Here is a 53,402-nt window from a genome sequence, read left to right as displayed (position 1 = left end):
GTGGTTCGGCGTTGGGTGGTGCGGCCGGCGGGGTCGTGGTGGTAGTGGGTGTGGCCGGCTTGGGTGATGCGGGTGCCGGTGTGGGTGCGGGGGCCGGTGGTGTGGTGGTGGGGGTGGGTGGTGGGCCAGTGGGCGGTGGTTTGGTTGCCTGCGGGGTCGTAGGTGTAGGTCTCGGTCCAGTTGNNGGCGGTGACGTGNGTGACCCGGCCGACGGGGTCGAGGGTGAAGCGTCGGGGNCCGTTGAGGTGGTCATCGATNCCNAGGAGGTAGCCGTCGGGNCGGTAGGTGTAGGTGCGGCGTTGGGCGAGNCCGGTGGGTGCGGTGANGGTCTGGTCGGTNAGNCGACCTGCCGGATCGTNGGTGTGGGTNAGGGTGAGGGTGTCGTCGATGGTGCGGGTGAGTTCTTGCCCGGNCGGGTCGTGGGTGAAGGTCAGGGTGTGNCCGGCGGTGGTCAACCCGGTGCGGNGGCCCGCGGCATCGTAGGTGTAGGTGGTCTCCACNCCGGTGGGGGTGATGCGGCGGNTNCGNCGGCCNANNNNGTCGTAGGNNAAGGTGATGGTGCGGCCGTTGCAGGTTTCTGAGGTGATGCGTCCGGCGCGATCTCGCCGCCAGATCAGCACGGTGTCGGGATTGGTGGCTTCGGCCAGGCGGCCGGCGGGGTCGTAGGTGAACGTGGACAGCCAACCGCCGGCGTCCTGTCCAGTGANCCGGCCGAGGGTGTCGTGGGTGTAGGTGGTGGTTTCGCCCAGCGGGTTGGTGCGNGAGGCGAGNTGGCCGGCNGGGNTGTGGGTGTAGGTGATGGTGCGNTCNTCGAAGTCGGTTTCGCAGGTCAGGCGGCCCGCNGGNTCGTAGGTGTAGGTCCAGGTCAGGCCTTGGGGGTTGGTGACCTGGGTCAACCGCAGGTGCGTGTCGTGGNTGAACTCNTACCGGACACCNTCAGGTCCCGTGCGGGCGGTCAGCAGNTCGAAGTGGGTGTACTCAAACCGGGTGGTCCCACCGACCGAGTCGGTGTGGGAGACACAGTTGCCCTCACCGTCGTACGTCCAGGACTCCGCAGCGCCATCGGGGTTCGTGCGACCGGCGAGTTTGCCTTCTAGGGTCCAGGTCAGGCGGGTGGTGTTGCCTAACGGGTCAGTGATGGAGGTGACACGGCCGAACATGTCCCGCTNGCAGCGNGTGNTCGCGCCGAGGGGGTCGGTGACCTCGAGGGGTAAGCCCGCGGTGTTGCACTCCACCTGGGTGGTGTGGCCTAACGCNTCNGTGATCGCGGTCAGGTGGCCCTGGGCGNTGTGGGTGAAGCGGGTGGTGGCGCCGGCNGGGTCNGTCAGCGAGGTGCGGTTGCCNGCGGCGTCGAACNCCTGCCGCCAGGTCGNCCCGTCGAACCCGACCAAGGTGGTGGGCAGGCCGAGGGTGTTGTAGGTGGCGGTGGCCTCCCGNCCATCCGGGCGCACCACNCCCACCAGGTTCCCCGNGTCNTCCCAGCGGTAGNNGGTGGTGTGGCCGAGCGNGTCGGTGCGGGATGTCANCCGGTCCTGGGCGTCGTANNNNGTGNGGNNGGTNNNNCCCAGNGGGTCGGTGGTNGCGATGACCTGNCGACGNGCGTTGACCACATACCGCGTGGCGTGCCCTTCGGGTGTGGTGACCGTCGTCGTGGTGGTGCCCGTGGCGGGGTCAGGATCGGAGTAGGTCAGGGTCACCGTCAGGTGCCCGGCGTCACCGCCGGCGGCCACACATCGGTCACGGTCGTCGTAGGTGTAGTGGTAGCNGCGGTCGTTGGTGTCCCTCCACGACACCAACCGCCCCCGCCCGTCATANGCGAACCGCAACGGCAGNCCNCTGGAGTTGGTGACCGAGGACAGGTTCCCACCCGCATACCCGTACCTGACCACCTCCTGGTCCGTGCCGCCGACGGCGGCACCCACCAGGTACAAGGCGGTGATCCGGTCGTCTTCCACGGTGAAGCGCAGTCGGTANCCGNCNTGGTGNGTGATGGCCGCGGGGGTGCCTTCGGGGGTGTGGTCGAAGGTGATCCAGTTGCCGTGACGGTCGGTGATCTGGTCGATCACCGCCACACCGTCACCGCCGCCGGGTGGGGCGGTGAAGTGCCGCACCTGGCCGGTGTCCGGATCGGTGAGCGTGTAGTCCCCCTGCCGGGTGCGTTCCAACGGCCACCGCGGCCCAGCCTGCGGCAACGTGCTCAAGCCCACCGCCGGATGCGGGTAGGACAACACCAACCCGTCTTCGGAACAGAAGACGACACCCTCGGCATCGACCTCCAGGTGCTGGTCCACCGTGGACGCCCACGCCGGCCCGAACCAGCGCCCAGCGGCGTACCCCGACTCCACATGCCGGCGGAACACCAACGGCAACGTCCCCGGCAGCACCACATCCGTCTGCGGCAGATACATCAACCCCGTCGCCAGATCAATCGGGTCCACACCCTTACACACCCGGCCCCCAGGCGGCGTGGTCCGGTTGTACGGACCATCGGAAGCCATCCGCCGCGCTTCACGCCGCGCCGTGCGCCCCGCCGCACCGACCACCGTCCGCGCCGACCCCGCACCCTTGGTCCCCAACAACTCCGGCACCATCCGCCCCGCACCCTCCGCCGGATCCGCAAGGAACTGATCCACCATCCGCTCCCCCGTCGCGACCGGATGCCGCGCAGCGTTGGCGAGATCAAACGCCGTACGGTTCAGGTTGGTCGTGAAATCCCCAGGATGAGTCAGGTTGTATGGATCCAGCGGGTTCAAACTCTTCGCGAAGTTCAACAACCCCGCCCCGCCCTTGGCCACCCCACCCGTGAAATGCAACGCGTCCAGATTCAGACCCGTGAAACCATCCCTGACCTGCTCGGCGTACGACGGCTTCGCCGGAGCCAGGTCAGCCGCCGCCGCGATCGCCGACCGCGCCTCCTGTGCCGCGGCGTCACGCTGCCGCCGCGCGTCACCCAACAACTCCCGCGCCGCCCGCCGCCCCTCATCCCCCGGATCTACGAACTCCCCGGGCTTCACCGGCTTCGTTCCCGGGTCCTCGCCCCGCTGCACCGCGAACGCGTACACCGTCGATGCCGCGTCGAACTCCCGCACCGCCCGGTCGTGCTCCGACCGCGCCGTCCGTGAATCGGCCTGCGCCGCCCGCCACAGCTCCACCGCGTCCGCAGCACGCCCCTGCGCCCACTCCACGGTCTCGGCGAACCGCTCCAACGCGTCAGCCGCCCGCTCACACGCGTCCGCCGCCGTGAACCACTTGCTGGGCTCCCCCGCCGCCCGCTCCCGGAACGCCTCCGCCGTCCGCCCCCGCCACGCACCCGAGTCCACGTTCCGCAGGCCGGTGCCCACCCGCTCGAACGCCGACTGGAAGTCGCGCAGGTGGGACACCGTTGAACGAATCCTGCTCACACTGCCGTGGACCAGCCGCCGCGAGTCCTCCGTCTGCCCCAGGTCCAGTTCGTCGGCCGCGGCACCCAACCGGTTCGCCGCCGAATCCGACACCGCCCGCACACGATCCGCGGCACCATCGAACCCCGCACGGTCCAGACCGCCCGCGGCCTTGTCCCCCGCCCAGTCAACCCCCTCCCCCGCCTTCTCCTTGCCCGCCTCCACCGCGTCCTCGACCGGGTCGGGAATGAGGTCACCCGCGTCGAAGGGACCCAGACCCATCAGCGCTCGTCCTCACGCGGTGCTGGGGTGGCGCCGGGGCCCGGGCGCATGCCGCTCTCGTCGGGTTGGGGCCGGAAGGACTCGGAGCTGTAGTCGGGGCGGTAGGTGTCGGCATCGAACAGGTCGCCCACGCGGGTGTTGGCGACCTCCTCCTCCGTCCGGTACGGGTCGCCGACCGCGGCATTGCCGACGATCTTCACGGTGTTCTTGATGTACCGCTCGTTCTCCCAGGTCATTCCGGCGGCGAGGTTCACCCGACGGGCGAGTTCGTTGGCGTCCTGGACCAGGGCACGAACGCCCCACTCCCACCGTTCGCAGAAGTCCTCGAAGTCGTCGGCCACGCCCTTGTGGCCGGCCTCCATGCCGGTCAACTGGAGCTTCTCGAAGCCGGCGCCCATCAGCGCGTCGGGGTCGGTGCCGATGTCCCTGAGCTCGTTGATGGCTCCACGCAGTCCGAGGGTGATCTGCCGCAGCGCCTGCGGGTCGGCTGCCAGGTCCTCGTTGCCTCCGCTCACTGCCCCGCCTCCCGGTCCGTCGGGAAGGGTCCGTCCAGGGCGACCGCGTCCGGAACGATGCCGCGCACCGGCGGGAACGTCATGGAGTTCTCCGTGTCGGCCGCGTCCACCACGATCCCGGTGGGGCCGTCGAGGGAGGGGATCACCGTGTCCAGGAGCCGTGCGCCGAGGACGGTGCGGTACTCCCACTCCTCGCTGGGCCCGGTCCCCGCTGCCAGGGCGAACCGGGCGAGCGCCGGTTCGTCGGTGAACGCGTAGAGCCAGCGGATGTCGCGGTACCGGGCGGCGAGCAACCCGTCGGTGGTGACCGGCACCAGGACCGCCGTGCGCCGGAACTCCCCCACCAGTGCCCGGGGATCGCCGGTCCCCGCCCGTAACGCAGCGACGTGTTCCCGGAACGTCATCCGAATCCCCCCATCTCACCCCCGCCACCCGTCAATGTCACGGATGGCGCTTCACCCGAACACGTTATGACACGGAGGGACGTTGGCGGTGGCGGTCAAGCCAGGACCGCGGCGCGGGCGGCGTGGGTCAGCCGGAGGCCACCCGGCGGTCCGCCGCGTCCCACGCCGTCAGGTTTCCCTGGGGAACGTAGCGGCGCACCCGTTGGGTGGCGGCGACCAGGTGCCGCATCTGGTCACGGTCGCCGACCAGACCGTGCGCCCTGGCCTGCACCAGGACGTTACCCAACGCGGTGGCCTCGGTGGGGCCCGCGATGACCGGCAGGCCGGTGGCGTCCGCGGTGAACTGGCACAGCAGTTCGTTGCGACTGCCGCCGCCCACCAGGTGGATGTGCGTGACGTCGCGGTCGGCGAGGCGGGCGGCCTCCCTGACCGTGCGGCGGTGGGCCAGGGCGAGGCTCTCCAGGATGCAGCGCACCGTCTCGCCCGGGGAGCCCGGCGGGCGCTGGCCGGTCCGTGCGCAGTGCTCGGCTATGCGGCGGGGCATGTCCCCCGGCGGCAGGAACTCGGGGGCTTCGGGGTCGATCAGTGCGGCGAACGGGCGGGCCCGGGAGGCTTCCGCCAGCAGGGCGGGCAGGTCGGAGGGGACGCCCTGGCTGTCCCAGACCCGGCGGCACTCCTCGAGCAGCCACATCCCCATGATGTTCCGCAGGTACCGGATGGTGCCGTCGATGCCGCGCTCGTTGGTGAAGTTCGCCCGGCGGGAGGCCTCGCTGAGCACGGGCGCGTCCAGTTCCAGGCCGACGAGGGACCAGGTGCCGCAGGAGACGTAGGCGAAACCGGGTTCGGTGGCGGGAACGGCCGCCACCGCTGAGGCGGTGTCGTGTGAGGCGACGGTGGTGACGCTGGTGGACGGCGGCAGCCCGGTGTACGTCGCCACGTGGGGCAACAGGGTCCCGGCGTGGTCGCCGGGACTGCGCAGCGGCGGGAGCAGTTCGGGATCCCAGCCGAGGCGGGCGAACAGCTCGGTCGACCAGGTGCCGCGGCGGGCGTCGAAGAGCCCGGTGGTCGAGGCGTTGGTGATCTCCGCGCCGACGCTTCCGGTGAGCCAGTGGGTGAGCAGGTCGGGGATGAGCAGCAGGGTCCGGGCGGCAGGGAGCTGGGCGGTGCCCTGGGCGGCGGCGAGCTGGAAGACGGTGTTGAACGGGAGGTGCTGGAGGCCGGTGACGCGGTAGAGCTCCGGCGCGGGGACGACGGCGTGGACCGCCGCGGCGGCGTCCTCGGTGCGCTGGTCGCGGTAGTGGTGGGGGTTGCCGAGCAGCGCGCCGTTGGCGTCCAGCAGCCCGTAGTCCACCGCCCAGCTGTCGATGCCGATGGAACGCAGCTCCCCCCGTCCGGCGGGCAGGGCCGCACGGGCGGCCCGGCGCAGGCCGTCGAGCACGCCCTGGTAGAGGGCGAGGACGTCCCAGTGCAGGGCGCCGGGGAGCCGTACGGGGGTGTTGGCGAAGCGGTGCACCTCGGTGAGGTCGAGGGTGTCGGGGCCGACCCGGCCGAGGACGACGCGCCCGCTGGTGGCGCCGAGGTCCGCCGCGGCGAACCCGGTGGCGGATGGGGTGGTGGGCATGGCGGCGGACCTCGGCGGGGTGAGACGAGACGGGGGCGGGGCGAGCGGGTGGAGGTGGTGGGACGGCGGGGCGGGGTGGTCCGGGCTCGTGTGGATCGGGTCCGGCACGAGGGGGGAGCCCGCCCCGCGTCTCAGCGCAGGAACGCCGCCGCCACCCCGGCGTCCACCGGAATGTGCAGCCCGGTGGTGTGGGTGAGGTTGCCGCCGGTGAGCGCGAAGACCGCCGCGGCCACGTGCTCCGGCAGGACCTCCCGCTTGAGCAGGGTGCGCTGGGCGTAGTACTCGCCGAGCTTGGCCTCCTCGACCCCGTAGACCGCGGCGCGCTTGGCGCCCCACCCCCCGGCGAAGATGCCCGAGCCGCGGACGACGCCGTCGGGGTTGATTCCGTTGACCCGGATGCCGTGTTCGCCGAGCTCCGCGGCGAGGAGACGCACCTGGTGTGCCTGGTCGGCCTTGGTGGCGCCGTAGGCGATGTTGTTGGGCCCGGCGAACACGCCGTTCTTGGAGGCGATGTAGACGATGTCCCCACCCAGGCCCTGCTGGATCATCACCCGGGCGGCCTCGCGGGAGACCAGGAAGGAACCGCGGGCCATGATGTCGTGCTGGAGGTCCCAGTCGGCGACGGTGGTCTCCAGGAGCGGCTTGGAGATGGAGATGCCGGCGTTGTTGACCACGAGGTCGACGCCGCCGAAGGCGAGCGCCGCCGCCCGGAACGCCTCGGTGATCTGTTCCTCGGAGGTGACGTCCACGGTGACGGCCACGGCGGTGTCCGGGCCCCCGAGCTCCGCGGCGACGGCTTCGGCGTTGGCGCCGTTGAGGTCGGCGACGACCACGCAGGCGCCCTCGGCGGCCAGCCGCTGGGCGGTGGCGCGGCCGATGCCGGACCCGGCGCCCGTGACCAGGGCGACCCGGGTGGCCAGGGGCCTGGGCCTGGGGAGCCGCCGGAGCTTGGCCTCCTCGAGCGTCCAGTACTCGATGCGGAACTTCTCGGACTCCTCGATCGGGGCGTAACGGGAGACCGCCTCGGCGCCGCGCATCACGTTGACGGCGTTCAGGTAGAACTCGCCGGCCACCCGCGCGGTCTGCTTGTTCTTGCCGAACGAGAACATCCCCACGCCGGGCACCAGCACGATCGCCGGGTCGGCGCCGCGCATCGCGGGCGAGTCGGGCGTGGCGTGCCGCTGGTAGTAGGCGGCGTACTCGTCCCGGTACTCCCGGTGGAGTTCCCTGAGCCGCTCCGCCACCTGGTCCAGCGGGGTGGTCGGCGGGAGGTCGAGGACGAGGGGGCGGACCTTGGTGCGCAGGAAGTGGTCGGGGCAGGAGGTGCCCAGTGCGGCCAGCCGGGGGTGCTCGGCGCGGGAGAGGAACTCCAGCACGGCCGGGTCGTCGTTGAAGTGGCCGACCTGGTGGTGGTCGGTGGAGGCGAGGCCGCGGACGAGCGGGGCCAGGGCGGCGGCGCGCTCGCGGCGCTCGTCGTCGCCCAGCGCCTGGTAGCCGGGGATGACGTCGCCGAAGGGCTCGGCCGCGCCGCGCTCGGTCAGGAACGCCTCCGCGGTGCGGATGATCCACAGGGAGTTGCGTTCGCACTCCTCCGCGGTGTCGCCCCACGCGGTGATGCCGTGGCCGCCGAGGATCACTCCGACTGCCTGCGGGTTGGCCTCCTTGATGGCGGCGATGTCCAGGCCGAGCTGGAAGCCGGGGCGGCGCCAGGGCACCCAGGCGACGCGCTCGCCGAAGCACTCCTTGGTCAGTGCCTCGCCGTCGGCCGCGCAGGCCAGGGCGATGCCGGAGTCGGGGTGCAGGTGGTCCACGTGGGCGGCGTTGACCAGGCCGTGCATGGCCGTGTCGATGGACGGGGCGGCCCCGCCCTTGCCGTGCAGGCAGTAGTCGAAGGCCGCGACCATCTCGTCCTCCCGCTCCACCCCGGGGTAGACCTCCACCAGGGCACGGAGCCGGTCCATGCGGAGCACGGCGAGTCCGGGCTCGGTGAGGGTGCCCAGGTCGCCGCCGGAGCCCTTGACCCACATCAGCTCGGTGTCGGCGCCGGTCACCGGGTCGGTGGCGGTGCCCTTGGCCGAGGCGTTGCCGCCGGCGTAGTTGGTGTTGCGGGGGTCGGCGCCGATCCGGTGGGCGCGGTCCAGCAGGGCGGCGACCTCGGGGTGGATGCTCATGGTGGAGGGTTCCTTCGCGGTAAGGGACCGGACGGGGGTGGGCCCGGCCGCGACGGGGGCCGGGCTGCGACGGGGCCGGGCTGCGGGGATCGGGGGCGGCCCGTGCCGGTCGGGGGGCCGGGCGGTACCGACCGGCGGGGGCGGGGGCGGTGCGGGGTTCGGTCAGGCCCTAGGCGCCCCAGCCGGCCTGGGTGCCGCCGACGCGCTCGGCGACGATGCGTTCCGCCCATCCCGAGCGGCGGTACGCCGCGATCGGGTCCGGGTCCAGGCCCATCTCCTCGCGGACCTCGGCGAGCAGCGGGCGCACGTCGGTGTTGTACGCGTCCATCAGCACGGCGTTCGCCCCGAGCACGTCGCCGGTGCGCTGTGCCTCCCGCAGCGCGGGGACGTCGACCAGCAGTGCCTTGGCGGTGGCCTCCTGGACGTTCATCACCGAACGGATGATCGCCGGGATCTTGGGCTCGATGTTGTGGCACTGGTCGAGCATGAACGCGGTGTCGGGGCCCAGCCCCCCACCGCGGATCACCTCGAACATGATCCGGAAGAGCTGGAACGGGTCGGCCGCGCCCACCATGAGGTCGTCGTCGGCGTAGAAGCGGGAGTTGAAGTCGAACCCTCCGAGCTTCCCCTCGCGCAGCAGCACGGCGACGATGAACTCGATGTTGGTCCCCGGGGCGTGGTGCCCGGTGTCCACGACCACCTGGGCCTTGGGGCCCAGTGCGCGGCAGTGCGCGTAGGCGGTGCCCCAGTCCGGCACGTCGGTGGCGTAGAAGGCCGGCTCGAACAGCTTGTACTCGAGCAGCATCCGCTGGTCGTCCCCGAGCCTGGCATAGACCTCGGCGAGGGCCTCGGCCAGCCGGTCCTGGCGGGCCACGATGTCGTCCTGCCCGGGGTAGTTGGTCCCGTCGGAGAACCACAGCTTCAGGTCCCGGGACCCGGTCGCGTCCATGATGTCCACGCACTCCAGGAGGTGGTCCACCGCCTTGCGCCGCACCGCGGGGTCCGGGTTGGTGACCGAGCCGAGCCTGTAGTCGTCGTCCTGGAACACGTTGGAGTTGATCGCGCCCACCCGCAGCCCGAGGTCCTCGGCGTGACGGGCCAGCGCGGCGTAGTCGTCCACCCGGTCCCACGGGATGTGCAGGGCCACGACGGGGGCGACGCCGGTGACCTCCTGGACGCGTGCGGCGTCGTCGAGCTTCTCCTGGGGGGTGCGGGGCACCCCCTTCTGGGCGAACACCTTGAACCTGGTCCCCGAGTTGGCATACGCCCACGAGGGCGTCTCGATGCGCTGGGACTTCAGCGCGGCCTTCGCGGCCGAAAGGTCAGACATGGCCACCTCTGGTGTCCGGGCCCCGGTGTCCGGGCCGGCGAGCAGTCGTCGTGGGGTGGGCGAAACGCCCTGATAAGGGGGCGAGTCCCCTCACTTCAATGAATCGTTTCACAAATAATTATCCCCCGCGCGCTTCATCGTCAAGTAGGGGGCAAGCTCCCAAGGAAAACAGTGCAAGCACAGTGGCGAGACCTCGACGACTCCCCCGGCGCCCCATTTCTATTGAAACATTTCACTCAGTGCGGGCCCACGGGCCGGCGGTCTCGCTGGCCCTGTCACGGCGTCGAGTGGGCGTGCCCGGCGCCGGACGGCATACCATGAACGCTCTCCGGTGACCCCCCGGTCACCGACCCACTCACGATGGCCGGCTGGACGGGACACATGGGACGCATGGTGGGGATCAAGGACGTGGCGCGGCACGCCGGTGTGTCGGTGGGCACCGTGTCCAACGTGATCAACCACCCCGACATGGTCTCGCCGCAGACTCGGGCGCGGGTCCAGACAGCGATCGACCGGCTCGGCTACGTGCGCAGTGAGTCCGCCCGCCAGTTGCGGGCCGGGCTGAGCCGGATCATGGCGCTGCTGGTCCTGGACATGGGCAACCCCTTCTTCGTCGACGTCGCCCGCGGCGCCGAGCGGGCCGCCCGCGAAGCCGGCCTGGGGGTGATGGTGTGCAACAGCGCCCAGAGCCCGTCCGAGGAGGCCGAGTACCTCTCGCTGTTCGCGGAACAGCGGGTGCGCGGGGTTCTGATCACCCCGGCCGACGGAAGCGGCAACAACCTCGCCTCGTTCGCCCGGCACGGCATACCGTTCGTCCTGGTGGATCGGCAGACCATCGACGACACCACGTGCTCGGTGGCGGTGGACGACGTCGCGGGGGGTGCCCTGGCCGCCCGGCACCTGGTCTCCGCGGGACACACCACCATCGCCTACGTCAGCGGTCCCGGCCATCTCCAGCAGGTCAGGGACCGGCGCGAGGGCGCGCTGCGGGCCCTGGCCGAAGCCGGCCTGCCGCCGGAGTCCCTGGTCGAGCTGCCCACCGAACGGCTCGACGTGGCCGCGGGCCGCGACGCCGGCTCCCGGCTGCTCGGCCTCAGGCCCTCGGTCACCGCGGTGTTCTGCGCCAACGACCTGCTGGCCCTCGGCGTGTTGCAGTCGCTGTTCGCCGCCGGGGTGCACGTGCCGGGGGACCTGGCCCTGGTCGGGTACGACGACATCGAGTTCGCCGCGGCGGCGGCGGTCCCCCTGACGTCGGTGCGGCAGCCGGCGGTGACCATGGGGAGGATGGCCGCGGAACTGCTGCTCGAGGAGACCGGCCCGGACGCGGAACAGCACCGGCACCGCAACGTGCTCCTCCAGCCCGAACTGGTGGTCCGGGACTCGAGCCTGACGCCACGCTGAACCGCGGTCGCCGACCCCGCCGGGAACACGGCCGGCCGGACCGGGCCCTCGTCCCTGGAGCGCGCGGGCGTGACGCCCTGCCCCCAACGCCCCTGGTGCGCACGCTCCCCGGGGGCACCCGCACCCCCCGTGCCGCCCGGCCGCCGGCCCGGGCGGCACGGGGAGTCAACCGCCAAGCGAGCAGCGCTAGACTCGCCCATTGAAAAGTCAACACATGTCTACTTCCAGCTAGGCGCCTCCTCCGACGCCCGGGCCCTGAGCCCACTGGAGTATCTGGAGCACCTGGAGAACCACATGTCACTTGACACCGGGCCTGAGGGTTCATCGGCGCCCCCCACAGAGGCAGCGTCCGACTCCGTAGCCCCGCAACACCTGGGCATAGCCCTGCTGGTCATCGCGACCACCCAGCTCATGGTCGTGCTGGACGGCACGATCATGAACATAGCCCTGCCCAGCATCCAAGAGGACCTCGACGTCTCCGTCGCCAACCTCTCCTGGGTCGTCAACGCCTACGCCCTGGCCTTCGGCGGCCTGCTGCTGCTCGGCGGCAGAGCCGGTGACCTGTTCGGCCGCCGTCGGGTCCTGCGCGTCGGCATCTCCGTCTTCACCCTCGCCTCGCTGCTCGGCGGCCTCTCCAACAGCTTCGAGATGCTGCTGGCCGCGCGGGTGCTCCAGGGCGTCGGCGCGGCCATCGCGGCGCCCACCGCGCTCTCCCTGATCGCCACGACCTTCCCCGAGGGCAAGCCACGCAACCGCGCCATGGGCGTGTACGCCGCCATGGCCGGCGTCGGCTCCACGACCGGCATGCTGCTCGGCGGCATCCTCACCGACGTGGACTGGCGGTGGGTGCTGTACATCAACGTACCGGTGGGGGTGGCGGTCCTGGCCGGCACGAGGGTGCTGGTCGACGGCGCCCGCAGGCAGGGGCGGCTCGACCTCCCCGGGGCGATCACCGGCACCACCGGCCTGGTCTCCCTGGTGTACGCGATCACCCGGGGCGGGGAGGACGGCTGGACCGACACCCTGACCGTGGGCGCGTTCGCCCTCGCCGTGGTGCTGTTGGTGACGTTCCTGGTGATCCAGAACCGGGTCGCGAACCCGATGCTGCCGCTGCGCCTGCTCCGCGACCGCAGCCGCGCGGGCGCCTATGTGACCACGCTGTGCGCCGCGGCCGGAATGTTCTCGGCGTTCTACTTCATGACGCTCTACACCCAGCGCATCCTGGGCTACAGCCCGCTGGAGACCGGCCTGTCCTACCTGCCGTTCAGCATCGGCATGTCCCTGATGGCCGCCGTGGCCTCGAAGGCCAGCGCCCATGTCGCCCCCCGGCTGCTGGCCGGGCCCGGGCTCCTCCTGGCCGCCGTCGGCATGTACTTGTTCAGCACGTTGGACACCGACTCGTCCTACGTCACCCACCTGATGCCGGCCATGTTCGTCACCGCGCTCGGCCTCGGCCTGACCTTCCTGCCGATGATGCTGGGCGCGGTGCGCGGGGTCACCCAGCGGGACGCCGGCATCGCCTCGGCCCTGTTCAACACCGCCCACCAGATCGGCGGCGCGCTGGGGCTCGCCGTCCTGTCCACCCTGTGCACCCTGGCCACCGACGACCGGATGGAACACGCCAACGAGGCGTTCTTCAAGGGCGTCAAGACCCATGACTCCGGCCTGGTGCACAGGGCCAGCGAGGCGCTCACCCACGGCTACACCACGGCGTTCGCGGTGTCAGCCGTGCTGTTCCTGGCCGGCATGGTGGTCGCGTTGACCGTGATCACCATGGGGAAGCAGAAGTCCGACCGGGAGCAGGACCCGGCGGCAGCCGCCTGACCGCCACCCGGGGGGAGCGGCTGACCGTGTCACCCGGCCAGCCGTTCCCTCCGTTTTCTGGGGTGTTTGTACCATCGAAGCCCGTTGGGGAGAGGAGACCGACGTTGACCGGCGCACCTGACGCAGCACCCCCGGTTTCCCCGGACGTCCCCGGGGACCCACCGCTCCCGGCGGCCCCAGCCCCCGCGCACGGCGCGAACCCCGGGGCACCCCGCCCGGAGCGCAAGGGGGAACGGACCCGCCGGCGCATCCTCCAGGCCGCCCGCCGCAGGTTCGCCCAGGTCGGTTACGACCGGGCCACCATCCGCGCCATCGCCGCCGACGCCGGTGTCGACAAGTCGTCGGTCATCCAGTACTTCGGGACCAAGCAGGAGCTGTTCCGGGAAGCCGTGCACTGGACCATTCCCATCGCTGAGCTGACCACGCCCGACCCGGTGCGCACCGTGGACAACTACCTGCGCGGGATGATGGCGAGCTGGGCCGCCGACCCGGACAGCCCCATGGCGGTGCTGCTGCGTACCAGCATGACCAGTGACGAGGCCGCGGAGTTGCTCAACCGCCACGTCACCGAGCAGGCCATCGGACCGGTCGCGGAAACGATTCGGGCGCAGGACGCGCGGCTGCGCGCCGCGATGGCCAGCGCCATGATGGTCGGGATCGCCACCCACCGGTACCTCCTGCGCACCCCGGACCTGGCCGGAGCCGACCTGGAGGACGTCCTGCGGCTGGCCGGCCCGGTGATCCGCAGCCTGGTGGCCCCCGACGTCGCGCCGAGCGGGCACCCGCCACCCCCGCCGGACCCGGCCGCACCGGCGGCGGTGCCCCCCTCCGCCACGGCCTGAGAATCCCCGGCCGGGGCGGAGGGCCGCGTTCAGCCCGTCAGCGCGGCGGGCAACGGCCGGTGGTGCAGGACGTCGAGGCGGGACACGGCCCTGGTCAGCACCACGTACAGGCGGTTCATCCCCCTGGCCTCCGCGGCGACGATGGCCGCCGGCTCCACCACGATCACGTGGTCGTACTCCAGGCCCTTGGCCGCACCCGCGGGCAGCACCGTGACCCGCGGTGCCGCGGCGTCCTGGGCGTCCACGTCGGCGGTGTCCACCCCGGCCGCCGCCAACGCCGCCCGGAGGCCCGCCACCGCGGACCCGTCGGCGATCACCCCCACCGACCCCTCGTGCGCCAGGGCCGCCAGGACCGCACGGACCGTCGCCGAGGGCAGGTCGGCGACCTGCCGCACCGCCAACTCCCCGTCACGGCGCAGCGAACGTGCGGGAGGGACCCGGACGTCGAGCTCCCCGGCGAGTCGGTTGGCGAGCTCCACGATCGCCGCAGGGACCCGGAAACCCATGGTCAGCGGGGTCACCGAGGCGTCCGGCTTGCCGAGGTGCGCCAGGTGCTCGGCCCAGTCCCGGGCCGCCCACGGGGTGGTGCCCTGCGCCAGGTCGCCGAGGACCGTGACCGAGCCGAACTCCGCCCGGCGGGCGACGGCCCGGCACTGCATCGGGGAGAGGTCCTGGGCCTCGTCCACCACCACGTGCCCGTAGCCCGGGGGACGCTCCACGAGACCGGCGACCTCGTCGAGGAGCACCAGGTCGGCCGGGGACCAGCGGGCGCTCCGGAAGGAGCGCGGCGGTCTGCGCCAGAGCACGGCCCGCTGCTCGTCGGGGTCCAGCACCCCCTGCGCCGCCGCGGCCAGGGCGTCGGGGTCGGCGAGGAGCGACGCGACGACCTCCTCCGGGTTGGCCTTGGGCCACACCTGGTCCACGCAACCCGAGACCGCCCTGGCCCGTCCCATCCGGCGCAGCCACTCGTTGCTCGGGGGGCCGGCGCGGCGTTCCGCCTGCCGTTGGAGCAGCGCCACGATGCGGTTGCGCACCCGCTCCCGCCCCACCGCGTAGGGGGGCTCCTCGGCACGCACCTCGTTGACGACCCGTTCCAGGTCCGCGACGCTGATCCGCCAGCGGTACGACCCGTCGGGCACGACGACGGGGGCGGCGGGCGGGGCGATCCTGCCGAACAGGGCGCGTCGCAGCACCGCGGCCATCCGGGCGTCGTGCTTGACCACCGCGGCGGCTTCCTCGTCCTGCGCCCGCACCGGGACGCGGGCTATCTCCTCGTCCAGGGTGGACTGCCGGACGCCGACCTCGCCGAGGGAGGGCAGGACCTGGGAGATGTACCTCAGGAACGCGCGGTTCGGGCCGAGGACGAGCAGCCCGCCGCGCTGGATGCGCTGTGGGTGGGTGTACAGCAGGTACGCGGCACGGTGCAGCCCCACCGCGGTCTTGCCGGTGCCGGGTGCCCCCTGCACGCAGACCGACTCGCCGAGCGCCTGGCGCACCAGGTCGTCCTGGTCCGGCTGGATGGTGGCGGCGATGTCCCGCATGGGCCCGACGCGGGGCCTTCCGATCTCGTCGGCCACGACGGTGCTCCCGCCGTGTGCGCGGCCGGCACCGAGGTGTTCGTCCTCGAGGCTGGTGAGGTCCTCGGAGGCACCCGTGCTCCCGGGGGCCCAGCCGAACCGCCTGCGGACCGCGACGCCCTGGGGGTCCCGGTCGCTCGCCTGGTAGAACGCCCGACTGACGGGTGCCCGCCAGTCCACCACGAGGGGAGGGGCGGACGGGTCGGTGCTGATCCTGCGGCGGCCGAGGTGGTAGCTCTGGCCGCGGTGTTCCCCGGCCCCCGCGGTGTCGGCGAAGTCGAGCCGGCCGAAGAACAGCGGGGTTCGTGGCAGCTCCCCGAGCTCCTTCGCCCGGCTGCGCAGGTGGCGGCCGAGGACCTCGGCGTCGGCCCCGGAGGCGGAGACGTCCTCTCCGGTGATCACGCGCTCCGCGGCGCCACGCACCATCCCGGTCATCGCCGCGCGACACGCCTCGTGGAAGTCCCGCTCCTCGGCGAGCTCCTCATCAGGTGTCCTCATGCCCCCAAGATATCGTAACCAAGTAACGAATTTAACTGAGTAACGTCATGCGAACAGGCCGCCGGCGCCGTTCCGCAGTTGCGCGTACGCGATGTCGGCCGCCGCCACCGCGTCCGGGTGGACGGCGTCCGCCGACTCCCCGCCGGCGATCCGTCGCCAGTTCTCCTGCGCCAGCACCCGCTGCACCGCCAGGACCTGCGCCGCGGCCAGCCGCGCGCCCGTGCGACCGACACATGGCTCCACCCCGCCCGCGACCGCCTCCGTGAGCGCCCCCGCCAACGCCTCCTCCGAGCGCCCCAGGTAGGCGAAGAGCCTCGCCACCAGGCTCGGCGTCCCGTACACCAGGCGGTGGAAGGCCAGCACCTCCGGATCGTCGTTCAGCCCGGTCACCGGGTCCCGCCGGTCCAGACCGGTACGGAAGTGGGCGTGCAACGCCCCCAGCGGCGACTCCCCCGGGGGCCGCTCGGCCACCACCCAGCCCGCCTCCGTCTCGTGGTCGGCGAACCGGTGCAGCACCAGGTCCTCCTTGGTCGGGAAGTACCGGAACAGGGTCGGCTTGGAGATCTGCACCGCGTCGGCCACCTCCGCCACCGACACCCCGTCGAAGCCCCGCTCCAGGAACAGGCTGATCGCGGCGTCCGAGATCGCCCGGTGCATCTGCCTCTTCTTGCGCTCGCGCAGGCCCAGCGGACCGTTCGTCCCAGCACTCATGGCCACGAAGGGTACGCAACGGCCGACGGGCGACGGGAATTCCGCCCGCCCCGTCACCCGGCGCGTCAGAGGGAGCCGCCACCCGGCGGCGCGGTCATCCCTTGCCGTCAGCGGCGGGGATGAGGGCGCGCTCGGACTCGGTCAGCGGCGGATCGGCCAGCGGCGGACGGTTCGGCCCGAGCAGGGTGATCGCGGCCACCCTGGGCGCGAGCAGCTTCGCGGTGGGCGCGGACAGCGAGAGGGCGTCCAGCATGGCGCGCATCGCGGTGGGACGGCAGGTGGCGGCCTTGGACATCCGCTCCATGTACCGCTGGAGCATCCGGGTGGCGGCGTTCGGAGGTCGGCCCTCCGCCTCGGGGTACAGGATGTCCTGGGTGGTCGCCATCGCCCAGGCGTCGTTGACGGCCCGGGTGACGGACCGCTGGATGCGCCGGGTGGCCTGGGGGGCGAGTCCGTGCTTGGCGAGGCCGTCACCGAGGCAGGTCGCGTGGTACGCGGCGACCGACATGCCGTGCCCGTAAGCGGGGTTGTAGGTGGCCACCGCGTCGCCGATCACCAGCAGACCGGCCGGCCAGGTGGGCAGCCGCTCGAAGAACAGCCTGCGGTTGACGGTGCTGTGGGTCATCCGCACCGAGGTCAGCGGCTCGGCCCGGGCGATGAGGTCGGCGATCACCGGGTGCCGCGTGCTGCGCGCGTAGGCCTCGAAGTCGTCGTCCCGGTCGGTCGGGTGGGCCCCTCGGGTACCGGCGACCGTGACGATCCACTTCCCCTTCTCGATGGGCACCAGCACCGCGCCGCGCCCCGGGCGGGTCGGTTCGGGGAACGCCTGCACGTTGACCACGGGGAAGTCGGTGACGCCCTCCAGCGCGCGGAAGATCCGCGTGGCGTAGGCCAGCCCGCAGTCCACCGTCTCCACGGGCACCGGCGGCAGACCGAGGCCGTCGAGCCACGGACGGATGCGGGAGGACCGACCGGTGGCGTCCACCACCAGGTCGGCCTCGAGCGTCGAGCTCCCACCGGTCTCCTGGTCGCGGACCTCCACCCCGGTGACCCGGGTGGCGTCCCCGAGCAGTCCCTCCACCGCGGTGCCGTCCATGAGGTCGATCCCCGGCAGGGCGCACACCTGCTCCCTGATCACCCAGTCCAGCAGGTCGCGGCTGGCCGCGAGCAGGAACTGCATCTCCGGCCGCTGCCGAATCCACCAGCCGTCGGGCGACAGCGCGACCAGTCCGTCGGGGACTCCGTGCCGCCTGGCCCCGGCGGCGGTGAGGCGGTCGATGGTCCCGGGCACCAGCGCCTCGATCGCCCTCGCCCCGCCCGACCACAGCATGTGCACGTGCCGGGCCTGCGGCACGCCCTTGCGGGGCTCGGGGCCGTCCGGCAGGCGGTCGCGTTCCACCACCGTGACCTTGTCGACGTGCCCGGTGAGCACGGAGGCGGCCAGCATCCCGGCCAGGCCCCCGCCGAGGACCACCGCGTGGGTACGAGGCTGCGTGTTGGTGCTCATGGGACTCCAAGGACGTCGTCGAGGCCGGGTTCCTGGCGTTCCCACCGGTCCTACCGCCAGAACGGCGTCGAAGGAGGCCAAAAGGCCTGATCGCCGCGGCCTCTCGAGTCCGGCTCCACCCACGGTCAGTCCTGTGTCCGACATGGCACACCACTTCGGACAGTGCCGTCGTCGCCCCGCCGCGGGGCCGCCGAGCGCCCCGCGGAGCCGGCGGGCGACTCGGTCGAGGTCCGCGGGCCGCTCGGGCCGGTGCTCCACGACCGGGAGGGGCTGGAGTTCGCCGGGGAACGGTACGGGGAGCTCTCGTCCACGGCTTCGTCCGCACGCCCGCGTGGAAGTCCCTCCTGGCCGAACGTGTCGCCGCGCGCGGCACCGCGCCGTTTCCCGGGGAGGTCGTCCGGTCACGGCGGACGACGAGGAAGAGCTGGGAGATCACCCACTCCTTGCCATTCTCAACGTACAGCGCACCGGGGGGCTTGCGGCAAGGCCCCCGGGGTGCCGCAGAATCGCGGGCCGAGGCCGGGAACGGCGAACGGGCACGGGGCCGGGACGGGCGGAGCGTCGCCCGTCATGGTCGCCGGGTTCGTCACACTGGTCCCGACGCCTTGCTGCGCGCCACGGTCGCGAGCGACCCCAGAACGGAGCCATCACGTGAACTCGCTGCACACCAGCGTGTTTGACCTCCCCGACCACCTCTCCCCCAAGGCCGACCCGGCGCTGATCGCGGGCGACGAGCGGCACTTCGCGGCCATCGCGGAGAGCATCGAGCAGGCGACCGCCGAGCTGTCCGACCGGCTCGACGCCGAGCGCAGGGCGCCCGGCGGTGTCGGCCGGCAGGCCATGGACCGGGACATCGAGATCCACCGGCTGTCCGCTCGCCTGCGCGCACTGCGTCGCTTCGGTGTGGACCTGTGCCTCGGACACATGGTCAGCGCGGGCAGCTCCGAGCCGGTGTACGTCGGACGGCTCGGACTCACCGACTCCGCGGGGCGCCGGCTGCTGCTCGACTGGCGTTCACCCGCGGCCGAGCCGTTCTTCGGGGCCACCCACGCCAACCCGATGGGCCTGGCGAGTCGCCGCAGGTACCGGTGGACCCGCGGCCGGATCAGCGACTACTGGGACGAGGTGTTCACCCCGGACGGGTTCACCGGGCACGCCGCCCTCGACGACCAGTCCGCCTTCATCGCGAGTCTGGGCGGCAACAGGTCGGCACGGATGCGCGACGTGCTCGGCACCATCCAGGCCGACCAGGACGCCGTCATCCGCGCGGGTTCCCGCGGCGCCCTGGTCGTGGACGGCGGTCCGGGTACGGGGAAGACCGTCGTCGCCCTGCACCGCTCCGCCTACCTCCTGTACTCCGACCCGCGCCTCGGGCACCGCCGGGGCGGCGTGCTGTTCGTCGGCCCGCACCGGCCGTACCTGGCCTACGTCTCCGACGTCCTGCCCAGCCTCGGAGAGGAGGGCGTGCAGACCTGCACCCTGCGGGACCTCGTCGCCGAGGGGGCCACGGCGGGGGTCGAGGCCGACCCGGACGTGGCCCGCCTGAAGTCGTCCGCGGACATGGTGAAGGCGATCGAGAAGGCCGTCAGGCTCTACGAGGAGCCGCCCGCCGAGGGCATGACGGTCACGACCCACTGGTCCGACGTCTGGCTGGGCGCCGACGACTGGGCCGTGGCGTTCGCGGCGGCGGAACCCGGCACCCCGCACAACGACGCGCGCTACCAGGTCTGGGAGGAGCTGCTCACGCTCCTGGTGGACAAGCACGAAGGCGACGTCCCGGCCGAACTCCTCCGCAGGTCGCTCGGGCGGGACAGGGAGCTGCTCAGGGCCTTCAACCGCGCATGGCCGCTGCTCGAGGCGGCTGACCTCGTGGGAGACCTGTGGTCGGTACCCGCCTACCTGCGGATGTGCGCCCCCTGGCTCAGCCCCGACGAGGTGCGGACGTTGCAGCGCGGGGACGCCCAGGCGTGGACGGTGTCCGACCTGCCGCTCCTGGACGCGGCACGGCAGCGGCTCGGCGATCCGGAGGCGTCCCGTCGCAGGCGGCGGCACAACGCCGCTGTCGCCGCCGAACGCGAGCGCAGGGCCGGAGTCATCGACGCCCTGATCGAGGCCGACCACGACGGTGAGGGCGCGGTGACCATGCTGCGCGGACAGGACCTGCGGGACGCCCTGGTCGACGAGTCCGCACTGCCCGGCGTGGAACCGGACCTGCTCGCCAGCCCGTTCGCGCACGTCGTCGTGGACGAGGCCCAGGAACTCACCGACGCGGAGTGGCAGATGCTGCTGCTCCGGTGCCCCTCCAGGAGCTTCACCATCGTCGGGGACCGCGCCCAGGCCAGGCACGGTTTCACCGAGTCGTGGCAGGAACGGCTCCAGCGGGTCGGGTTCGACCGGATCAACCTGGCCTCGCTGAACATCAACTACCGGACGCCCGAAGAGGTCATGGCGGAGGCGGAGCCGGTGATCCGGGCCGTGCTCCCGGACGCCAACGTGCCGGCCTCCGTCCGCGTCAGCGGCGTCCCCGTCGTGCACGGACCCGCCTCCGACCTGAGCTCGGTCCTCGACACCTGGCTCGCCGCACACGCGGACGGGACCGCCTGTGTCATCGGCGATCCCGTGTTCCGGGCGACACCCCGCGTCCGGTCGCTGACCCCGGAGCTGTCCAAGGGGCTCGAGTTCGACCTGGTCGTGCTCGTCGACCCGGAAGGGTTCGGCAACGGCGTCCAGGGATCGGTCGACCGCTATGTCGCGATGACCCGGGCGACACAGCAACTCGTCGTCCTCACGAGTTCCTGACGCCGGTGACACGCGTCGCCGCCCCGGGTGCCGGCGCACCATCAGCCAGGCGTGCGCTGGCCGGCGTTGGGAGTCAGACCATATAATTCAAGGGCGGACGCCCATGAGACCAGCACATAGTGGCCAATAGTCATCCCCCGCACCTTGGCTGGATCTGTGCGCCGGCGTCAACGACCTTGCGGCGCGCCACCATCCGGTGATCAACCCCCCGCCTATGCTGGGACGGATTCCATGGGTGGGCCGAGGCGCGCGGGGGAACGGTGACAGGGGTGGGAAGTGCATCGGCTCCTGGGAAGGCGAGCACGACACCAGATGAGGCACCGGGCGGTCCCGTGGGAGTAGCGCCGAGCGAGGCTCCGGCCCGAGGAGTGCGCGTGCGCATCCTGGGTCCGGTCGCGGTCGAGGTGGACGGTCGCGAGGTGACCCTCGGGCCACAGCAGCGGGTGCTGCTCGCGGCGCTCGTCCTGGCCCGGGGCCGCCCGGTCAGCAGGGCCCGGCTGATCGAGCTGATGTGGGAACAGGAGGTCCCGGACGGCGCCTCGACGGCGCTGCGCACCCACATCCTCAACCTGCGGCGGGTGCTCGAGCCCGACCGGCGAGCCCAGCAGGGCTACACCGTGCTGGTCAGCACCGGCGGCCGGAACAACGCCGGTTACGCCCTGCGACTCGCCCCGGGCCAGCTCGACGCGGAGCAGTTCGCGCAGTTGGTGCGGCAGGCCCGGCAGGACGGCGGCGGCGGAGACCCGCTGGCCGCCCTGGAGGCGCTCGACCGGGCGCTGGGGCTGTGGCAGGGGCCCGCGCTCGACGGCCTCGGTGACCGTTCCTTCGCGGTCGCCGAGTCGACCCGGCTCGAGGAGCAGCGCCTCGCCGCCCGCGAGGACCGGATGGACGCGCTGCTCGCGCTCGGACACTACGAGGAGGTGGTGGGCGAGCTCACCACGCTGGTCGGGGAGTACCGGTTGCGGGAACGGCTGTGGTCGCAGCTGATACTCGCGCTGTACCGGTCCGGCCGGCAGGCCGACGCGCTGTCCGCCTACCGCCAGGTGTACCGGCTGCTCGACGAGGAGCTCGGGGTGGCGCCGGGCCGGCCGCTCCAGGAGCTCCACCGGCAGGTCCTCCAGGCCGATCCGGCGCTTGAGGCGACCGAGCCCAGGCCGTCGGTGCCGGTTCCCCGGCAGCTCCCGCCGGACACGGGCGGCTTCACCGGCCGCACCGCGTACCTGCGGCTGCTGGACGCCCTGTTGCGCACCCAGAAGCCCCGCCCCGGGCGTCCCCTGATGATCGCGTCGATCTCCGGCACGGCCGGGGTGGGGAAGACGGCCCTCGCGGTGCACTGGAGCCGACGGGTCGCGGAGCGTTTCCCCGACGGCCAGCTCCACCTGTCGTTGAGGGCCTACGCCTCCAGTGATCCGCTCACCGCCGACGAGGCGCTGGGCCAACTTCTGCGCGCGCTGGGCGTCGCCTCGCTGCGCATCCCCAGGAGCCAGGACGAGAAGGCGAGCCTGTACCGGTCGCTGCTGGCCGACCGGCGGGTGCTGCTGCTTTTGGACGACGCGTCGTCGCTCGAGCAGGTGCGGCCCCTGCTGCCGGCGTCCCCCACCTGTCTCGTGGTGGTGACCAGCCGGCACGACCTGCGGGGGCTGAGCGCGTTCCACGACGCCCAGCGGATCAACCTCGACGTCCTCACCGACGAGGAGGCCGTGGCGCTGCTTGCCCGGGTGGTGGGCGGGCAACGGGTCCGGGCGGAGCCCGAGGCGGCGGAGGAGCTGGCGCTGGTGTGCGGCCGGCTGCCCCTGGCCCTGCGGATCTGCGCGGCGAACCTGGGCAGTGGCCGGTACCGGCGGATCGCCGACATGGTGCGCGCGCTGCGGGAGGGCGACCGGCTGGCCGAGCTCAACGTGGACGGGGACCAGCAGACCGCCGTCGAGGCCACCTTCGACCTGTTCTACCAGGGGCTGAGCGATCCGGCCCGGCGGGCGTTCCGGCTGCTCGGGCTCGTCCCCGGCTCCGACGTCACCCCGGGCGCCGCCGCGGCGCTCGCCGGCTGCCAGGGCACCCGGGACGCCGCCCGGCTGCTCGACCAGTTGGAGTCCAGGCACATGATCGAGTCCTATGTGCCGGGCCGCTACCACTTCCACGACCTGCTGCGCCTGTACGCCCGGGAGCGGGCGTTCCGGGAGGAGGGCCCGCAGGAGTGCGAGGCCGCCCTGCGCCGGCTGCTGAGCTGGTACCTGACGACCGCTGACAACGCCTCACGGGCGCTGTTCGGCGCCGTCTACAACGCCTTCGCGCTGCCCCGGCAGCCGATCAGCGAGTGCCCTGTGGAGCCGCAGGAGTTCGCGGACCTCGAGGAGGCGTGGGAGTGGGTGAACGCGGAGCGGGCCAACGTGCTCTCGTGCATCGACAGCGCCGCGGACAACGGCCCCCACGCCTTCGCCTGGCAGATGACGGACGCGCTGCACGGCCACTTCATGGGCAGCGGGCACCTCGACGACTGGCTGCGGGCCGCGCACGCGGGGCTGCGCGCGGCCGTGGCCAGCGGGAGCGAGCTGGGACAGGCCGTGATGCACGAGACCCTGGGCAACGCCTACCTGGACCTCGCTGACTTCCCCCGCTCGGTGCAGCACAGCACCGAGGCCGTCGAGCTGTGCGAGGGGACGGGCGCCACCATCCTCGGCAGCATGGCGCGTCTCGTACTGGCCATCGCCCGGTGGAACCAGGCGGACCTGGATGCCGCGACCGAGCAGTGCCGTCGTACGCTGGAGACGTTCCAGGCCCTCGAACAGCCGGCGGGAGAGGCGTTCGCCCTCACCATGCTGGGTTTCGTCGCCGCGGACCAGGGCCGCCTCAACGAGGCCCTGGGGTACCTCACCCAGGCGGAGGCCATGACTCCGCTGCACGAGAGCGTGCTGACGGTCACCACCATGCTGCGCACCCTGGGGTACATCCAGCGGCACCTGGGCAGGCTCGCCGACGCCCGGCGCTACCTCAGCCAGGCGCTGGTGCTCTACCGACAGTCCCAGGTGGCGCTGTACGAGGAGTCCGCCCTGTGCAACCTGGCGCTGATCCTGTGCGACGCCGGCTACTACCGCTTGGCGCTGTCCCACGCGGAGCGGGCGCTGAGCGTGATCCACCGCACCAACCGCCGGTTGATCGAGAGCGACCTGCACAACGTCCTGGGCATCGTGCTGGGGGCCCTCGGCGACGTTCACGAGGCGCTCGACCACCACCGCAGGGCCCTCGAGCTGGCCTCAAAGTGTGGTTGTCGCAGGAGCGAGGCGAGTGCCCACATCGGCGTCTCGGCCCGGCTGCGCGGGTTCGGCCGGCTCAACGAGGCCCTGTCGCACGCCCGCAGCGCCGTGGAGGTGGCGCAGCGCTACGGACTGAGGCTGGTGGAGGGTGAGGCGTTGGACGAGGTGGCCCGGGCGCACGCCGCACTCGGCGGGCTGGAGGTGGCGGTGGACTGGGCGCAGCAGTCGCTCGCCGTGCACCGGGAGACGGGGTTCCGGCTGGGGGCGGCGAGGGCCCTGGAGACGTTGGGGAACACCCATGGGTCGCTGGGGAACGTGCCGGTGGCGCGGGGGTACTGGCAGGAGGCGCTCGGCATCTACGAGTCGCTGGGGGTGCCTGACGCGCGCCGGCTGCGTGCCGCGCTGGCCGCCCACGAGGCGCACGGCGTCCAGAGCTAGCACCTCCCGTTCCGCATGTCCTCATGCGGCAGCCAGTAGGACGGACTCCCTCCCCGGCGGTGCGCCGGGTCCTCGGTGGAGTTGCGCGGTCTCACCCCCGTTGAGACCCCTCTCCACCGCGGCGTCCAGTCCCACTGGCTGCCGCTTCCCCCAGGAAGAGAGTCGCACCCGTCGGTGAAAGATCTGTCAAAGCACCGTGAACGGGGGCGTGGAGCGGGTCTGCGGGCCGATGGGGTCGCCTCCCCCTAGAAGAATGCCCACTTCCTGGCAGTATTTCACATCCTTATATGACCCTACGATACTGAGCCCGGGGAACCGACCACCTCCACCCGCCGCCGAGGGCGGCTCGAGCCGGGCACACGAACGTGGTCGGGCACTGCCTCATGAACCAGCACCGGGCCGACCGCGCCGGGGAGCGGTGTGGTCAACTCGGCAGATCTCCCGGTCACGTCCCGTCGGACCTCGACGACGACCACCCGGGCTCGACGTTCGCAACCCCGTGGCGCACCGCGGCCGGCGTGGCCGCGGACGCCTCCGCACACCGCCTCCGGCGCCCGCCGTCGCCGACGCTCCGTCCCCCGGGCGGGCGGCGGCGGGTACGGCGCCCCCGCCGCACGACGCGGCGAACTGCCCTCAGCCGCCGTTGACCAGGCCCAGGTACCGGTTCCAGTCCCAGTACGGCCCCGGGTCGGTGTGGGTCGCCCCCGGCACCTCGTTGTGGCCGATGATGTGGTTCCGGTCCTTCGGGATGCCGTACCGGTCACAGACCGCCGCGGTGAGTGCCGCCGACGCCTGGTACATCGCGTCGGTGAAGTACTCCGGCTTGTCCACCCAGCCCTCGTGCTCGATGCCGATGCTGCGGGTGTTGTAGGTCCAGTTGCCCGCGTGCCAGCCGATGTCCTTCTCCCGCACGCACTGCCCGATGTAGCCGTCCGCGGACCGCACCACGTAGTGCGCCGAGACCTGACTGGACGGGTCCTGGAAGATGCGGATGGTGTCCGCGTAGGTCTCCTGGGTCACGTGCACCACGACGAACTCCACCGGGTAGGTGGTGGGCCGGTTGGAGACGGTGTAGTTGGAGCGGCTGGCCGGGGACCAGTAGACGGGCGGGTAGCCCGCGGGGACCACCGGTGCTGGCCCGGCGTCCTTGGCCGCCACCTGGGCGATGTCACCGGCGAGCACGGCGGCGGACGTCCCGAGCAGCAGCCCGCCGCGCAGCACGGCGCGGCGGGAGGGGGTGGGTGCGGCGTCCATGGAACCTCCGAGGGGCGAGTTCATGACAACTCAGTGAACCGAGTTCCCATCATGCGCCGGGGTTCGACACGCCGACCACCCCCCGATCACCCGCATCCACCGTTCCTCGACGGCGCCCGTGTCCGCCCTCAGACCACCTGGGGCTCCTGGCTGCCCTCACCCGAACGGGTGCCCCGCGCCGGGTCGCCGTCCGGGCCGTCCGGCGCCCGAGTGGCGCGACGCGTCCCCACGACTACCCTGGGGAGGGTGGCTCGGTCGAACGACGAGGTCGCCGCGCTGTTCCAGGAGTACGCCGACCTGATCCTGATCACCGGCGGCGACCCGTTCAAGGCGCGCGCCTACGAAAAGGCTGCCCGGGCGATCGGCGGGCACCACGCCGAGGTCAGGGACCTCGACCTCAAGGGGCTCCAGAAGATCCCCGGCGTCGGCAAGTCCATCGCCGAGAAGGTGCTCGAGTACTTCCGCGGCGGCAGCGTGTCCGCGGTCGAGGAGGTCCGGGCGAAGATCCCGGCGGGGGTCCGTCAGTTGACCATGATCCCCACACTGGGGCCGCGCAAGGCGATGACGCTCTACGAGGAGCTGCACATCTCCTCCATCGACGAGCTCGTCGACGCCATCCACCAGGAGCGTCTGCGCGACCTCAAGGGGTTCGGCCCACGGACCGAGGAGAAGATCCTGCACGGCATCGGGCTGATGCAGGCCGCCGGGGACCGGGTCCTGGTGGACGTGGCGATGGACCTCGCCGAGGAGCTCGTGTCGGAGCTCTCCCACGTCCGTGGCTGCCTCCGCTGCGTCTACGCCGGGTCGCTGCGGCGGCTGCGGGAGACCATCGGTGACATCGACATCCTCGTGGCGGCCCGGGACTCGGAACCGGTGATGCGCGCGTTCACGTCGCTGCCGCAGATCACCGAGGTGACCGCGCACGGGGACACCAAGACGTCGGTGCGCACCACCCGGGGACTCGCGGTGGACCTGCGGGTGCTGCCCCCGGACGCCTGGGGCGCCGGGCTGCTGTACTTCACCGGGTCACGGGCGCACAACATCCGCATCCGGGAGATCGCCGTGCACCAGGGGCTGCGGCTGTCGGAGTACGGCCTGTTCGACGTGGACAGCGGAGACCTGATCGTCTCCGAGACCGAGGAGGACGTCTACTCCCGGCTGGGCCTCCCCTGGATCCCGCCGGCGTTGCGGGAGGACCGGGGCGAGGTCGAGGCCGGGCTCCGCGGGGAGCTGCCGGAGCTGGTCACCGAGGAGGACATCCGCGGTGACCTGCACACCCACACCGACCTGACGGACGGGCTCGCCCCGCTGGAGGAGATGGTCGCCGCGGCGGAGCAGCGCGGTTACTCCTACTTCGCCGTCACCGACCACGCGCCCAACCTGTACATGCAGCGGATGACCGAGGAGCGGATGCTCGAGCAGCGCCGCCAGCTCCACGAGCTGGACCGGCGGCACCGGGGCCGTGGCGGCTCCGGACGGATGCGGCTGCTGCACGGCACGGAGCTCAACATCGACCCGGACGGCGAGCTGGACTGGCCCGACGACGTGCTCGCCGGTTTCGACCTGTGCGTGGCGTCGGTGCACTCGCACTTCAACCAGGACCGGGCGGCGTTGACCCGGCGGCTGGTGCGGGCCTGCGAGAACCCGTACGTCAACGTCATCGGGCACCCCACCACCAGGGTCATCGGGAAGCGGCCGGGTCTCGACGCCGACCTGGACGCGGTCTTCGCCGCCTGCGCGCGGACCGGCACCGCGTTGGAGATCAACTCCCACCCGGACCGGTTGGACCTGGGGGACGAGGCCATCCTGCGGGCCAGGCGGTACGGGGTGAAGTTCGTCGTCAACAGCGACGCGCACTCCGCCCTCCACCTGGCCCACCTCAGGTTCGGCGTGGGGACGGCCCAGCGGGGGTGGCTGACCAGCGAGGACGTCATCAACACCTGGCCGTACGCGCGACTGCGGCGGTTCCTGCGCAAGGGACGCGCGGAGCGGTCCGCGGCCTGAGCTGGCCGGCGCGACGCCGGCCCGGGGCCGGGCGGCGTCCTCGTGCCCCCGTTCCCGCGGCGGTCCCACGGGCGCGGTCGGTCGAGGGCGGTTAGAGCGGCGGCGGTCACCCTGGGGGCGGGAGTGACGAGGACCGTCCTCGTGACGAGGGACACTCACGACCGTTGGGGGGCGCCGCCCATGAGGTTCGGAGTCGAGGCACCGACCTGCACCGCCGGGATGATGTACCCGGTCCCGTTCGCCACCGCCGCGGACGTGGTCCGGGTCGCGGTGGAGGCCGAACAGCTCGGGTATGACGACGTGGCGGGGAACGACCACCTGAGCACCCAGGGGTACGTCCGGCGCACCCACGCCGCCCCTCCCGACTACTTCGAGCCGCTGCTCACCCTGTCGCACATCGCCGCCCGCACCTCCGTGCTGCGGCTGACCACGGGCATCCTGGTCTTACCGATGCGGCAGCCGGTGCTCGTCGCCAAGCAGGCAGCCACCCTCGACCAGCTCAGCGGCGGCCGGCTCACCCTGGGGGTGGCGGTGGGCGGCTACCGGGACGAGTTCGAACGGGTCGTCCCCGACCTGCGACGGGCGTCGCGGGCCGAGCTGACCCGGGAGGGCATCGAGGCGCTGCGGATGCTGTTCGAGCAGCCGAGGTCCACGTTCCGGGGGAAGTACGTCCGGTTCGAGGACGTGGAGATGTTCCCCAAGCCGGTGCAGTCACCGTTGCCGATCTACTCGGGGGGCAACGCGGACGGGGCGATCCGCCGGGCGGCGGAGCTGTGCCAGGGGTGGCTCCCGGCGAAGATCGGCCCGGAGCGCATCCGGGAGGGGCGGGCGAAGCTGGACCTCTACGCCCGCGCAGCGGGTCGGGACCCGTCGCGGATCTCCATCGCCCTCCAGTCGATCGTGTGTCTGGGCGACACCCCGGCCAAGGCGCGGGAGACGTTCCGACGCTCCGCCTTCGACCACTTCCGCACCTCGCTGCGGACCACCATCACCCGCGGCGTGGACCTCGACCGTTACCTGGAGTGGAACCTGGTGGGCACCCCCGACCAGGTGTGCGCCAAGGTGGCCGCGTTCGCCGAGGCCGGGGTGGACCACCTGTGCAGCCTGCTGTTCGTGGGCAACACGGTGGACGAGATGCTCGCCCAGGTCCGGGCCTTCGCCCGTCACGTCATCCCGGCGTTCCGCGGCCCCAGCCGGACGGTCGCCTGACGGGGGGTGGCGCGGACCGGGCACCGGGCCCGGCCGTGCGGGGCCGACCCGGCGCCCGGACGTGGCGCCGGGCGGTCAGTCCCGGTACACCGTGGTGCCGGCCCCGACCAACTGGGCCAGGCCCCCGGAGAAGTTCGCCTCGACGGCGGCCTTCTCAGCGGCGTTGGGGTAGGGGTTGGTGCACGAGGTCCCGGCGGTCGAGCCGGACATCAGGCTGGAGCAGGGCCCCGGCTTCATGTCGGGCAGCCCGAGGATGTGTCCGAACTCGTGGGCGGCGATGCGCACGGTGTCGTACCCCTCGTTGACGGCCTGCCGGCCGAAGTACCAGGTGCCGTTGCCCAGGCTGGTGGTGTACGTCCGCGGCCAGCCGTCGTCCGCGATGATGCGGACGTTGGCCCGCTGCCCCGGAACCACCGGCTGCAACTGCACGTTGGTCACACTGTTGTTCCACACCTCGGCGCCGGCTCGCACGGCGCTGGCGAACTCCGCCGACGCGCTGGCGTCGTACGTCAACACCCGCACGGCCTTGGTGCCGTCGGCCGCGGGTGAGGCCGGGGCGGCGAGTGCCTGGCCACCGGAGAGCGCCAGCGCCGTCAGGAACACGGCGAGCAGGGCGCGCAGGACCTTGGTTAACACGATCAGCCTCCTTGCGGGGGAAGGAAACGTTCCGGTCGTGGTCATGCCCGCTCAGCGACGAGCATGCTCATGACACAACTCTCCGAGCATGCCACGCCGAGAAGGGGCGGCACAGCGGACATCCGGCCCGTTCCCGCCCTCCGACACCCGCGCCGGGACGCCGTTCAGCCCCCTGCGCAGCACCGTCACCCCGCGCGGCCGACACGACGGGGCGGGCCGCGGCGCCCCATGCCAGATGTCCCCTGCCACGGCGTTCTGGAGGGCCGGGGCCGGCGCGCTCCACTGGTGGAAGCGGCCGGCCAAGGTCACTCGACGGGGCTCGGGGCCCCGCCGAACCCCCCGGAGGAACCGTGCGGCGGCCCCTCCGGTCGGGTTTCGTCGATCAGACCGTCGCCAGCACGGTGGCGAAGCTGTCCAGGAGCTGCAGGGACCCCTGCTCGGCCTGCTGCCGCTGCTCCTCGGAGGAGGCGGGCTGGTGCAGGTGCACCTCGGTCTTCTCGCCCAGGTCGGTGAACGAGGCGGTCATCACCGTGGCGCCCTGCGGCAGGTCCACGGTCCACACCAGCCGCTTGTGCTCCACCACCTCCTGGTAGACGCCGCCGATCCGGAACTCCCCCGCCGGCGTCTCCAGGGTCGCGCTCCACGCACCTCCGTCGCGGACCTCGAGGGAGACCGACTCCGGCGAGGCGCCGAACCAGCGGGCGAAGTACTCGGGCTCGGTCCACACCCGCCACACCGTGGCGACCGGCGCGTCGAGAACCCGAGTGATGTTGATGTCAGTGGCGCTGCTCATGACTGCCTCCCGGCTGAAGGGCGTTGTTTGTCGGTCACCTTTTCAGACGGCCGGGAGGCGCCGAAGTCATCGCTGTTGCGGGCCAGAATCCGCGGATCGACAGTGACCTGGGTCACACTGCGTCGCGAAGCGGGTGGGGAACGCCCCGCAACAGGGTCGAACCACGCGGATCGGACGCCCGCTCACCTGCCGGCCTGGAGCGCCCCCCAGGTGGCGGGGCCCACCACACCGTCCGCGGACAGGCCACGACTGGTCTGGTAGTCGCGGACCGCGGTCCCGGTGGCGGGCCCGAAGTCACCGTCGATCTCCACGGTCCGACCCAGCGCCGCGGTGAGCGCGCGTTGCAGTCGCTGGACCGCGGCCCCCGTGCTGCCGTTCTCCAGCAAGGGGGTGGTGCCCGCCGAGAGCAACGCGGTCCAGGTCCCGCGGCCCACCACACCGTCCGCGGACAGCCCGCGGGCCGTCTGGAACGCCTTGGCGGCGCTCTCGGTGCGGCTGCCGAAGATCCCGTCCACGGTCCCGGCGTCGAAGCCCTGGGTGTTCAGGAGCTGCTGGACGGCCTTGACCTGCGCACCGGTGGAGCCGACACGCTGGGTGGAGTAGGCGGCGAAGTCCAGGTTCACCGTGTTGGTGCCGCCGACCAGTTGCATGTAGTAGGACCAGTTCCAGTTCGGCCCGGGGTCGGTGTGGTCGTTCCCCGGCACCTCGCTGTGCCCCACGATGTGCGTGCGGTCCTTGGGGATGCCGTACCGGTTGCACAGGTGCGCGGTCAGCGCGGCCGAGGAACGGTACATGGCGTCGGTGAACCAGCTCGGGTTGTCGACGTACCCCTCGTGCTCGATCCCGATCGAGTACGAGTTGCCGCCCCTGGCGTGCCAGGCGGTGTCGGCGTCCCGGACCATCTGGGTGACCTCGCCGTCGGACGAGCGGACCACGTAGTGGGCGCTCACGTCGGAGGAGGGGTTCTGGAACCAGCTGATGGTGCCGGCGTACGAGCCCTGGGTGACGTGCACCACCACGGTGGTGATGGCCGAGGTCCGGCCGACGGTGTAGTTCCCGGAGTAGGCCGGGACCCACTTGGCCGGCGGGTAGTCGGTGCTCAGCGTCGACGGCTGGTCCAACGTCACGTCGGCGTACCGGCCACGTTCCGGCCGCACGGTCCGCGGGTCCACGGTGACCCGTTCGCCCCCGGCGACGCCGGCGCTGACGCCCTGCTGGAGGAACTGGTAGACGGTGTCCGCGTAGAGCCGCGCCGGGTACCCCGTGTCGTCCCCGCTGTACCGGGCGACCACCGGGTACCACTCGTTCACGTCGCGCCGCTCGGCGGCGTCGAGGCCCAGGTCGTCCGCGTAGGCCCGGAGCACCGCCGCGCCACCGCGGATGTTGGCCGGCGTGTCCTCGCGCAGGGTGTTCACCGACTCGCCGGTGAGCACCGCGGCACGCTCCAGGGTCTGCCGCTCGGGGTTGCTCACCAGGTGCATCACCCCGTAGCCGTTGGCCTGGCTGGGCGCCCCCCGGTGGCCGTCCAGGTGCGTCTCCCCGTAGCCGACCGCGACCAGCAGGTCCCGGGGCACCGAGAACTCCTCCGCGGCCCGGTCGAACGCCTGGTTCATCGAGTCACGCGCCGGCTGGTCCGCCGGGGCGGCGCCGGCCGACTGCCCCGAGGCGACCAGCAGGCAGGCGGCCAGTCCACCCAGGACCGACATCCCGGTCCGCCGCCACCACATCGTTCGTCGGAACATGCATCCTCCCGGTCACGTCGTGCACTACTTGACGAGGTCGCGCCGTTCAACAAAGGGGGTGCCGCACACCGACTCCCCGACGAGGGACATGCTCGCGTCAAATCCTTTAGTTCCCCACAGTCGCCGGTTGACGCACCCTAGATGATGCGCGTAGAACGCGGCATCATGGGGATGCCCCACGGCAACCAACACCTCACCCACACCCTTCCAACCAGGCACCCCCACAGTCACACCCCCGGAGGCGACAACGGGAGGGGGTCGCGCAAGACAGAAAGGGTTGTCATGAACTGGACAATTGACATGTTCATGATATGACACGAACGAGGACTCGCGGTGCCGGAGGGCGCGGGGCGCCGCGGGGCGCAGTTGGAATGGCACGGTCAGCAGTTCGTTCCCGGTGAAGGGAGTGCACATCATGGCCTGTGGATCGACCTACCTGTGGCGAGGGGAGACCACGTGGTTCTGCTGCGGCAGCGCGTGGGGGCCCTGTGGTAGCGCGGGCGGCGGCGCCTGCGGCAACTGCCGGTCCAGCGCCAACCACGGCGCTTGGCCCAACGCCTCGGCCGCCTGCTGGGACATCACCCGTCCCGACCTGTGCGGTGAGGGCGGGATCCCACGCCGTGGCTGCGGCGCGGTGATGAACGTCAAACACCAGTGCACCGGGGCGACGGTGTGCATCACCATCACGGACTGCGGCCCCCGGACCAAGAGCTTCTGCGGCGAGCAGACCTGCTGCAACGGCGAGTGCAGATCCAACCGCATCCTCGACCTGACGCCCGCGGCGTTCTCGGCGATCGGCAGTCTCAGCTCCGGCAAGCTGCCGGTGTGGATCTACGAGTGAGGGGGACGAGATGAGCAGGAACCAGTCGCACACCCCCGAGGGCCGGGCGCTCGGCCGCAGGGGCTTCCTGTCCGCAGCGGCACTCGGCGGAGCCACCATCGTCGGCGCCTCCGCGCTCGGCGCCCTGGACGCCGACGCGGCGTTCGCCGCCCCCACGCCGTCGCTCGACCCGGCCGTCACCACGACGGCGTTCGCCGAGGGCCGGATCGCCGGCAGGAACGGCAGCATGCTCGAGGTCGCCGGATCATACGGGGACACTTACCGCATCCAGCTCACCAACGCCACCAGCATCTGGAAGGTTCACCCCACCACCGCGGACGCCATCGAACCCGGGGACGGGCTCTACGCCCGCGGGGTGCCGATGCCGGACGGCAGCATCGCCGCCGACGCCGTCTGGGTGAACATCGTCAACCTGCACTGCACGGTGCGCGGCATCGGCCGGGACCGGCTCCACCTGGCCCACGGCACCCACACGGTGGTCGGACGGATCGTGCCGGGCACCACCTCCGCCTCGTACCGCGGTGGGGCGCTGACGTCCGACCTGTCCCGCCTGCGCATCGGCCAGGACGCGCAGGTCCTCGGCGCCTGGCGGCCGAGCGACGACACCGTGGACATCGTCCGGGTGACCGTCGGCCACTGACTCCGGGCCGGCCACCCGGGAACCACCGACCGGTCCGCCCATGACCGGTCCGCGAGAACGAGAGGGGAAACGGATGCTGTCGCTGTCCTCGCACCTGGCGCCACTCGCCCTCGGAGCGCTGCTCGGTTGGACCGGCGCCACCAAGCTGTGTGGCCGGTCCGCGCGACGCCAGGCCGCTGGCACCGCGCTGGAGCGGATCACCGGCGGTCTCGATCCCGCGACACGGGCCCTGCGGGCGGTGGGGGCGATCGAGTTGCTGGTCGCCGTCGCCCTGCTGGCCGTGCCGTCCGGGACCGGCCCGGCAGGGGTGTGGCCGGGGGCGGCGGCAGCCCTGCTCGGCGCGGGCTTCCTCGGGTACCTCGGCTACGCCAGGGTCACCATGCCGGAGTCGTCCTGCGGGTGCACGGCCCGTCAGGACGTCCCGATCGGCTGGCAGGCGTTCAGCAGGGCCGGCCTCGTGGCGGTGGGCGGCGCCGCGGCGGCCGGCAGTGCCACCCCCTGGTGGGACGAGATCGCCGACCACCCCCGTGGCGGAGCGGTCTGGCTCGCCGGGTTCGCGGTGCTCACCGCTCTGCTCTTCCTGGACCTGGAGCAGAAGGTACTGCTCCCGGTGCGCCGGCTCCGGCTGCGCGTACTCGGGCACCCCCTTGACGGGGACGCCACCACCGTCCCGGTCGAGGCGTCGGTCGAGCTGCTGGAGCGGTCCCTGGCCTGGGAGGCCGCCTCCCCGGTCATCCGCTCCGGCCTGCTGGACCACTGGGACGAGGACGGCTGGCGGTTCCTGCAGTACTCCGGCAGTTACCCGACGGAGCGGGGTCCGCGGCCCGGGTGGGTGCTGTTCGCCCTCGACGGGCGTGCCCACCTGGACAACTCGCCGCGGCCCGCGGTGCGCGTCACCGTGCTCGACCAGGAGACCCAGCAGCCGGTGCCCGGCGCACTCGCGGATGTCACCTCCCGCCCGCAACTGCCCATCGTCACCGGCTCGGGCCCGGCCTGAACCCCCGAGCGCGCCCCGGGTGGCCCGGACCTCTCCGGGCCACCCGGCGCCGGGTGCGGCGGGTTACCAGACGGGGCCGGCCACCTGCCGGGTCGTCACGTTGAGCCGGTTGAACAGGTTGGTGATCGAGATGGTGAGGACGAGCGACGCGAGCTGTCCCTCGTCGAAGTGCCGGGCCGCCTCGTTCCACACCTCGTCCGGCACCGGGTCGGTCCGGTCGCTGAGCCGGGTGACGGCCTCGGCCAGCGCCAGGGCGGCACGCTCGGCCTCGGTGAAGAACGGCGCGTCCCGCCAGGCCGCCACCGCGAAGAGCCGCTCGTCGCTCTCCCCGGCCTTCCTCGCGCTGTGCACGCCGCCGTGCACGCAGTAGCTGCACCCGTTGATCTGGCTGGCACGCAGGTGGACCAGCTCCAGGGTGGCCTGCGGAACTCCTCCGGCCTTCGCGGCCTCGAGCATCCCTTGGATCGCCGGCAGGGCCTCGGGGAGCACCATGGCCGGGTTCTTCATGCGGGTCTGCATCGTCGTTCTCCCTCAGACGGCGTCGTTGCTTACCCTGTGGACACCGTGGCCCCCGGGAGTGTGACGGCGAACCGCCTGTGGCGTGCGTCACGCTCCCCGGGGACGCGTCGGGGGGCCGGCCGCGCCGCGGCCCGCGTGCCACCCACCCGCAGCCAGACGAACAGGAGGACGGGCCGTGGCCGACGGAGACTTCCTCGCGGTGCTGACCACCGTGGACACCGAGGAGCGGGCGCAGGCCCTGGCCGAGGGAGCGGTGGCCCGGCGGCTGGCCGCCTGCGCGCAGATCGACGCGCCGATCCGCAGCGTCTACCGGTGGCAGGGCGCGGTGCTGACGGACACCGAGTGGCGCATCGTCTACAAGACGACGGCCGCGCGGTACGGGCAGCTCGAGGCGTACCTCCTGGAGGAGCACAGCTACGACACCCCGGAGGTGATCGCCACCCCGATCACCGAGGGCAGCGACGCGTACCTGTCCTGGCTGCGCACGGAGACCGAGCCCAACCCGCCGGCCGGGCAGTAGCCCGTCGTCCGGGGGCCGTCGCCCCCTCAGCACACCGCCGGGCGTCTTGATGTGAACCCGACACCTGTGTCATATAAGTCTAGACCATTGGTGTCGATCGGAAGGCACTCCCGTGCGCCGGTTCCCCCTGCTCGCCGCGCTGACCTGCCTCACCGTCCTGCTGTCGGTCCCCGCCTGCGACTCCGACGACACGGACACCGAACCGCCCTCCACCCCGACCGGCCTCACCGCCGACGCCGGCAGCGCCACCTCGGTCCACGTGATGTGGGAAGCCGCACGGGACAACGTCGCGGTCACCGCCTACCAGGTGTACCTGTCGGGCCGCAGGGTCCGGCAGGTCCCCGCCGACAGGCACATGGTGGACGTCACCGGCCTCGAACCGGGCGCCCGGTACCGGTTCGCCGTCCGGGCCGTGGACGCCGCGGGGAACGTCTCGGCGCGCGGTGCGGAGCGACCGGTGACCATGCCCTCCGCCGACCGCGACGACCGCAGGGCACCCACCCGCCCCACCGGGCTGCGCGGCCGGGCGGAGGGTGCCCGGGCGGCCGTCCTGACCTGGCGCCCGTCCACCGACAACCTGGGCGTGTCGTCGTACGACATCTACCAGGGCGACTCCCGGGTGCACAGCGTCGGCGGCGACCGGTCCACGGCCCGGGTCACCGGCCTGCGGCCAGGGACCGACTACGCCTTCACCGTCCGCGCCCGGGACACCGCCGACAACCTCTCGCCGGCGAGCAACACGGTGGAGCTCACCACCCCTTCCGTCCCCGGCGACGGCTCCGCCACGGCACCCACCGCCTTCCGGGTCCGGTCCCACACCGAGCACGGCGCCCACTACCTCGACCTGTCCTGGCTCCCGCCGGAGACCGAGGAGGACGTCACCGAGTACCAGATCCACCTCAACGGCAGGTTGGCCAGCACGTTGGTCTGGGGCGACGCGGCACCCCCCGGCCGTGCCGACTACAGCCTGCCGGTCGAGGCCGAGGGTGCCGGGACCCGCTACACCGTGCGGATCCGCGGCAGGCTGCCGGACGGCGAGTGGGGCCGGTTCTCCGCCGAGCGCACCGTCACCCTCGCCGGCCCCTCGTGAGGTCGGCGGCGCGCCCCTTCACTGTCTCTGCCGCGCTCAGTTCCAGTTGTCGATCTTGACGTCGTTCGGGGCGGGTTCGCCGGCGCCGGTCTCCAGCAGACGCTTGAGGCTCATCAGGAACGTCGCCCACTTGGTGCTGCAGTGGGACATGAACTCCACCGGCTCGCGCCAGCCCTCGTGCCTGAACAGGACGATGGTGTACTCACCCTCCCGCTTGAGGTCGAATCTGATCTGCGTGCCCACCCACTCATCGGGCCCGTCCACGACCTCCCAGAGCACACGCTCCGCGGGGCTCGTCTCCAGGACCTTCATGTCGAAGCCTCCGGGCCCGAAGCGGAACCGGACCACGCCGCCGAGGGAGGCGTCCCCGTCCGTGCCCTCGGTCCACCAGCGGGAGAGGCCGTCAACGGTGGTGAGCGCCGTGTAGACGTCCTCGGGGTCGACGGTGATGCCGACGCGGTGCAGGATGTCTGCCATCTCGATGTCTCCTTCCGCGCGAGGCGGGCTGGTCAGCCCTGCCCGCGCTGGATCGCCTCGGCGATCCGCTTGATGCGGTGCAGTCGGGCGTCCCAGGCGGCCCCGACCGAGGTCAGTTGTGCGACGGCGCGGGCGAGCTGGGCCTCGTCCACCTCGTAGCGGCGCTCGCGCCCTAAGGGCCTGGCGTGGACGAGTCCGACGCGGTCGAGCACCCCGAGGTGCTTGGCAACCGCCTGGCGGGTCACCGGGAGGTGCTCGCTGAGCGTGGTGGCGGTTCCGCCGTTCTCGGCGAGCAGCAGGTCGAGCATCTGCCGACGTATCGGGTCCCCGACGGCGGACCACAGCTCGTCGTCGATTGCGGTGACGCTCATCGGGTCGCCACCTCGGCGGCGTAGCCGACGAGCCGGGGCAGGAAGTAGTCCCAGCCGCGGACGTGCTCCTGGTACGCCTCCTCCAGCACCGCGGCTTCCCAGCCCTTCTCGCGGAAGCCGGCCTCGGAGAACCGCAGCAGCGTGCCGTTGCCAGTGGGCACGAGGTCGAAGGTCACCAGCAGCGAGTTGCCGGGCCCGGCGGACTCGCCCTCCTCGCAGACCCACCGGAAGGCGAACCGCCGCGGCGGGTCGGCCTCCACGACGGTCAGCAGTTCGACCTTGGTATCCGGCCCACTTCCAAAGCTCACCGTCCCGGTGCCACCCGGTACCGGCGCCTCCAGCTCGGCCTCGTCGGGCCACCACTCCCGCAGGTGCTCCGGCCTGCTGATCACCTGGTAGACCACCTCGGGCGTCGCCTCGATGTGGATCTCCCGCGAGATACTGCCGTACTCCATTGCTCCGCTCCCACCATCACGCAACCTTTGGTTGCATGTGACTCTAGGGCGGGCGGACAGAACGCGCAACCTTTCGTTGCATTTGATTGAGGGGCGCGGGAGGTGCGGCGCCGGCGCCCCCCACCGGGGCGGGGTCAGTTCAGGTGGACCGGGAGTTCCCGCAGGCCGCGCAGCACCAGTTGGTCCTTGTAGCGCAGGGCGTCGTCCGGCACCGCCAGGCGCAGCCCGGGGGCCCGCCGCACCAACTCGCTCAGCGCGACCTCGGCCTCCAGCCTGGCCAACGGCGCCCCCATGCAGTGGTGGATGCCCAGCCCGTAGGCGATGTGGCGGTTGGGCCTGCGGTCGAAGTGCAGCCGGTCCGGATCGTCGAACACCGCGGGGTCCCGGTTCGCCGCGGCCAGCAGCAGCACCACGATCGAGTCCCGGGGCACCGGGACGTCTCCGATCTCCGCGTCCGTCAGCGCCTTGCGGACGGTGAGCTGCACCGAGGACTCGTACCGCGCCAGTTCGTCCACCACCACGTCCTGCCGTTCCGGGTGCTGCCGGAACCAGTCGAGTCGCTCCGGGTCGCGCATCAGGGCGAGGGCCCCGTTGCCGATCAGGCTCGCGGTGGTCTCGTGGCCAGAAACGATCAGCAGGATGCAGGTGGCCAACAACTCGGCCTCGGTGAGGGCATCACCCTCGTCCCGGACCGCGACCAGCGCGCTGAGCAGGTCGTCACCGGGGGTGACCCGCCGCTTCGCGGCCAACTCGGCGAAGTAGTCCCGGAACTCGCCGCGCGCCCGTTCCCGCAGCTCGAGCTTCTCCGGGGACAGGACGAAGTCGGGGTCGAGCCCCTGCGCGAGTGCCCTGATCCAGCCGGTGAACCGCTCCCAGTCGCCGGCGGGCACCCCCATCATGTCCCCGATGAGCGTGGTGGGCAGCGGGAAGGCGAGGGAGGCCACCAGATCGACCTCGCCCTCCTCGGCGAGTGCCTTGTCCAACAGGTCGGCCACCAGGCGTTCCACCGTGGTCCGGTAACCCTCGATCACCCGGGGGGTGAAGGCCCTGCTGACCAGCCTGCGCAGCCGGGTGTGGTCGGGCGGGTCCATGGCCAGGAAGGAGCGCACCGACGGGTCCCGCCCGGGGGCCGGGGAAGCGCCGAGCACCAGTACGTCGCCGCCCCGCCCGAACCGTCCGTCCCGCAGCACCGCCGAGCAGTGCTCGTGCGAGGTGACGACGAACAGCCCCGCCGGCGTGCGCCACACCGGACCCGCCGTGCCGGCCATCCCGCGGTACACCGGGTAGGGGTCGAGCACGAACTCCCGCGCGTAGGGGTCGAAGCCGAGGATGTCGCGGGGATCGAGGGCGTCTGCCGGCACGGGGCAACCTCCAGGACCGAACGGGCGGGCGGGATCGGTGCGGCGCGGTCCGACGCTAGCCGCCGCTACACAGCGGTACAAGCCGTCGACGTTTCGTTCGCGCCGCGATCCGGTGGGCTTCCACAGCGGCTCCAGTCCCGTCCCGTCCGCCGGTCGTTGGGTCCCGCCCGGCCCCGAGTCAGGCGCCGGCTCCCTGCCGGGGGGGCGGGAGCCGGCGCCTGCCGGGGGAAGAACCGCCAGCCGTCACAGCCACGGGGGCAGGTCCGGCAGCCCCGGTGCGGTGTGCCGGCCGGTGAGCCACGCGGCGAGGTCGTCCACCGGCAGCGCCACCTTGGACGGGCCGCCGTGCCCCGGGACGGTCCAGTGCGAGGAGGGCAGGTCGGTGGCGGTCAGGTCGAGTGCGGGACCGTCACCCTGTGCGGAGCGGCGGGCCACGATGTCGTCGATGAGCGCGGGGCAGAAGCCGTCGGGCAGGTCCGCGAAGGTCACCCCGGCGTCGAGGTCGATGGAGTGGATGGTGACCTCGCGGGCGCGCATCCAGATGGTCTCGCTGGCCGGGACGGGGCGGCCCTGCGCGGTGACCACCTGGGCCTGCCAGGCGGGCTCGGGGAGGCTGGCCCAGGACGCGGCGAGCTCGTCGGCGGAGCCGCGCACCCAGGCGCGCAGGTCACCGGGGTCGCGCAGGGCGCCGGCCTCGATGTCGCCGTTCCGCTGCTCGACCGAGTCGTACATCGGGGTGCGCTTTCCGGTGCGCGCCCAGGTCAGCAGCCGCCCCAGCGCCTCGGCGTTGAGGGCGACGTGGGCCACCAGGTGACGGCGGGTCCAGCCGGGCAGGGACGTGGGTAGGTCGAGGTCGGTGTCGCCGAGGCCGTCGAGGGTGCGCAGGAACAGGTCGGTGGCCTCTGCCGTCCACCGGGAAGCGGGAAACGAGTCAGTCATGGGGACATCATCGCGGGGGCCACGCGGGGGTCCGCAGGCCGGTCCTGGCAGTGGGACGACCCGTGGGCCGGACCCGGCGCGACCCCTGGAATCCACCCAGAGTTATTAATAATTTATCGAGACAACGCTTGACCGGTTTTCCCGTGCTGGCGGAGCCTTTGGGCGGTCTCACCACGGATCGGCCATCGGAGGGCTCATGCATGTCCCACGGGCGAGCAGTTCGCTGTCTCGCCGTCAACTGTTGGTGCTGAGCGGTGGCGGCGCGGGGCTGATGGCCCTCGGCCACCTGTCCGTCGCGGAGGCGCGCTCCGCCTCCGGGCTCCCCGACTACCCCTTCCGGCTCGGCGTGGCCTCCGGGGACCCCCGGCCCGACAGCGTGCTGCTGTGGACCCGGCTCGCGCCGGAACCACTGGCTGACGACGGGTTCGGCGGGATGCCCCGCAAGCCGGTCCAGGTGCGGTGGGAGGTCGCGGAGGACAGCGCGATGCGCCGGGTGGTCCGTCGCGGCGAGGTGACGGCCAGTCCGGACTGGGCGCACTCGGTGCACGTGGAGGTGGACGGGCTGCGGCCGGGCCGCGACTACTGGTACCGGTTCTCGGCGGCCGGGGAGCTCAGTGACGTCGGCCGGACCAGGACGACGCCGCCCCCGCACTCGGCCACCCCGGTCAACCTGGGCTTCGTCTCCTGCCAGCAGTGGGAGGTCGGCTTCTACACCGCCTACCGCCACCTGGCCCAGCAGGGTCTTGACGCGGTGGTCCACCTCGGGGACTACATCTACGAGGGCGGCATCAACGCCACCGGCGGCGTCCGCGGGGTACCGCTCTCCGCGGCCCACCGCTCGGAGACGTTGACGCTGCCGCAGTACCGGCTCCGCCACTCCCTGGTGGGCTCCGACCCGGACCTGATCGCCGCGCGGGCCAGCGCGCCGTTCGTGGCGGTGGTGGACGACCACGACGTGCAGGACAACTGGGCCGGCACCACCGAACCCACGCGTGCCACTCGGGAGAACTTCCTGCGCCGACGGGCCGCCGCGCTGCGGGCGTTCTACGAGCACATGCCCCTGCGCCGGTCGTCGCTGCCGCGCGCCTACGACATGGCGCTGTACCGGCGGTTGGACTTCGGCTCGCTGGCCACCGTGTTCGTCCTCGACGAGCGGCAGTTCCGCAGCCCGTTGGACATCGGTGCCCGGGACGACCCCGCCAGGACCATGCTGGGGGCGGCGCAGGAGCGTTGGCTGCTGGACGGTCTGGGGAGGTCCCGGGCCACCTGGAACGTGCTCGCCAACCAGGTGCAGATGTTCCAGCTCGACCGGCTGACCGACCCGGGGCTACAGCAGCTCAACCCGGACACCTGGGACGGCTACGCGGCGGCCAGGAGCCGGCTGTTGACCGGGATCACCGAGCGCCGGGTGGCCAACCCGGTGGTGATGACCGGCGACGCGCACGTCAACCTCGCCTCCGACCTGCGGGTGGACTTCCAGGACCCGGACTCCCCCGTGGTCGCCTCCGAGTTCGTCGGCACCTCCGTCACCTCGGGCAGGGACGGGTCCGACATGACGGAGGGCGGCCGGGAGTGGCTGGCCGCCAACCCCCACCTGAAGTTCTTCAACAACCAACGCGGCTACCTGCGCTGCCGCGTGACGCCCACCGAGTGGACCACCGACTACCTCGTGGTGGACAGGGTGACGGTGCCGGGCGGCACCACCTCCCTGCGCAGGTCGTTCGTCATCGAAGCCGGCAGGACGGGACTGCACGATGCCTGAGAACCACACCGGACGCCGCCCCCGGCTCCCCTACCTGCTCACGCCGTTGGTCACCGCGGCCCTGGTCATCGGCGGCGTCAACCTGGCCGCCGGCCACCGGGCCGAACCGGCCGCCGCGGACCGGGACACCGCCGAGGACGGCCGCGCTGGCGCCCTGGTGGTGTCGGCGAACCTCCAGGACGCGATCCGCGGCGCCGACGCCCGGGACACCCGCGACCTGGACACCTTCGTGCGCCGACTGACCGCGAGCACCCCCCAGGCGCCGGACGTGCTGCTGTTGACCGAGGTGCTCGGCCCCGGGGCGCAGCGGGTGGCCCAGCGGCTCGAGGCGACCACGGGTGACCAGTACCAGGTGCTGGCGGCGCCGGGGCGCTCGGCGTTCCTGTCCGACGGTGCGGTCCGCGAGTCGGCGATCGTGCTGAACACCTCGACGATGCGGGTGGTGCGGGACGCGGCGTTCGTGCGGGTGCAGGGCGAGGACCAGGTGTCGGCCGTCGTCGCCGAACGGGGCACCGACCTGCGGCTCCCCGTGGTCAGCGCGCACGCCGCGGGGGACCCGCTGCCGGCGGTGGAGGAGCTCCACGCCCACCTGTCGCAACTGGCCGCGTCGGTGGACGACGGGGACGCGGTGCCCGTCCTCGGCGGGGACCACCGGGCGAGCCGCTGCGTCGAGCAGGCCGCCTACCAGGCCGTGGACTGCGCGCCGCAGCCCTTCTGGACCGCGCTGACCACCACCCACGGCTACGACGACGCGCTGTTCGACCGGTCGGGCGCGGAGACGGTGAGGCACAGCGGTTACGTCTTCGCCCGTGGCGCCGTGATCGACGCCGGGTTGGACACCTCCTACGCCCGGGACCTGCCCGACTCCACGGTGTGCAAGGACGCCTTCGACTCGGGCCGGTCGAGTTCGGCGTCGCCGGAGTGCCGTGCCGGGTACTACGCCGACGCGCCGTTCGGCTGGGCCGTGGTCGGCGTGGGAGAGCCGGTGCGGCGGGCCGTCGTCCCGTCACGGATCGCCCTGGACCACTGTGAGCTGGGGACCCGCCACGCCGCCGCGCTCGCCCGGGTGGTCAACACCACCGGGGAGGACGTCACCGACCAGGTGCGGGTGGTCGCCCCGGCGGCCCTTTCGGTCACCCCGGAGAGCGGTGAGTTGTCGGTGCCCGCCGGCGAGGCGAGGACGTTGCCCCTGCGGGTGTCCGCCCCGCAGGACACGCCCGCCGGAACCCACGAGGTCGCCGTCACCATCGGGGACCTCGAGACCAGGCTGACGGTGTCCCTGCCTCAGGCGTGCGACGAGGCACCGGTGACGGCGACCAGCTACCACTCCGGGTTCCCGCCCACCCACGCGACCGACGGGGACATCAACACCTTCTGGCACTCGGAGTACTCGCCGCCGACCCCACTGCCCCAGTCGATCACCCTGAACCTCAGGGAGACCCGGCAGGTCAGCACGCTCACCTACCAGCCGAGGTTCGACGGCAACCTCAACGGGACCATCCGCGACTACACCGTGTACACCAGCACCGACGGCCGGACCTTCACCGAGGTCGCCAGCGGGACCTGGACCGTGGACGCACGGCTGAAGAGCGTCACCTTCCCACCGGTGGACGCCCGTTACGTGCGCCTGGAGGCGCTCTCGGCCAGCGGCGGCTCCTACGCCTCGGCGGCTGAGGTCACCGCGGGGTAGGTCCGGGTGGTCCGGCCACCGGTCCGGCAGGGAAGAAGGTCGGGATCCCGCGGAGCACGTCGGCCGCGGGGGTCAGGTGTAGGTGTAGGGGACGGGGGAGGTGGCGGTGCGGCCGTCGCCCGTCGTGACGACGACGGCCGCGGGCCCGGGCGGGCCGGGCGGGGTGATGACCTGGATCTTGACGTCGGACGTGACCTTGAACGCCAGGGCCGCGGCGCCCCCCACGGTCACGCCGGTCACGGGCGTGAAGCCGGTGCCGTTGATGTTGACGGGGCGGCTTCCGGTGCGGGGGCCGGAGGTGGGACTGATGCTGGTGATCGTCAGGCTGCTGAGGTAGGTGAACCCGAGGGTGTTGGAGACGCCTCCCTGGTTGGCGGTGTGGACGGGGACGTTGCCGACGACGGACGACGGCGGGGCGACGACGGTCATCGCGGTGTCCGACAACACCGTGGGGGTCCGCAGCGTCCTCCCGAACCAGAACCCCTTGACGCCGATGAACCTGCGCCCGGTGACAGTGATCGGGGTGCCGCCGCTGACCGGCCCGCTGGTCACCGAGAGCTGCTCGAGGAGGGGCAGACGACGGTAGTAGAAGAAGCCGACGGTCGCGGTGCCCCCGGGGGACGTGACGTTGACCGGCGCGTTGCTGAGGATGTTGGACGGGGTGACCACGGTGAGGTGGTCGTCGTCCACGACGGTGAACGCGGCGGGTGACGCCCCGAAGCGCACCGCGGTCGTTCCGGTGAAGCCCTGACCGGTGATGGTCACGGTGGCTCCGCCGCCGCGGCTGCCCTGGTGGGGGGTGATGCTCGCGGGCCGCCTCAGGACCGTCACGCCGCTGCCGCCGCCGTTGGTGACGTAGAGCCGGTGGCTGTCCGGCGTCGAGGCCACCCGCTGCGGGGAGCCGAGTCCGGTGAGCGTGGTGACCACGGTGGCCGTGACGGGGTTGGTGACGGTCACCAGGCCGCGACCGGGACTCGTGGCGTACAGCAGGGTGCCGTCGGGCGAGAAGGCGAGCGACTCCGGACTCGCCGCCGGGGCGACGGTGCCGGTGATGGCGTTGGTGGCGGTGCTGGCGACCTTCACCGCGTCGGTGCCGGAGTCCGCCACGTACAGGCTCGAGCCGTCCGGGGAGACAGCCAGACCCCGGGGAGCGGTGAAACCGGTGATGCTCGCCGTCACCGTGTTCGACGCGGTGCTGATCACGCTCACCACACCCGCGGCGGGCACCGACGCGTACACAACGGCGCCGTTGGGCGCGACGACGACGGTGTCCGGGGAGCCCGCGACGTTGACCGTTCCCGTGATGGCGTTGGTGGCGGTGCTGGCGACCTTCACCGCGTTGGTGCCGGAGTCCGCCACGTACAGGCTCGAGCCGTCCGGGGAGACAGCCAGACCCCGGGGAGCGGTGAAACCGGCGATGCTCGCCGTCACCGTGTTCGACGCGGTGCTGATCACGCTCACCACACCCGCGGCGGGCCGGGTCGCGTAGAGGCGGGCACCGTTGGGGGAGATCGCCAGGTCCCGGGGGCCGGAGCCCACCGGTACGGTGCCGCTGACGGTGTCGGTCGCGGTGCTGACGACGGTGATCTCCGCGCCGCCGGAGTCGGCCACGTACCCGGTCGCGCCGTCGGGAGTCACCACGATGCCGACCGGTGCGGGGCCGACCGCGATGGTGTGCGGAAGGAGCAGGTGCGGCGGTGTGGACGCCAGGACACCGGAGTTGGGGGCGGCGATCGGGACCATCGTGTCCTCCCGGAGACTGCGCTCTACGGTGTTTCCAGAAAATGCGCGGCGACGGGACAATTCCGATCCGCTGCGGAAGAGGGTTCCCCACACACTGCACTTCACCGGACCGACCGGGGGCACGACCGGGCTGACGGACGCGCCGGGCAGCGATTCATACAGTCCTATTCACATCTTCGTGCCCCTGTGGAATTCCCGTGCGCTCTCCTCGGCACCACGTTCTGCTGTTCCAATCGCATTGAGTGGTCACCTGCCCGGTTCGCGAACTTGCGACTCGGAGCCGACCACAGCAAGGAGCGAAGACGTGGTCACCATCAATCCCAACCAGGGCCCGACATCCGGCGGCAACCCCGTCGTCATCACCGGCTCGGGAGGATTCACCAACGCAACGGGTGTGCTTTTCGGAACCAAATCCGCGTCGTTCACCATCGACACCGACACCCAGATCACAGCGAGCGCGCCGGCGAACAGCGGCGCCGCGCAGGTCGTCGTCAACACGCCGTTCGGGAACACCGACCCGGTCTGGTACTACTACATCCTGCCGCCGAGCACGACGAGTCTCAGCACGACGTCGGGGCCGCTCACGGGTGCCGCACTCACCATCAACGGCGCCAACCTGTACACCACCACCGCCGTGCACTTCGGCACCGTTCCCGCGGCCTCCTTCACCGTGGTGAACGACACCAAGGTCAACGTCGTCGCGCCGACCCTGACGACCCCGGCCACCCTCCCCGTCAACGTCACCACCAAGGGCGGCAGCACCAACGGGCTGAGCTTCCGCTTCGTCGCCGCCCCCACCGTCACCAGCATGGACCCCACGTCCGGGCCGGACTACGGAGGCACCGCCTCCACCATCGTCGGGACCAACCTCAGCGACGTCACCGACGTCCTCTACGGCACGGACTCCGCCGCCTACCAGCTCGTTGACGACTCCACCCTGATCGCGTACTCCCCCGGGGGCACGGGGACCGTTCCCCTCTCCCTCGTCAGCGTCGGCGGCAGCGACACCACCCGGTCCTTCACCTACGTCACCACACCGGGCTGAGCCCGTTCCCCACCGGACCGACGGCGTTCGGCGCCGGTCGCGTCCCCCGGCCCCCGGGCCGGGCGGTCGTCACCACGTCGGGGGAGGTTCCCAGCCCGGGACCGGGACGGGCACTCAGCAGGTCTCGCGGTAGGGCACCTCCGGCAGGTAGGTCTTCCAGTCCGCCCGGGACAGACCGCCCCCGGCCCGTCGGCAGGCGGTGGCGACCGCGCGTTCCGGGTCGATGGGGTAGGCCTGCCAGGGCACGTGCTCGCCGGACGCGTAGAGCGTGCCGCCGTCCGGGGAGAAGGCGAGCGCCAGGACCCGGTCGCCGGGTGTCGGCTGCACCGACCCCAGCCTGAGCCGGGAAGGGACGTCCCACAACTGCACCAGGCCGTGCGCACCGCCCACCGCCAGGGTGCCCCCGTCGTGCGAGAACACCAGCGCGGACACCTCCTCGCGCTCGCCCCGACCGGTGCCCGGGAGCACCCCGAGCAGGTGCTGGAGGGTGCTGTCCCAGAGGGTGACCCGGCCCCAGGGCTCGGCCACCGCCAGGTACCGGCCGTCCGGGCTGAAGGCGAACCGGCACTCACACGCCCCCAGGGCGGTGCGGACCGCCGCCCCCGAGGGGAGGCGGAGCAGGGTGCCTGAGGTGGTGAGCAGCAGCCGGCTGTCGGCACCGAGCGCCGCCAGTTCCCCCTCCTCCTGGTACTCGTACCCGCTCCCGGGGTGGCGCACGGTCCGCGTGGTCCCCCGGTGGACGTCCACCACGACGATCCCGTCGGGGTCACCGGAGGTCAGCAGCCTGGAGCCGTCGGGGCTGAGCAGCGCGCCGGTGAGCCCCGCGTCCGGCTGGCGTGGCGTCACCTCGCGGACCAGGCGCCCCGTGCGGACGTCGGTGATCCGTACCCGGTCCGGGAACCGCGGGTCGAACACGGCACCCGTGCCGTGCGCGAGGAGCCCGCCGTCGGCGCTGAGCGACATCAGCTCGAGGGACCCCTCGTGGTGGACGCCCCGGGGGAAGGTGATCGGCGGCAGGCTCCGGGTGACCCGCCCGCTGTCCCCCTCGCGCAGCGCGAAGCGCTGGGTGCGCCCGTCCCGCCAGGAGGTCGCGAGCACCCGGCCGTCCGCGCTGAACAGGGCCCGGCTGATCGCCTGGGAACGCCACGAGGGGTCCACGGCCCGACCGAGGTCAAGGGTCCGCACGGCCTGACCCGTGGCCCGCCCGGCACCCAGGTAGCGGATGGCCCGGCCGGCGACGTCGAGCTCCAGGGCGTCGGCGAAGTCGTTGACCAGGGGGTGCCGGAACACCGGGGCCTCGGGCCGGTCCAGCCTCCACAGCAGGATCTCGCCGGACCCCGCCGTCGCCAGGAACCGCCCGTCGTCGCTGAACACCAGGGTGTCGGGGGCGTCCTGGTCGAGCGCGGGCAGCGCCCGGCCGGAGGGCACCTGCCAGCGGCGGACTCCGTTGGCGTCGGCCACCGCGAGGGTGCGCCCGTCCGGGCTGAACTCCATGAGCTCCCCACCGGCGCAGCGGGCCTGGGCCGGCCAGGCGTCGGAGACCCGGGTGCCGCTGCGGGTGTCCCAGAGTTCGAGCTTGTCGTCGGCGGCGCAGACGGCCAGGTGCCGGCCGTCGGCGCCGGTGACCAGGGCGAGCGGCAGGTCGCCGCCGCGGGTCCCGGTGGTGAAGACCCTCCGCTGCCGCCGCACGTCCCAGACCTGGACCTGTTCGTCGTCGCCCGAGACCACGAACCGGCCCCCGCGGACCAGTCCCTGGAGGGAGCCGCCGCCGTCCGCCTCGGCCAGCGGCGGTCCGAAGGCACCGGCGCGGTACCGCCCCCGGCGCACGTCCCACAGCCGTATCCGCCCCTCCGGGCCGGTGAACAGCGCGATGGTGCGACCGTCCCGGGTGACGTCCAGCGGCCCGATGTCGACCTGCGCGCCGAGGCCGGGGTGGGTGGCGATCCGGCGGTGGGTCCTGGTGTCCCACTCCGCGACCTCGCGCGCGGACACGGTCAGCAGGGTCCGCCCGCCGGCGGTGAGGAACATCTGGGTGTCGCGTCCGGTCGGGGGACGGAACGCGGGCTGCTGGGGTTGGGTCAGCGCGCCCATCAACGCCGACCGGGTCTCCGGGGTGTGGCCCAGTCTCCAGGCGGCCACGCTGAGCCGCAGCGCCCTGCCGGGGTCCGACGAGCGCAGGCTGTCCGCGACGGCGGCGATCCGGCGGGCGGCGGCCTCGGTGCGCTGCCGTTCGCTGGTCTGGTTCTGCCGCCAGGCGACCGTCCCGGCGACCAGTGCGAGGACCACCAGCACCGACAGGACGCTGAGGAGGGTGCGCAGGCGTCGGGTGGTCCGGGCGGCGGCGCGCCGCTCCTCCTCGCGGGCCGTGGTGCTGGCGGTGAGGAAGCTCCGTTCGAGGTCGGTGAGGTGGGCCCGCTGCTCGGCGGAGGGGAACGTGCCCTCGGCGGTGACCAGCCGGGACCCGCGGTACAGGGCGCCGGGGTCCCGGCCGAGCTCCTCCCAGGTCCTCGCCGCCTCGGTGAGCCTGCGGTGCACCCGCAGCCGCTCCCGGCTCTCCTCGAGCCAGCCGCGCAGCCGGGGCCAGGCGGTGATCAGCGCCTCGTGGGCGAGGTTCACCGTCCCCTCGTCAACGGTGAGCAGGCGGGCCTCGACCAGGTGCGCCAGCACCACCGTGGGGTCCCCGAGCGGGCCGGCGGCCAGTTCGGCGCGGTCCACGGCCCTGCGGGTGTCCTGGGCGCCGTCCCCGGGGGCGATCAACCTCAGCAGCAGGGCACGGGCGAGGGCCGCCTGGTCGGGGCCGAACCGGGCGTAGACGTCCTCCGCGGTCTTGGCGATGGCGCCGTGGAGTCCCCCGGCGCGCTCGTAGGCCTCCTCGGTGAGCGTGCGGCCCCGGCGGCGCCGCCAGGTCTCGAGCAGCACGTGGGACATCAGGGGCAGCCCGCCCGGTTCGTCGGCGACCTCCCTCACCAGCCGGGTGGTCAGGGCGCGTTCCACGGTGTAGCCACCCGCCATGGCCGGTTTGACGATGGCGTCGCGGAGCTCGGCCGGGCTCATCGGACCGACCAGCAGGTTCTGTTCGCGCAGGGCGGCGGCGAGGCCGGGGTGCTCGGCGCAGCGCCCGTAGAAGTCGGCGCGCACCGCGACGACCACCCTCAGTCGGCCCCCGGGTTCCCTGGCGGCGAGCAGCCGCTCGACGAACCGGTTGCGTTCCGCGGCGTCCTGGCAGAGCGTGAAGACCTCCTCGAACTGGTCCACGATCACACAGGTGTCGCCGTCGGTGTCCCGGGGTACGAGGAGTTCGGCGTGGGTGCTGGCCGGGCGTTCGCCCGGCGTGCACACCCGGATGACGGACGGGGGCGGCCCTGTCCCCTCCCCGTCCCGCAGCGCGGGGATCAGACCGGCCCGCAGCAGTGAGGACTTGCCGCTGCCGGACGGGCCGAACACCGCGGTGAACCGGCCTGCCGCGACCAGCTCGACCAGCTCGGCGACGAGCTGGCCGCGCCCGAAGAACCGCTCGCGGTCGGCCACGTCGAACCGGGACAGGCCCGGGTAGGGGGCGGTCCCCGCGTCGTCCTCGGCGGCGCGGCCGGCAGCGTCCTGCTGCTCGGCGAGTCGCCACCGTTCCTCCCACTCCCCCGGGTCGCCGCCGCACGCCCGCACGTACGCCAACGTCACAGCGAGTGAGGGGAGTTGCTCGCCGGCCGCCGCCCGGGACAGCGTGGTGACGGAGTACCCGGCGGTGGCCGCCATGGCCCGGTAGGTGATTCCCCCCGCCTGCCGCCGCAGTGCGCGCAGTTCGAACGCGAACCGCTGCACGGGGCCCGCGTCCGGGTCCAGCGGCGTCTCCCGACGTCCCACTCCGTACCCCCTGTCGTTTCGCCGCCCACCGTGCCCGTGGCCGTCCCCCGACGCCCTCCCACCCGCACGGAATTGTTTCCCATGGTGGCAGGGGGTGCCGAACAACTGCACGGCGGCTTGACTCCGTTCGGGTGTTCGCCTGGAACCGCGCCGGAAGGACGTGTGCGGCCCCGGCGGACGACACCTGCACGAAGCCGCGCGCACACCGCGCGCACGGGAGGAGAAGAGATCCACGTGAAGGAACAGGGGGAGGACACGTCCGAGGCACCGGGCGCGGCGGAGGGGACCCGCTCGCGCCCGGGCACCGGAACGTGGGCGTCCCGCCGGGTGCGGGGCGTCACGCTGCGTCGGGTCCTGTGCGGCCTGGGGGTGGCGGTGGCGGGGACCGCGGCGATGGTGGCCATCACCGTCCCGTTGAACGCCTCCGGGGACGACGGCGACCGGGCGCGGAGCGCGCCACCGGGGTCCTCGGCGGACCCCTCGGGGGGGACGGGGAACAGTGACGCGCCGGGCACGGTCGCTCCGGTGGACCCGCCCGCGAAGCGGGGCGTCGGCACCGATCAGCTCACTCCGGACGAGGAGGAACGGGCGCGGGCCCTGGCGCTGGGCCAGGACCGTGCCGCACGCAGCACGAGTGAGGACGTGCGGGGCAGGACCGGGGCTCCGCAGTACCTCCGGGTGGAGCTGCTCGAGGACCCGGACGGTGGGTTCGGCTCCTCCACGGCGGACCGCCGCGCCGAGGTCTCCTACTACGACTACGGCGACGACACCCTGGTCCGCAAGACGGTGGACCTGAGCACGGGCGAGGTCACGTCGTCGGCGAGGACCTCCGGCGCCCAGCCGCCACCCACCCGGCAGGAGGCCGCGGAGGCCGCGGCGGTGCTGCTCCGGAGTCCCGCCGGGGCCGGACTGCGGCAGGACTACCGTGCCGCCACCGACCGCCAGCTCACCGACGCGGACCAACTGACCGTGCGGGGCATGATGTACCGCGCCCCCGCCGGCGCCACGGGGCAGGCCGCCCAGTGCGGCGAACACCGCTGCATGACCCTGTTCACCCGGGTCAGGGGCGGGCCCTGGATCGACACCCGGTACCTCGTCGTCGACCTGAGCGACCGTGTCGCGTTCCGCGTCCGTTGACGTCCGGCGGCCAACGTCGGCACTCCCTCACCTCGGAGTCTTCCCCATGCGCATGACCTCCCGACGCCTCGCCATGTCCGCGGCGACGGCGTCCCTGTTCGTCCCCGTGGCCCTCGCCGGGGGGCAGGCCCAGGCGGCGAAGGCGGCCCCGCAGGCCGGCCCGACCGCCGCCCGGTGCAGCACCGGCTCGGCCATCAGCAAGAAGCTGCCCGGCGGTACCACCTGGCGGATGTGCTGGAACAACCACTCCACCGCGGGGCTGGTCCTCACCGGCGTCTCCTACCAGCCCAAGTACGAGGCCAACCCCATACCGGTGCTCTCCAGCGCCCGCCTCGCGCAGATCAACGTCCCGTACGACAGCGGCTCGGTGGAGTACAACGACCTCACCGCCATGGAGTTCGGCAGCGGGCTGCTGCCGTTGCAGCCCAAGGACTGCCCGGGCGGCGTCATCAAGTCCGTGCGGGTGTACGGACAGCCGGTCAAGGGATTGTGCATCACCACCCAGCCCCGGGGCTTCGCATACCACGGGGACAGCGGTGACGTCGGCGAGGACCCGCCGAAGGTGGACAGCGCCCAGGGCCAGGACCTGGTCATCTACACCCTCAACGCGGTCGGCTACTACCAGTACATCACCCAGTGGAACTTCTCCGACGACGGCACCATCACCGCCAAGGCCGGCGCCACCGGCAACCTGTCGCCGGGGGACTACGACGCCGCCGACGGCACCGGGTGGCCGATCGGCCGTGGCTCCGCGGCGAAGGCCACCAGCCACCACCACAACATCTTCTGGCGGCTGAAGTTCCACGACGGCACGGGCAGCCCCGGCGTGGAGCAGTACGACACCAAGCAGACCGGGACCAGCAGGGACGGCGTGCCGATCCTGAAGACCACCCGGAAGCCCATCACCAAGGAACTCGCCGGCGACGCGGCGAACAGCCGCTGGTGGCGCCTGGTCAGCAAGAACGGCAAGAACAGCGACGGCCACCGCCGCTCCTGGGAGCTGGTGCAGCAGCACACCGACAAGTACCAGCCGCACCCGTGGACCAAGCACGACGTGTACTTCACCCAGTACCGGGCGTGTGAGAAGTACGCCAGCGAGAACTCGATGTTCGACCGCTCCTGCAAGGACACGGTCAAGCACTTCGTCAACGGCGAGCAGCTCACCAACCCGGTGGTCTGGGTGAACGTGGGCTTCCACCACATCGCCCGGGACGAGGACCAGACGCCGATGCCGGTGCACTGGCAGGGCTTCCAGATCGTGCCGCGTGACGTGACGGCGATGAGCCCGCTCACCCCGGGGCACCTGCACAAGCCGCGGTACAACGGCGAGCCGGAGTTCTGACCGGTCGGCTCACCGTCACACTGCTCCTCCCCCTCGGCCGTTTCCCCGCCCATGGCGACGGCCGAGGGGGAGGCCGCGTCCTGCCCCCGGCGGCGTCGTCGGCCCTAGGTGTACTGTCCCGGGACGTTGGTGACACGCGTGCTGGGTGCTTGAACGGGTGAGGGCCTTCTGGGTTCGGTGTGGATTGCGANATCTGCACCGACCGCAGGAGGCCCTCGTGTCCCACCGTAACGCCCCGCTGACTCCGACCGGACGGCTTCGCCTGGCCCGGTGCGTCGTGGATGAAGGCTGGCCGTTGCGGCGGGCCGCGGAACGCTTCCAGGTCAGCCACACCACCGCCGCCCGGTGGGCGGGCCGCTACCGGCAACTGGGCCCGGCCGGGATGCTCGACCGCTCCAGCCGCCCCCACCACAGCCCGCGCCAGAC

39 protein-coding genes are annotated in these 53,402 nt (G+C 72.4%); 18 read left to right on the top strand and 21 right to left on the bottom strand.

Features of this window, described 5'->3' with window-relative positions; all coding sequences use genetic code 11:
- From A3IG_RS0115705 to rhaI, 6 genes are all read right to left on the bottom strand, one after another.
- A partial coding sequence (locus tag A3IG_RS0115705; protein ID WP_018384531.1) for a putative T7SS-secreted protein occupies positions 1 to 3,662 on the bottom strand: 3,662 nt, incomplete at its 3' end.
- Positions 3,662 to 4,177, bottom strand: coding sequence for a hypothetical protein (locus tag A3IG_RS29925; RefSeq protein ID WP_018384530.1), 516 nt, complete (start codon positions 4,175 to 4,177; stop codon positions 3,662 to 3,664). The genes A3IG_RS29925 and A3IG_RS0115705, both read right to left, overlap by 1 nt.
- Complete coding sequence (locus A3IG_RS0115695) at positions 4,174 to 4,581, bottom strand: hypothetical protein (protein ID WP_018384529.1); 408 nt, start codon at positions 4,579 to 4,581, stop codon at positions 4,174 to 4,176. The genes A3IG_RS29925 and A3IG_RS0115695 overlap by 4 nt, the downstream gene beginning before the upstream one ends.
- Positions 4,582 to 4,708: 127 nt before the next feature.
- Positions 4,709 to 6,202: a rhamnulokinase gene (locus tag A3IG_RS0115690; protein ID WP_018384528.1), complete on the bottom strand. Its 1,494-nt coding sequence runs from the start codon at positions 6,200 to 6,202 to the stop codon at positions 4,709 to 4,711.
- A gap of 131 nt (positions 6,203 to 6,333) precedes the next feature.
- Positions 6,334 to 8,373 carry a bifunctional rhamnulose-1-phosphate aldolase/short-chain dehydrogenase gene (locus A3IG_RS0115685; RefSeq protein WP_018384527.1) on the bottom strand — a complete coding sequence of 680 codons (2,040 nt, stop codon included), beginning with the start codon at positions 8,371 to 8,373 and terminating at the stop codon, positions 6,334 to 6,336.
- Between the two features lie 169 nt (positions 8,374 to 8,542).
- Positions 8,543 to 9,703 carry an L-rhamnose isomerase gene (rhaI, locus tag A3IG_RS0115680; RefSeq protein ID WP_018384526.1) on the bottom strand — a complete coding sequence of 387 codons (1,161 nt, stop codon included), beginning with the start codon at positions 9,701 to 9,703 and terminating at the stop codon, positions 8,543 to 8,545.
- A gap of 381 nt (positions 9,704 to 10,084) precedes the next feature.
- Here rhaI and A3IG_RS0115675 point away from each other — a divergent pair, with 381 nt between their 5' ends.
- The 3 genes from A3IG_RS0115675 to A3IG_RS29920 all read left to right on the top strand — a co-directional run bounded on the left by A3IG_RS0115675 (position 10,085) and on the right by A3IG_RS29920 (position 13,770).
- Positions 10,085 to 11,104: a LacI family DNA-binding transcriptional regulator gene (locus A3IG_RS0115675; RefSeq protein WP_018384525.1), complete on the top strand. Its 1,020-nt coding sequence runs from the start codon at positions 10,085 to 10,087 to the stop codon at positions 11,102 to 11,104.
- A gap of 294 nt (positions 11,105 to 11,398) precedes the next feature.
- Positions 11,399 to 12,928 carry an MFS transporter gene (locus A3IG_RS0115670; protein ID WP_018384524.1) on the top strand — a complete coding sequence of 510 codons (1,530 nt, stop codon included), beginning with the start codon at positions 11,399 to 11,401 and terminating at the stop codon, positions 12,926 to 12,928.
- 104 nt (positions 12,929 to 13,032) lie between these two features.
- Entirely contained in the window at positions 13,033 to 13,770 is a 738-nt protein-coding gene (locus A3IG_RS29920) for a TetR/AcrR family transcriptional regulator (RefSeq protein WP_018384523.1), read from the top strand.
- A 29-nt stretch (positions 13,771 to 13,799) separates the two neighbouring features.
- On the opposite strand, the gene A3IG_RS0115660 is transcribed toward A3IG_RS29920, so the two are convergent.
- From A3IG_RS0115660 to A3IG_RS0115650, 3 genes are all read right to left on the bottom strand, one after another.
- Positions 13,800 to 15,845 (bottom strand): HelD family protein, encoded by a 2,046-nt coding sequence (locus A3IG_RS0115660; protein WP_026220300.1) that lies wholly within the window; start codon positions 15,843 to 15,845, stop codon positions 13,800 to 13,802.
- 45 nt (positions 15,846 to 15,890) lie between these two features.
- Complete coding sequence (locus A3IG_RS0115655) at positions 15,891 to 16,556, bottom strand: TetR/AcrR family transcriptional regulator (protein WP_026220299.1); 666 nt, start codon at positions 16,554 to 16,556, stop codon at positions 15,891 to 15,893.
- Between the two features lie 94 nt (positions 16,557 to 16,650).
- On the bottom strand, positions 16,651 to 18,063 hold the full coding sequence (locus A3IG_RS0115650) for an FAD-dependent oxidoreductase (protein WP_018384520.1): 1,413 nt from the start codon (positions 18,061 to 18,063) through the stop codon (positions 16,651 to 16,653).
- A gap of 651 nt (positions 18,064 to 18,714) precedes the next feature.
- Between A3IG_RS0115650 and helR the strand changes: the two genes are divergently transcribed.
- A complete protein-coding gene (gene helR / locus A3IG_RS0115645; RefSeq protein WP_018384519.1) occupies positions 18,715 to 20,862 on the top strand; it encodes an RNA polymerase recycling motor ATPase HelR in 2,148 nt (715 codons plus the stop codon).
- Positions 20,863 to 21,236: 374 nt separating this feature from the next.
- Positions 21,237 to 24,551 carry an AfsR/SARP family transcriptional regulator gene (locus A3IG_RS29915; RefSeq protein ID WP_018384518.1) on the top strand — a complete coding sequence of 1,105 codons (3,315 nt, stop codon included), beginning with the start codon at positions 21,237 to 21,239 and terminating at the stop codon, positions 24,549 to 24,551.
- Positions 24,552 to 25,184: 633 nt separating this feature from the next.
- On the opposite strand, the gene A3IG_RS0115635 is transcribed toward A3IG_RS29915, so the two are convergent.
- Complete coding sequence (locus tag A3IG_RS0115635) at positions 25,185 to 25,829, bottom strand: N-acetylmuramoyl-L-alanine amidase (protein WP_018384517.1); 645 nt, start codon at positions 25,827 to 25,829, stop codon at positions 25,185 to 25,187.
- 222 nt (positions 25,830 to 26,051) lie between these two features.
- Between A3IG_RS0115635 and polX the strand changes: the two genes are divergently transcribed.
- Both polX and A3IG_RS0115625 read left to right on the top strand, forming a co-directional pair.
- Positions 26,052 to 27,809, top strand: coding sequence for a DNA polymerase/3'-5' exonuclease PolX (gene polX, locus A3IG_RS0115630; RefSeq protein ID WP_018384516.1), 1,758 nt, complete (start codon positions 26,052 to 26,054; stop codon positions 27,807 to 27,809).
- 180 nt (positions 27,810 to 27,989) lie between these two features.
- Complete coding sequence (locus A3IG_RS0115625; RefSeq protein WP_018384515.1) at positions 27,990 to 29,018, top strand: LLM class F420-dependent oxidoreductase; 1,029 nt, start codon at positions 27,990 to 27,992, stop codon at positions 29,016 to 29,018.
- 75 nt (positions 29,019 to 29,093) lie between these two features.
- On the opposite strand, the gene A3IG_RS0115620 is transcribed toward A3IG_RS0115625, so the two are convergent.
- The 3 genes from A3IG_RS0115620 to A3IG_RS0115610 all read right to left on the bottom strand — a co-directional run bounded on the left by A3IG_RS0115620 (position 29,094) and on the right by A3IG_RS0115610 (position 32,189).
- Positions 29,094 to 29,654, bottom strand: a complete 561-nt coding sequence (locus A3IG_RS0115620; RefSeq protein WP_018384514.1) for a snapalysin family zinc-dependent metalloprotease — start codon at positions 29,652 to 29,654, stop codon at positions 29,094 to 29,096.
- A 382-nt stretch (positions 29,655 to 30,036) separates the two neighbouring features.
- Positions 30,037 to 30,447: an SRPBCC family protein gene (locus A3IG_RS0115615; RefSeq protein WP_018384513.1), complete on the bottom strand. Its 411-nt coding sequence runs from the start codon at positions 30,445 to 30,447 to the stop codon at positions 30,037 to 30,039.
- Between the two features lie 182 nt (positions 30,448 to 30,629).
- Positions 30,630 to 32,189, bottom strand: coding sequence for an N-acetylmuramoyl-L-alanine amidase (locus A3IG_RS0115610; protein WP_040911596.1), 1,560 nt, complete (start codon positions 32,187 to 32,189; stop codon positions 30,630 to 30,632).
- A 415-nt stretch (positions 32,190 to 32,604) separates the two neighbouring features.
- Between A3IG_RS0115610 and A3IG_RS0115605 the strand changes: the two genes are divergently transcribed.
- From A3IG_RS0115605 to A3IG_RS0115595, 3 genes are read left to right on the top strand one after another with little or no spacing between them, the layout of a single operon-like run.
- Positions 32,605 to 33,030, top strand: a complete 426-nt coding sequence (locus A3IG_RS0115605; protein WP_026220297.1) for an RlpA-like double-psi beta-barrel domain-containing protein — start codon at positions 32,605 to 32,607, stop codon at positions 33,028 to 33,030.
- Positions 33,031 to 33,040: 10 nt separating this feature from the next.
- Positions 33,041 to 33,670, top strand: a complete 630-nt coding sequence (locus A3IG_RS0115600; RefSeq protein WP_018384509.1) for a hypothetical protein — start codon at positions 33,041 to 33,043, stop codon at positions 33,668 to 33,670.
- 40 nt (positions 33,671 to 33,710) lie between these two features.
- Positions 33,711 to 34,667: a MauE/DoxX family redox-associated membrane protein gene (locus tag A3IG_RS0115595; protein ID WP_201787493.1), complete on the top strand. Its 957-nt coding sequence runs from the start codon at positions 33,711 to 33,713 to the stop codon at positions 34,665 to 34,667.
- Between the two features lie 63 nt (positions 34,668 to 34,730).
- Here the strand turns inward: A3IG_RS0115595 and A3IG_RS0115590 are convergent, their stop codons facing one another.
- On the bottom strand, positions 34,731 to 35,186 hold the full coding sequence (locus A3IG_RS0115590; protein ID WP_018384507.1) for a carboxymuconolactone decarboxylase family protein: 456 nt from the start codon (positions 35,184 to 35,186) through the stop codon (positions 34,731 to 34,733).
- Between the two features lie 175 nt (positions 35,187 to 35,361).
- Between A3IG_RS0115590 and cutA the strand changes: the two genes are divergently transcribed.
- Both cutA and A3IG_RS0115580 read left to right on the top strand, forming a co-directional pair.
- Positions 35,362 to 35,706, top strand: a complete 345-nt coding sequence (gene cutA / locus A3IG_RS0115585; protein WP_018384506.1) for a divalent-cation tolerance protein CutA — start codon at positions 35,362 to 35,364, stop codon at positions 35,704 to 35,706.
- Between the two features lie 112 nt (positions 35,707 to 35,818).
- Positions 35,819 to 36,796 carry a fibronectin type III domain-containing protein gene (locus tag A3IG_RS0115580; RefSeq protein WP_018384505.1) on the top strand — a complete coding sequence of 326 codons (978 nt, stop codon included), beginning with the start codon at positions 35,819 to 35,821 and terminating at the stop codon, positions 36,794 to 36,796.
- A 36-nt stretch (positions 36,797 to 36,832) separates the two neighbouring features.
- Here the strand turns inward: A3IG_RS0115580 and A3IG_RS0115575 are convergent, their stop codons facing one another.
- From A3IG_RS0115575 to A3IG_RS0115555, 5 genes are all read right to left on the bottom strand, one after another.
- On the bottom strand, positions 36,833 to 37,273 hold the full coding sequence (locus tag A3IG_RS0115575; RefSeq protein ID WP_018384504.1) for an SRPBCC family protein: 441 nt from the start codon (positions 37,271 to 37,273) through the stop codon (positions 36,833 to 36,835).
- 32 nt (positions 37,274 to 37,305) lie between these two features.
- Positions 37,306 to 37,644, bottom strand: coding sequence for an ArsR/SmtB family transcription factor (locus A3IG_RS0115570; RefSeq protein ID WP_018384503.1), 339 nt, complete (start codon positions 37,642 to 37,644; stop codon positions 37,306 to 37,308).
- Positions 37,641 to 38,099, bottom strand: a complete 459-nt coding sequence (locus A3IG_RS0115565; protein WP_018384502.1) for an SRPBCC domain-containing protein — start codon at positions 38,097 to 38,099, stop codon at positions 37,641 to 37,643. Before A3IG_RS0115565 ends, A3IG_RS0115570 begins: the two co-directional genes overlap by 4 nt.
- Before the next feature lie 134 nt (positions 38,100 to 38,233).
- Positions 38,234 to 39,460: a cytochrome P450 gene (locus A3IG_RS0115560; RefSeq protein ID WP_018384501.1), complete on the bottom strand. Its 1,227-nt coding sequence runs from the start codon at positions 39,458 to 39,460 to the stop codon at positions 38,234 to 38,236.
- Positions 39,461 to 39,703: 243 nt separating this feature from the next.
- Positions 39,704 to 40,399, bottom strand: a complete 696-nt coding sequence (locus A3IG_RS0115555) for a maleylpyruvate isomerase family mycothiol-dependent enzyme (protein WP_018384500.1) — start codon at positions 40,397 to 40,399, stop codon at positions 39,704 to 39,706.
- 196 nt (positions 40,400 to 40,595) lie between these two features.
- Here A3IG_RS0115555 and A3IG_RS0115550 point away from each other — a divergent pair, with 196 nt between their 5' ends.
- Both A3IG_RS0115550 and A3IG_RS29910 read left to right on the top strand, forming a co-directional pair.
- On the top strand, positions 40,596 to 42,161 hold the full coding sequence (locus A3IG_RS0115550; RefSeq protein ID WP_040911594.1) for an alkaline phosphatase D family protein: 1,566 nt from the start codon (positions 40,596 to 40,598) through the stop codon (positions 42,159 to 42,161).
- A complete protein-coding gene (locus A3IG_RS29910) occupies positions 42,154 to 43,851 on the top strand; it encodes a discoidin domain-containing protein (protein WP_018384498.1) in 1,698 nt (565 codons plus the stop codon). The genes A3IG_RS0115550 and A3IG_RS29910 overlap by 8 nt, the downstream gene beginning before the upstream one ends.
- A 72-nt stretch (positions 43,852 to 43,923) precedes the next feature.
- Here A3IG_RS29910 and A3IG_RS29905 read toward each other — a convergent pair whose 3' ends face one another.
- Positions 43,924 to 45,594 carry an IPT/TIG domain-containing protein gene (locus A3IG_RS29905; protein WP_018384497.1) on the bottom strand — a complete coding sequence of 557 codons (1,671 nt, stop codon included), beginning with the start codon at positions 45,592 to 45,594 and terminating at the stop codon, positions 43,924 to 43,926.
- Positions 45,595 to 45,898: 304 nt separating this feature from the next.
- On the opposite strand from A3IG_RS29905, the gene A3IG_RS0115535 reads away from it, so the two are divergent.
- Positions 45,899 to 46,639: an IPT/TIG domain-containing protein gene (locus A3IG_RS0115535; protein ID WP_018384496.1), complete on the top strand. Its 741-nt coding sequence runs from the start codon at positions 45,899 to 45,901 to the stop codon at positions 46,637 to 46,639.
- Positions 46,640 to 46,753: 114 nt separating this feature from the next.
- Here the strand turns inward: A3IG_RS0115535 and A3IG_RS0115530 are convergent, their stop codons facing one another.
- The gene (locus A3IG_RS0115530; RefSeq protein ID WP_018384495.1) at positions 46,754 to 50,497 is read right to left on the bottom strand and encodes an nSTAND1 domain-containing NTPase; all 3,744 of its coding nucleotides are present in this window, start codon (positions 50,495 to 50,497) and stop codon (positions 46,754 to 46,756) included.
- 234 nt (positions 50,498 to 50,731) lie between these two features.
- Between A3IG_RS0115530 and A3IG_RS0115525 the strand changes: the two genes are divergently transcribed.
- From A3IG_RS0115525 to A3IG_RS32640, 3 genes are all read left to right on the top strand, one after another.
- Positions 50,732 to 51,634: a hypothetical protein gene (locus A3IG_RS0115525; RefSeq protein WP_018384494.1), complete on the top strand. Its 903-nt coding sequence runs from the start codon at positions 50,732 to 50,734 to the stop codon at positions 51,632 to 51,634.
- A gap of 46 nt (positions 51,635 to 51,680) precedes the next feature.
- On the top strand, positions 51,681 to 52,976 hold the full coding sequence (locus A3IG_RS0115520) for a copper amine oxidase (RefSeq protein WP_018384493.1): 1,296 nt from the start codon (positions 51,681 to 51,683) through the stop codon (positions 52,974 to 52,976).
- Between the two features lie 217 nt (positions 52,977 to 53,193).
- Positions 53,194 to 53,402: leucine zipper domain-containing protein (locus tag A3IG_RS32640; protein WP_158676913.1), on the top strand; the 209-nt coding region annotated here is incomplete at its 3' end.

Origin of the sequence: Wenjunlia vitaminophila DSM 41686 (genome assembly GCF_000380165.1) — a bacterium.
GTDB lineage: Bacteria > Actinomycetota > Actinomycetes > Streptomycetales > Streptomycetaceae > Wenjunlia > Wenjunlia vitaminophila.
Note: the sequence above shows the minus strand (reverse complement) of the source record. Positions and strands in the feature narration are given on the sequence as shown.

Bases quoted from the DNA above. Each gene is read 5' to 3' on its own strand.
- A3IG_RS0115695 (WP_018384529.1), bottom strand. From the start codon at position 4,581: ATGACGTTCCGGGAACACGTCGCTGCGTTACGGGCGGGGACCGGCGAT.
- A3IG_RS0115690 (WP_018384528.1), bottom strand. From the start codon at position 6,202: ATGCCCACCACCCCATCCGCCACCGGGTTCGCCGCGGCGGACCTCGGC.
- A3IG_RS0115685 (WP_018384527.1), bottom strand. From the start codon at position 8,373: ATGAGCATCCACCCCGAGGTCGCCGCCCTGCTGGACCGCGCCCACCGG.
- rhaI (WP_018384526.1), bottom strand. From the start codon at position 9,703: ATGTCTGACCTTTCGGCCGCGAAGGCCGCGCTGAAGTCCCAGCGCATC.
- A3IG_RS0115675 (WP_018384525.1), top strand. From the start codon at position 10,085: ATGGGACGCATGGTGGGGATCAAGGACGTGGCGCGGCACGCCGGTGTG.
- A3IG_RS0115670 (WP_018384524.1), top strand. From the start codon at position 11,399: ATGTCACTTGACACCGGGCCTGAGGGTTCATCGGCGCCCCCCACAGAG.
- A3IG_RS0115660 (WP_026220300.1), bottom strand. From the start codon at position 15,845: ATGAGGACACCTGATGAGGAGCTCGCCGAGGAGCGGGACTTCCACGAG.
- A3IG_RS0115655 (WP_026220299.1), bottom strand. From the start codon at position 16,556: ATGAGTGCTGGGACGAACGGTCCGCTGGGCCTGCGCGAGCGCAAGAAG.
- A3IG_RS0115650 (WP_018384520.1), bottom strand. From the start codon at position 18,063: ATGAGCACCAACACGCAGCCTCGTACCCACGCGGTGGTCCTCGGCGGG.
- A3IG_RS0115635 (WP_018384517.1), bottom strand. From the start codon at position 25,829: ATGAACTCGCCCCTCGGAGGTTCCATGGACGCCGCACCCACCCCCTCC.
- A3IG_RS0115625 (WP_018384515.1), top strand. From the start codon at position 27,990: ATGAGGTTCGGAGTCGAGGCACCGACCTGCACCGCCGGGATGATGTAC.
- A3IG_RS0115615 (WP_018384513.1), bottom strand. From the start codon at position 30,447: ATGAGCAGCGCCACTGACATCAACATCACTCGGGTTCTCGACGCGCCG.
- A3IG_RS0115610 (WP_040911596.1), bottom strand. From the start codon at position 32,189: ATGTTCCGACGAACGATGTGGTGGCGGCGGACCGGGATGTCGGTCCTG.
- A3IG_RS0115605 (WP_026220297.1), top strand. From the start codon at position 32,605: ATGGCCTGTGGATCGACCTACCTGTGGCGAGGGGAGACCACGTGGTTC.
- A3IG_RS0115600 (WP_018384509.1), top strand. From the start codon at position 33,041: ATGAGCAGGAACCAGTCGCACACCCCCGAGGGCCGGGCGCTCGGCCGC.
- A3IG_RS0115595 (WP_201787493.1), top strand. From the start codon at position 33,711: ATGACCGGTCCGCGAGAACGAGAGGGGAAACGGATGCTGTCGCTGTCC.
- A3IG_RS0115590 (WP_018384507.1), bottom strand. From the start codon at position 35,186: ATGCAGACCCGCATGAAGAACCCGGCCATGGTGCTCCCCGAGGCCCTG.
- A3IG_RS0115575 (WP_018384504.1), bottom strand. From the start codon at position 37,273: ATGGCAGACATCCTGCACCGCGTCGGCATCACCGTCGACCCCGAGGAC.
- A3IG_RS0115570 (WP_018384503.1), bottom strand. From the start codon at position 37,644: ATGAGCGTCACCGCAATCGACGACGAGCTGTGGTCCGCCGTCGGGGAC.
- A3IG_RS0115565 (WP_018384502.1), bottom strand. From the start codon at position 38,099: ATGGAGTACGGCAGTATCTCGCGGGAGATCCACATCGAGGCGACGCCC.
- A3IG_RS0115555 (WP_018384500.1), bottom strand. From the start codon at position 40,399: ATGACTGACTCGTTTCCCGCTTCCCGGTGGACGGCAGAGGCCACCGAC.
- A3IG_RS0115550 (WP_040911594.1), top strand. From the start codon at position 40,596: ATGCATGTCCCACGGGCGAGCAGTTCGCTGTCTCGCCGTCAACTGTTG.
- A3IG_RS29910 (WP_018384498.1), top strand. From the start codon at position 42,154: ATGCCTGAGAACCACACCGGACGCCGCCCCCGGCTCCCCTACCTGCTC.
- A3IG_RS29905 (WP_018384497.1), bottom strand. From the start codon at position 45,594: ATGGTCCCGATCGCCGCCCCCAACTCCGGTGTCCTGGCGTCCACACCG.
- A3IG_RS0115520 (WP_018384493.1), top strand. From the start codon at position 51,681: ATGCGCATGACCTCCCGACGCCTCGCCATGTCCGCGGCGACGGCGTCC.